A 57671-nucleotide genomic window follows, 5' to 3' on the forward strand; every position below is an offset into this window, starting at 1 on the left:
ATCCTTCTAAGTAAACTTAGAATTCTCTCCGTTCGACTTGCATGTGTTAAGCACGCCGCCAGCGTTCGTCCTGAGCCAGGATCAAACTCTCCAAAAAAGTTATTTCAACTTCCTTAAAGAAGATGATATCTTGCTCATGATTCCATGATTCTTTTGAAACTCTTGCGAGTTTCTCTCATTGGCTGTCCTTGTTGTTTAGTTTTCAAAGACCAAGAATTGCTATTATGCTTTTTAAAGCAGTTAGCAACTTCGAGATGTTTTGTGCCACTTTTGTGGCGCTCAGTTATAGTACCATTATTAGTGATCTACTGTCAACTATTATTTCACGTAATTTAAAATATATGCAATCCAATTTATACCATATCTTTGCATCTAATTCTATAACGTTTTTGACACTACCTTAAACGGTCGATTCTAGTGGCTCAACGAGAAATAATAATAACCCATCTGGCTCGCCTAAGATCATAAAAAAGGCAACCGCTGACACGCATCGTTTTACTCCCTAAAGTATACAACTTGGCCCCTAATAATTGACCTATAAAATATAAACCTATAAGCAGAGGGAACGTTGAAAGGCCCCATCCCAGTCCGAAAAGAACGCGAAGAAAAATAATTACCGGAACAGGAAGATGAACGGACAAAAACCAGGGCAGTGAAAACTTTCTAACGTCCTTTCGCCAATAACCAAATGGTATATTAAATAAAATCACGAATATCGAAATAAAAAGCCAAATCATAATCTGCTCCTTCGAGAAATTGCCGGTTTTCAATAATCTTTTTTATAAATTATGTTTACGAGATAACTTCTTACAATATACATAAATTATGACTCAAAAAGCAGTAACAGGAGGAGTGTGCTGACGAATGTATCACCGTCCTATAATATTATTAATACGCAAGCCCGTCCTTTTTAGTATCACTATAGTTATAATGTTGGTCATAATCGGTACCGGCACTTTAAAGTTTAAGGCAGCACTTTCGCAGAGCCTTAAAAACAAAGTCATTGTAATTGATCCCGGACACGGAGGCGCTGATCCAGGCGCCCATAATACGGGCGTAAAGGAAAAAGATGTTAATTTAGATGTATCACTTCGACTGCGCAAAGTATTAGAATCCGAAGGATGCACAGTCATTCTAACTCGTGATGTCGATAAAGACTTTTATAATCCCGGTCAATATCAAGGGCGGGCTGCTAAACGCATAGATTTAAATCATAGAATTAGTCTGGCTTCATCGAATAATGCGGACTTGTTCATCAGTATCCATGCTAATAGTTTCCCAAGACGAAACACTTATGGAATGGAAACCTATTATCATCAAAAATCACCAGCCGGAAAAATCTTAGCTGAGAATATTCAGGAACATCTCACCCAATTGCAGCTTGATAATAAACGAAAAGCAAAAGCAGGTGATTATTACCTGCTTAATCAAACAAAAATGCCCGCAGTTATAGTAGAAGTGGGATTCATTTCTAATCCAAGGGAACGAAAACTTTTATTAACTGGCGATTACCGTGACTCAATTGCCAAGGCAATTGCAGACGGCATTGAAAGCTATTTCGAAACACCTAAAGAAATACGTGAGATTCGTGAAGGCATTCAAAGTGTCACAAGTCAAGAAGGCCCTGCTCCAATAAGTAGGGATACTTATAAGGTCTATTTTTCAAAAGCCAGTCTGGACGGTTTAAGTCCTGAAGAAAGAAGCTTTAATCCTTCAGTTTGGAACAAGTTAACCCTGACTCAAAAAGCAGATCTCATTTTAAAAGACTTGATTAAAGGCCCAACTTCACCCGAGCATCTTTCTACGCTTTCACCAAAAACCAAGGTACTTTCAGTCTCTTTAAATAATAATATCCTCAACTTAAACTTCAGCAAGGATATACGCGAAAACTTTTCAGGCAGTGCTCTAGAGGAGGACATGGCCGTTAAATCTATAGTTTGGTCTATGACCCAATTGCCTGGAGTTAAAGGAGTGACTATTTTAATCGAGGGGAATTATGGTGATTCGATCGGTGGCCACGTTATCTTTGATCATATGTTGAATCCTCGCTCGTAATTTTCTTAGGTTCACTTTGAGCAGCAAAAGCCCGTTAAGTCTATCATTGTAACAATAGTTTCGATTCAACGAGTTTACTCTAAAGATCAAACAGAGTCTGTTATATAATATTATAAATATGTAGAATACTTTCAAAACAGATATTGCCTTTTCAAACATCTGTAGTATAATAATAGTAGTAAATCGTTTCTGTATAAGAGGAGGCTGAAGCATGCCATTGATTCTATTAAATGATAGTACTCCATCATCGAATAAACCTATTTTGTACCCTCCTACCTGTTCACAATGTCCTGATCGCGGCAACTGCAGCCAATGCATTGCTTTTTGATTTTGTCGTTAAGACATATGCTTAACTCCACTTTTCATACACCTTTTTTTATACCCCTTCTTTGTTCAGCCAGCTTTGCTGGCCTTTTTTTGTTCACTTCAAACAGAAAAGCCCGGGGATCTTAAGTTCTTAAGTCTTTTCCCGAGCTTCTGAATTTTTTTATCTTCGTTTAAACCCCCGATGTTCAGCTATAGCTGAACGGGTTCACTCCAAGTAGATCATGAATCTGATCTAAACAATTTTGCCACTCTAAAATCGACATGGTCCAATTCTTAACAGGATTTAGATTAGATATTGGATTGGATCAGCTCACCGTAGGTTCTTGTGGCTGAGCATAGAATTCAATCTCATAACGCTCACTTAACCATTTTGCCTTCCAATCATCTAATAATAAAACGGCATAATTTTCATCTTTATCTAATACAACCGTACTCATACTTGATTCAGATAACAGCTTAACTGTTTTTTCATTTTTATCAATCCAGCGTACAATTTCGTATGGGAGGTGTTGAATATTCACCTTAACTCCATACTCCTCCCGCAGACGGTATTCTAGGACTTCGAATTGTAATTGCCCTACTACTCCAATAATAGGAGCCTCCACTCCTACATGGAGATCCCGAAAGACATGAATTGCCCCTTCTTCTTGCAATTCCTGAATTCCTTTAATGAATTGTTTGCGTTTCAAAGCATTAGCAATGTTAATACGTGCAAAATTTTCAGGACTGAAGAAGGGCATGGCTTCAAACTGAAGTCCATCTTTTTCGGTTAAGACGTCACCAATGCGCAAAAGACCACTATCATGAACTCCAATAATGTCCCCAGCATAGGCCTCATCAAGAATTGTCCGTTCTTGAGCAAATAATTGCTGCGGCTGAGCAAGTCTAAGTCGGCGGTGAGATCGTGTATGAATAACATTCATCCCTCGTTCATATCGCCCCGAACAGATCCGAATAAAGGCAATCCGGTCACGATGCTGAGCATTCATATTTGCTTGGATTTTAAAAATATATCCTGAAAAGGTTTCGGTCTCCGGTGCCAATATTCCCTGATTGGTACTCCGAGGTTGAGGTGCCGGCGCTAAATTCAAAAAACTATGGAGGAAATTTGGAACTCCAAAGTTATTAAGCGCACTTCCGAAAAAAACAGGAGTAACCTCTCCGCGATCCACACGGTCTTGAGAAAACGTATTCCCTGCTAAATCTAAAAGTTCAATTTCATCGTGTAATTGTTTAAGCAGGTCTTCCCCAATACCTTCTCGCACAATTGGATCGTTGATGTCCCCAGAAACAGGTGGTTTGGAGCTTTTCTTGCCGCCTCCTGAAGTAAAACGTTCAACCATACCAGTTTGCCGATCATAAATTCCTTTAAAATCCTGGCCCATCCCAATAGGCCAATTCATAGCATAGGATTCAATGCCTAAAACTTTTTCCACTTCATCCATTAAATCAAGAGGGTCTTTGGCTTCGCGATCAAATTTATTAACAAAGGTAAAAATCGGAATGCCTCTTTGCCGGCAGACATGAAACAGCTTTTTAGTTTGGGCCTCAATTCCTTTAGCGGCATCGATTAACATAACTGCACTATCTGCAGCTGTTAACGTACGGTATGTGTCTTCGCTGAAATCTTGGTGCCCCGGGGTATCTAAAATATTAATAACATAACCCTGATATTTGAATTGGAGGGCACTTGAAGTAATGGAAATTCCCCTTTGCCGCTCGAGCTCCATCCAATCTGAAGTAGCATAACGCTCTGCTTTGCGGGCTTTAACAGAGCCGGCCTCATGAATTGCACCTCCGAAGAGAAGCAGCTTTTCTGTTAGAGTAGTCTTACCGGCATCAGGGTGTGATATAATGGCGAAGGTCTTACGAGAACTAATTTCCTCTCTTAAATTCGCTTGATTCAATGTCTTTAACTCCTTAATCTGTTCTACCTTTTTTGAATTACAATTATCACTGGGCTGGCTTCAAGGCAAATAACGAATAAAATTAACCTTTGTTACCCTTAAAGGGTTTTGCAAACAATTTTATGAAATCATCTCAAATTGATATTATATCATGATTTATTAATAATCCTCAAATGAAACTTAATTCGTACAAGCTATATATTTCTATTCACTGTACCTATTATTACTTCTTCTATTATTATCATTACTGTTTTAAAATTTTTACCTTCGATTTAGGTATACAGTGAACTCGTTCAGCTAAAGCTGAACGTCGCGCTTCAGATATAATAAGTCCAGTGGACATTATTGCCGAGTCGTCTTTCCCAATAGGAATACTTAAAGGCGAAAGAGGACTCTACCCCCACTTATAGAAGTGGGGGCTTAAAAACTGGATAAATAAGTGTCCTCAATCTACTTTCCGTGATTGAGGACACTTTCGCTTAACTGCTTTGGAATTCTAAGAAATGATTGTTTCTCTTAACTAAGATTTATTGCGTATGATCTGTTATCCATTGTTGACCAGCATAATTTAAAGGTAAAGTTCTGACATCTTCCCAAACTAGATCTTCAACGCTAAGCATCCTTAAATCAAATTCTTTAAAATACTGTCCACAAAGTTCACAAGTTACTAATTCAACCCCTGGATATTCTTTTGACAGTAAATAGTTTTGTGAACTCGCTTCTTCCCTACCGCATAAAATACATCCGACTCTCATCGTTGGCCACTCCTGGCCACAGAAGATACAGTGCAGCAAGCGCTTTCCATGAGGGGGTATTAACACAGAAATTACGGCATTTTCTCCACAGATAGGACAACATGTTTCAATCCCTTGCCTTTCCTCTTCTTCTTTCATAAAATTTTGATCTTCTGCCTGAGAAGTGACCGTTAGTCGAGCTAACTGGGCTAAACCACTCAGAGCTAATTGAAGAGTACTTTGCAGCCAAGGTTCTTGAATTCCTCGTCCTTCTTTGAAATTTTGCCAGACGTCCTTCAAGACCGACTCTGGCACTTCCTCTTCCATAACCCGATTTAACCTCGCCCAAAGTTCTAATATCGCTGCTCCCGGCAAATTTACCAAAGGATAGTACGGAGGAGACTCCTCAGGCTTTAGTTTTTTCGACCAAAATGCTCCCCGTTCTTCCTGCCATACTTTGATCTCTCCCTTAAGTAAATGATAAGTTTGATAAGCTTCCTCTAGGTCATCTTCCTCTGCTGTGTTTAGCGTCCTTTTTGGCTTATTCATTGACGGTTCTCTCCAATGCTAACAGTTTAAGATCGTTGTCATAATTTTTGTTGTTGGTTTTGAACCCGTTCATACCACAAAGCATGATGAGCGCGTGCAAACTTAGCAGACACATACCCGCTAAACATCCCCGGCAAAGCGGCCCGTGAATCAGGATGTAATACTCCCAAATAAATGTGCCCGAGTGATGCTGCCACCATCATAAACATTGATAAATCATGAACAGGGTATGCCCAACGGACTAACCCGGCAGGAAACCAAGGAGCCATCCACATCACAGCTCCGCTAAAGGTGATAAAAAAGGAACCAAAGATCGTAATCAAGGAGTTGATTTTTTCTCCCCCATTATACTTATCCTGTGGAGGATAATCACCATGTCCGCCAAAGAACTCTTTAGGAAATGCCCGAACATGCTGCCAGTCCGATTTCGTAAATTTAAAGACGGATTTCAGCCATTCCCAATGGTGACTGGGATTTCCTACAACAAACATTAAACCTACAATCACTACAAATACGATAGCAGCCCCCCGATGTATCAACCGGGCAATTTGTATGCCTCCGAATACATTCATGACGGGTTGAAATGATGGGTTCAGAATTCCAAGACCCGTGAAAAGTAAAAGAAAAAAAGCAAGAGCATGTACCCAGTGGCTGATTCGCTCACCCTTAGTAAATCGCAGTATTTTAGGTGATTGGCTTTCCTTCTTCTTTGTTTGAGTATTAATGCCCATTAGTCTCCCCCCATTTTATACTCTCTTCGACTCGATGAATTTACTTGAGTTTTAATCGTCTTTAGAGCGATATGAACCCTTGACAATATTGGCAAAAACGCCGATGACAACTGCAGCCGCCGCTCCTCCCACCGCGATTCCACCTACGGGACGAACAACATCTTTCCAGAGCGTCAAGGAAAGCGGAATCGTCGGATTAACAGGAAGGCCATAGACTTCTGGGCGATCCATGAGAAGATAGACGTAAGTTGTACCGCCCATTTCCTTTTCTCCATAGAGTTGAGCCTGGGGATGGGTTTTTTGTACTTCGCTGAGACGATTTTTCGCTTGCCCAAGGAGGTCTGAATAATCCCCAAACATTAACGCACCAGTTTGGCACGTTTGCACACAAGCAGGTTTTAAATTGTTTTCGACTCGGTCAATACATCCGGTACATTTAAATGATTTCTGCAGAGTTTGGTCAACCTTCGGAACACCAAAAGGACAGTTTTCAGTGCAATATCCGCAGCCAATACACTTTTTATGATCTATAACGACAAACCCGGATTCGGTCTGCCTGATAGCTTTTGAGGAACATGCCTTTAGGCAAGCCGGATCTCCACAATGAAAACATTGTGCTTTGCGCATCAAGAAATTCATAGTTTGATCTTTATATTTCTCGATAAAGGTTACATAAGTCCATGTCTTTGGGCTGAAATCCTTTTGAGTTTGATAGCTTGTGACGAGCTGAGTCTTCTCGGCAGGAAGCTCGTTCCATTCCTTGCAGGCAACAGTACAGGCTTTGCATCCCGTACATTTCGAAGTATCAACGAATATCATTTTCCTGGTCATCGCTAAGCCCTCCTTACATTAACTAAGCAGACCTTATACTCTGGTGTTCCCGCTCCGGGATCCAGGGCAGCAATTGTCAACTCATTAGTGCTTGGTCCAGGACTTAAGCTTGCAAATCCCCAGCTCCAAGGCATGCCGATGGTTTCAGTTTCTTTGCCGTTCACCTTATAAGTCTGTAAGCGATCTGTAACAAGAGCTCGTACTGTGACTTTTCCCCGGGCAGAAGAGACTTCGACCATATCACCTTCTTTGATGCCGATCTTTTGGGCTAAATTTTTACTGAGCTCTGCAAAAGGTTCCGGCATAAGTTCATTGAGCCAGGGTATATTGCGGGTGATTCCTCCGGCACAGAAATGCTCCACAACCCCATACGTTGTTAAAACGTGCGGAAAATCATTGGCTTTACCCATTTTTTGTATTTCAGGAGACGATGAAAGAATTAAAGCTACAGGGCTTTTAGATACCTTTGGATGTAATAGATTATCGGTCGGGCTTTCCGTCGGTTCATAGAATTCCGGCATCGGGCCATCAGTACATACTCCGGCAGCTCGGACACCAATAGCCGGAAGTCCATCGGCGGATGGTTCCGCTGGTAAACCGCTCATATAGGGAGCAGCAAATAAACGACCTAAGCCCTCCGGATTCATTCGGAAACTCTGCCTGCCTTCGGGAGTATCAGGACCTTTGGCCTTGTCTGCCACATCGGCACCGTCATTTCCGGCCCAGACCTTTGCTGAGGCATCCCACCAAACAAGTTTGCGTTTATCGTCAACCGGTTGCCCTGAAATGTCACAAGAAGCTCGATTATAGAGAATACGAATATTTCCTGGCCAAGCGAAACTCCAGTCTTTAAATAGCCCTAGACCTGACGGATCGTCATTTTTGCGGCGTGCTGCAAGATTTCCGTTTCCCGTCGCTCCGGCATAGATCCAATTTCCTGTTGATGCAGACCCAATGGGAGCTTTTAAATAATCGCCTATTGTTGGGAGAAGCTTGCCGGATGTTTCGTCATACCCACTTAACTCTTGAAGTACTTTTAAGGCGCTTGCCTCCTCACCATAATCCCAACGAGCCTTTAAAATGGGAGCATCTTTTACATCAGTGCTTCCTTCATATAACTTTCTAATCTTTTTAAATAAAGAATCCAGCATTTCAAGGTCCGGTTTCGCATCACCCAAGGGCTTAAGCGCAGCCTCTTTCCATTGAATCCAACGTGAAGAATTAGTTAAACTCCCAGCCTTTTCATAGACAAATGCTGCCGGAAACATAATGACTTCTGTTTTAATATCTGCAGGTTTAACTCCGGGCTCACGCCAGAATTGGGCAGTTTCAATTTCGAATAAATCAGATACAACCATCATATCGAGTTTGGGCAAAGCTGAACGAACGAGCTTTCTGTTTGGAATTGATACTAAGGAGTTAGAGCCAACATTAAAAAGTAATTTAAACTGTCCCTTCTCCATCATCTCAAATATCTTCACCATTGTGGCATTTACTGAGGGACTTGTTTTAGGTAAGTAGCTAAATCCATAGTCATTCTCTTTGGTTGCATTTTCCCCAAACCAAGCCTTAAGGAGCGCAACGATATGTTTTTCATAAAAGGAACCACTGCGTACCAGGTAATCACGAAGAGTCTTGTCGCTGTTTATAGGATACGGCAAATAACCGGGCAAGTTGCTTACAAGGTTTGCCATATCCGTTGAGCCTTGGACATTAGGTTCACCACGCAGAGCATTAATGCCTCCGCCTGCCTTGCCGATATTGCCTAATAGTAACTGAATCACGGCGTAGGCACGTATTCCTTGAGTACCCGTAGTGTGCTGGGTCATACCTAAAGCATAAAGAATTGTCCCGGGTTTTCCTTTGGAAAACGTGTCTGCAATTTCTTTAATTTTTACCGCCGGAATTCCGGTGATTTTTTCAGCAACTTCAAAGGTGTAACGAGAATAATGAGTTTTAAGCTTAGAAAAGACGCTGTCAGGATCCTCAAGAGAATCTGCTTTCAGAGGCTTATTATCAGAACCAAGTTGATACCCCCAACTTGTCACAGCATATTTCCGACTCTTGGCGTCATAACCCGAGAAAACACCGTCCTCAAATTGATAATCCTTCGCTACTTTAAGTAAGGCATTGGTATAATTTAAAACATAATTCCGATCGTATAATTGATTTTCAATAATGTAATTAATCATTGCGCCAAGATACGCAATATCTGTTCCCGGTCTGATTTGGGCAAAGAGGTCTGCCTTAGAAGCAGTCCGAGTGAAACGCGGATCAACAACAATCATCTTGGCTCCCTTTTCCTTCGCCCGGTTAATCCACTTCATGGCAATCGGATGATTTTCCGCACAGTTGCTGCCAGCAATTAAAAAAACCTCAGCGTTTTGCAAATCAGACCAGGAATTTGTCATCGCACCCCTGCCAAATGAAGGTGACAAACTTGCCACCGTGGGAGCGTGTCATATCCTGGCCTGATGCTCATTATAAGGAGTACCAATAATTCGGCAAAACTTGGAAATAAGATATGACTCTTCGTTATCCACTTCGGCCGAACCTAAGAAGGCTATTCCTTCAGCACGGTTAACAGGCAACAGATCGCGCTGTCCCGTTTTAGCGTTAATAATCTCATCATTGGCTTTCCAAGTAGCCTCCCTGATTTCTTTTGTCTTTTGAGCCACCCGGTTTAAGGCATCTTCCCAGGAAATTTCTTCCCAGTGATCAGACCCTGGGGCCCGACGTCTCGGTTTCGTGACCCGATTTGGCGAATAGGCAACACTCAGTAAACTCGCAGCTTTAGGGCAAAGAGCTCCTTCATTAGTCGGATGATCCGGATCTCCTTCAAGATGAATCAGCTTTCCCTCTTTAACATATAAGAGCATCCCACATCCGCCCGAGCAAAAATGGCATATGCTCGGAATTTTTTTACTACCCTCAATCTTAAGGGCAAATTCCTTAGCTTCAGCTAAAGTCGGATCAAAACCCAAACCCGAGGCCAAAGCAGCAATAGAGAGCCCTGAAAGCTTAAGGAAACTACGGCGAGAAACATCCATACCTTCTTTCCTCCTCTGATTAATCTTTTTATTAAACATACCTACAGCTCTCCACAAAAATTTCAGCAATAGGAAATGTCCAATACATTTAGTTTAAAGATTATGTTATATTATTAAATATAGAATATTCTAAATATTCTACCTCTAAGCTTAACTCTCTTTTTCTCCGATGTCTTCATTATGAACATTATTTGACACTCCCACGGCTGATTTACCACAAGACGGGCATGGTATTTAGGATTGACGAATACCTTGCGTCTGTAGCGTGGGCAAAATTTAGAGAACACATGTCAGTCAATCCCTCCTTAGGGAGATATCAATCCCTATATTCTTCGAGATATTTCCACATATACCCTTCTTTTCCAAGTAAGTATTTTTTTACTTCACTTATTTTACGGTGCAGGAATTAAGACCTTCACGTGGAATTGTTAGGTAACAAACGGCATAATAAGGAGGGTGCAAACCGTGTCTTTATTTCAAGTACTCTATGAAGTTCTTAATCAAAATGGCTGGGATTTTGACTTTGACACTAAGAATGAAATTATTAAACTAGAGATTCGAGGGGTTAACGCTAATTTTCATGCTTTCCTCCTCGTTGATGAAGAGCAGGAATCTTTACTTTGTAACACACATATTAATCAAAAAATCCCTTATGCCAAACGTCTCGAAGTATGTGATTTCATGAGTCGTGTCAATTATGAACTCGCGAACGGTAATTTTGAAATGGATATGGATAATGGAGAAATCCGTTTTAGAACCTTCTTGGACCTTGCTGATGCCGAACCCTCCAAGGATCAAATACTTAATATAGTCTGGAATGGAGTTCTCGGTTTTGATACGTATTATCCAGGCTTGATGAAACTTGTTTATGAAAATTATAGTGCCGAAGAAGCCGTTGCCTATTGCAGCGAAGAAAATCACCGAACAGAAGACTGACTTTATCTCTATGAGAGACAACATTTAAAAAGAGAGTGGCAATTTTGCCACTCTCTATACTTTATGCTGCCAAAGGCACAATATAAACAAGCATCATAATAAAATGAACCAAACTGCCTACAGCAATAAAAAGGTGAAATATTTCATGGAATCCAAATCGTTTAGGAAAAAAGTCAAATATTTTTGTCGCATAAATTACTGCACCTAGGGTGTAGACCACGCCACCCACAGCCATAAGAATAATTGCCCCTTCCGGAAGATGGCGAATAAGCTGTAAAAAAGGTACCAAGGCAATCCAGCCAAGAGATACATAAAATGTTGTTGAAACATAACGCGGGGCGTGAATAAGCCATAATTTCAGGATCATTCCAATTAACGCCAAAGTCCAAACTGATATTAGCATAACCCACCGCCAGGAACCATCGAGGCCGAAATAAAAAACCGGTGTGTAAGAACCTGCAATAAGGAAGTAGATAGCAATATGGTCAATCTTTTTTAAGAGAAGCTCTTTTTGCGGTGTTGTTCTGACCCAATGATACACTGAACTTGCTCCATAAAGGGCAATCACACTCAAGCCATATATTGTCATAGTAATCAACTTTGAGATACTGTCTTTACAGTTAATGATCAAGCAAAATAAACCGATAATGGCAGCTATAAATGGAACAAAATGTGTCCAAGTATTAACCGGTTCTTTCATCTTGAAACTCATGTTGAAAGCCTCCCGAACATTTCTTTCTCTTGGTATTTCTTCTATACTTAATTTTAAACCTTATGAAAACCAAAATCAATTACTACGAAAGCGCGTTGATTTGTAAAAAGGGAAGCAATATATATTGTAGCAATAATTACCTGAGTATTTAAAGCCAACTAAGCCATAATAAGAATGTTCCAGTACACAAACACATTTTAAAAGGAGGGTTCCTATCATGGCAGGAGAAAGAAACACAAACACACCAGCAGCTCAAGGTGCTTCACAACAATTAGATCAGTTCAAGTATGAAGTTGCAAATGAAATGGGACTCCAACTAGGTGGTGACCGTACCAGCCGCGAAAATGGTTCTGTTGGCGGTCAAATGACCAAACGTATGATTCAATTCGCTGAAGAACATCTCAAAGGCGGAGCAAAAATCTAACGTTAATCAGTTGAATAGCATCTAACATAAGAAGGATATCGTATGATATCCTTCTTATTAATTTAATTGGAGTAAACCAACACTAATCTCAGCATAGCACGAAGTATTTAAAGAGGAACCATTAAAAGGAGCTATATGCTCCTATTTAATGGTCCCATCCGTTTCTTCCAAATGCTTTTTCTTTGAAGCCAATTTTGACTTAACATCTTTAATTTGATGAGCAGAAAGTTCTTCGGAATTTTCCTCCAGAAATTCTTCATTTTTATGAATATTTTTTAAGGTCAATTCCAGCTTTTTTAAATCCTCAAATTTATTTTTATTGCCATCATTTCTTGGCATGCTCTTCACCTCGAAACTATTTTGTCCAAAACAAAAGGATTCATGCCAGATAAACAGCTAATGAGATATAGGAATTACAAAAGTCTAGCTCTTTTAATGCCCTTTTCGCCAAATTTTTGGTTAACGGCATCAATTACCTTAGCTAAGGCCTCCAATTTCTCGTCAGACTCTGAAAATAATGAGAGTTGACTTTCACATTTGGACGATAAATTATTCATAGTAACTCCAAGCAAGCGTATTGAACTTTTCAGAGAAACATTCCTTAACAGAATGCGAGCTTCTTGGAAGATCTTCTCATCAAGATCCGTAGCTTGATCTAACGTTTGGGAACGCGATACCGTTTTAAAATCATCATAGCGTAGTTTTAGGGTTACGGTTTTACCTTTTAAGCCCTCTTTTCGCAGTCGTCGCCCAACATCAACAGCAAGCTCTAATAAAGTAGTCTCCAAAGCGTCCCTATCAATCACATCGACTGAAAAAGTAGTTTCCCGACCGACCGATTTGACAGCCCTCTCAGGTTCAACGGGCCGTTCATCAATACCTCGGGCTAACTGATATAGCTGGTTTCCTAATACTCCAAATTGCTGAATTAAATATCCCAGCTCTAAATGACGCAAATCTTTAATCGTTTTAATATTCAATTTATGTAATTGCTCGGAAGTTCTTTGCCCCACTCCCCAAAGTCGTTCTATCGACAGAGGATCCAAAAATTCCTGGATCTTATTGGGTTGAACAAAGACAAAACCGTTAGGTTTTTGTAAATCGGAAGCTAATTTCGCCAAAAATTTATTCCAAGCAATACCTACAGAAGCGGTTAAGCAGAGTTCCTCTTTAATGCGTTGTTTAATTTGCCAAGCAATAGAATCTACTGATCCAAATAAGCTTGTAGACCCTGTTACGTCTAAAAAAGCCTCATCTAAAGACAGAGGCTCTACCAATGGCGTATAGGTCAAAAAAATCTCCCGGATCTGTAAAGAGACTTTTTTATAGTTCGGCATATTTACTGGTAAAAATATAGCCTGAGGACAACGACGATAGGCTTCTGCCATGGGCATCGCAGAATGTATGCCAAATTTTCGGGCTTCGTAAGACGCTGTTGAAACAACGCTCCGACTATTAGGCTTACCGCCGACAACTACCGGTTTTCCTAATAAGGAGGGATCATCTCGTTGCTCTACTGAGGCATAAAAGGCATCCATATCGACATGGATTAGTTTACGTAAGCCTGTCCAATCTTTACAGGTATCACTATGATTTAAAGGCTTATCGCCAGTTACGCTTGTCACTAGCATCACCTTTCCTAATTTTACATCTCAGCAGGAAGTTTGTTTGCCTTCCATTCTCTAAAACAAACAATGCTGGATAATAGCATAATCAAAGAATCTCTCATGACATAATAAACGGTTATCTTTTCAGGTCCGCTGAAACCAAAACATCCACACCCATAGGGCAGAACATTGCTATAGTTAAGAAGGGTTTGGATCAAGAAAAATAAGGAAAGCAGCAATAAGAACGTACTCGCATACTTTCCTTGCCAATTGACCCCTAAAGCTAAACCGGACAAAATTTCCAGCCAAGGAAAGACGATTGCAATTAATAATGCTGCCATCCCCAAAAAGGGGTAATAAGCTAGAATTGTAACTTTAAAAAGATATAAATTCAAAAGCTTTGATCCCCCGGCATATATATAAATTCCTGCAAGCAGCAATCTTAAAAAAATCATGTTGTTCCTCCTGTTTCTTGAAAAAACTTTACATAATCCTCAAGATTTTCAAAGCCCCCAGTAATACCTTTAACTAACTTATGATCATTATACACATAAATTGTGGGTGTTCCTTGTATTTGATATTGTTTTCGCAAGGCCTCATATTTTTGAACATCAACTTTTACAATATTTTTAACTGCAAGTTTTTTAACGGCTTCCTTTAGGTAAGGTTCTGTTTTAATACACTGTTCGCAAATCGGAGAGTAAAAATAAACGTAAAAATTATCACCATTATCAATTTTCTGTTGTAATTGATTCGGACTAATCTCTGTCATCTGGTCTTTTTGAAACATTCGTGACTGCCATGAATAAATCCCAACAGATAACAAGATTCCTACCACGAATATCATAAAAAATAACTTCTTCATTACGCTAAAACATTCCTTTCGCTTCGCGCTTAAGGCAGAAATGCCCATAGAACACTTCCGTCACCAAGACCCCGATGTTTAGCTTTAGCTGAACGAATTCACTCTATAAACCCTCTGTTTCTCATATTAGCTGCGTTACAAAACAAACCCATCCCTGTCTTCATTTTCCTGAAATCAAGTTTTTCATAAAACCCTTCTTTCCCCGGTGCTGCATATAAGATAATGTTACAGTTGGGAAGTAAATCTTTTATAGTGCTCACAATCATCCTTCCTATCCCTCGACCCTGATATGCAGGCAATATTGCCAAATCATACAGAGCGGCCTGATATGTCCCATCGGAAATTGCCCGGCCAAAACCAACGAGTTTTTCGTCATCAAACACAAATACTGCTGTATGACTATTCTCAAAGGCCTTCTTATGAATTTCTGGCACATAACTTGCCATTCCAACTAATTTTAAAGTCTGAGCCACATTATCCCAGTTAATATTTGAACAGTTACACTGAACTTTCAAACTCATGGATTTCTCACCTCTGTTTCCCCGAATTGCTGAAATATCAATTAAGGGAATTCCTTATCCTGATATTCAATGAAAATTGTTAAATCCCTCTTTATAGTTAAGGACAAATTTTTCCTGTCCTTATAAAAGGCTTGTCATCTGATTTTGTAAGCACGATGCCATGACGGGTACTGGGATCACCGCCGACGACTGCTGGAACTGTCCGTAAATCGAGTGAATCACCCTGTTGAAGACGAAACGAAGCTTCCCAAGATAGGTAGGCAGAATTTGCATCAATATGGAAAACGTAGTTTTTGGCCATTATTATAACACCACCCGTTAATTTAGAGCCTATCGCGAATAGCACATTTATTTGCTTTAATCGAACTTATGTTCTAATTATAACCATGCGCAATGGAAATATCAACAGCAGAGTGCTTTGAGCCGGAGGTTGACATGGAAAGAATAAACGTTTAGTATTTTTTATAACAATTAAGGAAAAGAGGCATATATAGTGGAACAGCTAATACCAACCAGAGAACAAGCCTATGATATTTTAACGAAATATAATAAGAGTGACAGCCTGATTACCCATGCTCTCTCTGTGGAAGCTGTAATGCTTCATTTTGCCGATATACTTGGCGAACCTGAAAAAGAAAAGTGGGGCATTATCGGATTATTGCATGATGTTGATTATGAAATGTATCCTGAGCAGCACTGCCTAAAAGCTAAAGAGCTGCTAACAGAACACAACTTGCCTGAAGACTATATCCATGCAGTACAAAGTCATGGTTGGGGTCTATGCTGTGACGTCGAACCTATTCACACAATGGAAAAAGTATTATTCACTATTGATGAATTAACTGGCCTAATCGCTGCCACAGCCCTCTTGCGGCCAAGCAAAAGCATTCTTGATCTTGAAGTTAAATCGGTTAAAAAGAAGTGGAAGCAAAAAAGCTTTGCCGCCGGAGTAAACCGCGAAGTCATTGAACAAGGCGCAAAAATGTTAGGCATGGAACTAGACTATATTATCGGAGAGACTATCAAGGGGATGCAAAGTACGGCAGAAGCTATTGGTTTAAAAGGACAGCTTTAGGATTATTATATATCACGTATATATCCCGCACAGCTCATAATTTCAAACTCCATTTCAGAGACCTTTTGATTCAAAAAATCAAAACAAAGCCATGCATAAATAGTGGTTTAAATCATCCACTTAAATGCATGGTTTTATTTATGAAAAAGCATAACAAGAAAGAAAAAAGATTCATGGCCTTTTCATGAATCTTTTATAAAGCGAGCAATATTATCACATTCTTATTCTGATAAAATAATCCTTTTACTAAAAGTATCCTACTTGTCCCCTTCTTCCGGGACAATACAAATCATTGAAAACAATTCCCCGCCTCGATTGGAAAATTGGTGAAGTGCGTTTTCGGGAACATAAGCGTAAGAACCTGCCTCAACTTCATGATCTACCCCATCGAGATGAAGAATTCCCTTCCCCCGGACAATATAGTTAATATGAGGCCAAGGGTGACTATGTTTAGGAGTATATCCTTCTGCTTCCAGATCAAAAAGCCGCATAACATACCCTTCCCAGCCTTCACGCGGGGATACAAGCACTTTTTTATAGACATTTTTTACGGCATCACCTTCAAGTTTAATTCTCAAAGCATCTTTTTCTTGAGCAACAATCATGAGATCTCCTCCTCAAATATTCTGATCTTCTACTAGATTCTACCTTTGAGTTTGAATTCCTCTATAAGCTTAAAACATTGGCTGTATTTTCTATAATACTTCGAAGATTCCCCATCCAAGGCAACTTCCAATGGTTTGTCTTTAAACTACAATTATGCTATAAGTTAATTATCCTTGGAGAATTTTTCGCAAATATTATAGTCAATACTATGTTTACACAAATTTTACCCCTAAAAACCTTTGTTTTTCACAAACTTACCTTAGCTGCTTTTGCAATTCACTGTGACTTGAATGGGAGGAATATCATGAACAAAATGTACACTTCAAAGGGAATCAGCAACTATAGTTCAGACCTGAACGCTGATTTCGGCGAACCTAAGACTATACTCTATCCCTATCACATCGTTTGTCAGGAATGTAATAAAACCATCTTTTTTTCTGGAATAACTGATCAAAAGACTTACGTACTTTGTGATCGATGTGCACATCTTCAGTGATAATCCTAGATCACTGGCTCTAGTTGAGTTCTGACAAAACTAATAAATTCCCTTGCAGCAAACTTCAGGTAAGTATTCCTCCGCCAAATGAATGCCAAGTAACGAGGAATACCAGGCGGTGCCAAAGGGATAACCTTTATACGCGAAGAATCCAAGTTTTTGCATATACTATCCGGCAAAAAAGCGATTCCTAGGTTGTCGGCTACCATTTCACTAATAAAATCCCATTGCGAACTTTCATAAAGCACGTTGGGATTAAAGCCTGCTTTCTGGCAGGCTTCCTTTATGTGATAGTATAGGGCAAAGTTTTCTGGATAAAAAATAAACGTTTCTTCTTTCAATTCTTCTAAGCTCACTTCATGACTGCTTGCTAAGTGGTGTTTCGGATGGACCAGTAACTTCAAATGCTCTTCGACAACTGGAAGACATTCAAAAACGTCTTCACTAACGGGCAAAACGACGATTCCCAGATCAATATCACCTGCGGAAATAGAATGTTCAACTTCTCGCGCACCATTTTCCAAAATCTGAATCGTTATGTGCGGATGCAGTTTCTGAAATTCCGCTATAATCCTTGAAATAAAGTTATAACCAATCATAGGGAGAAGACCCATTCTTATATATCCTTTTCGAACTTGCCGTACGTCGTCTAATTCGGCTTCGAGGCTTTCCATAGATTGAACAATGTTTAGCGCATGTCTGTAGACGACTTCTCCTATATCGGTTAGTTCAACTTTTTTAGTTGTCCGTTCTAACAAAGTGGCTCCCAATTCGTCTTCCATACCTTTGATCATCTTACTGATGGTAGGCTGAGTAATATGAAGGGATTCCCCTGCCTTAGAAAAACCCTTGCGCTTTACAACCTCAGCGAAATAAACTAATTGGCGAATATCCATCGATATATCCTCCTCTTGGTTTCGTTTATATAGATAAAGGGAATCATTTATATGCTATATGTATTTATTCGTCTTGGCAATAAATTATATTCCAACTATGTATTTCACTTATGTATGAAAAGGATTTAAAATAAATACAGAAACCAGGAGATGATAGATATAGTAAAGCAAGGAATACTTTACTATAATTTACAAACAAACATTATCAAGTAATTAACGTTTGGTATGTAGAAAAAAGGAGGGTATATATAATGAAAAAACAGCTTTTAATGTACGTCATGGGTTGCCCTGTATATGTTGACGTTAAGGAATCGAAGGAAACATTAGCCAATATTGCAGCGAAGTGAATAAAAACGGCCCTAACTTGAAGGCCGCAGGTATTTACTCCAGAGGAATAACATGCACAAAAAAGCCGGGCTTATTGAGCCTGACTTTTTTTGTGCATTCGTTAGAATTTCCTGTGCTGAGTCAGCAGAGCAACTACCTTGACATTCTTCACATAGCAGCTATGATATGTTTAAAGCTTTACTACCAAAAGAACGTTAATATTGCAGTGAAAGGACGAACTAACCCCTATGAATGTAAAAATTTTCACTTCCCCCGACCCAAGAATTTTGGAAAAAGAAATTAATCAATGGTTAGAGGATAACAGTTGGGTTAAAGTTGTTAATATTGCTCAAAGTACAGGATCAACAACTGTAATTTCAATTTGGTATAATGAACCCAATGTTCCTATCCTTGGCTAATATAGTCTTTTATCTTACTTAAATGTTCACTCTTGCTTGCTCATTATGAGCTATGTACTGTATCTATATTATGAAAGTTATTTCATTTGCTATTTATTCTAGTATTTCAAAGGAGAAGTTTAGGCCTATTTTGCCTAAACTTCTCCTTTATATTTATATATACTCAGATAAATCATCCCAAAGTCATCCCTGCCGCATCAAAACTCATAGTTTTAGGAAATACTAACTTTATACTATGCGTGAATAGTTTTAACGAAGGGATGGTCAGTTATGAAAGTTTCCCTCTTTGCCACCTGTCTGGCAAATGCTCTTTATCCGGACGTTGATCTGACGATGGCAAAAATTCTTACATACTTGGGGCATACCGTTGATGTTCCCGATGGACAAGCCTGCTGCGGCCAAATTGCCTTTAATTCCGGTTATTTCGATGATGCGCGGGAGGTAGCTCGTACACTTATTGATGCCTTTGAGAAGAGCGAAGTTGTCGTCGGACCGAGTGGATCATGCATAGCTATGATTCATCATTACTATCCATTTCTTTTTGAAAATGATCCAGTCTATCTTGCTAAGGCTGAAGACTTGATTCACAAAAGCTATGAATTCACTCAATTCATTGTTGATGTCTTGCAGAAGCCCGATTTAGGGGCCAAATATAAGGCCAAAGCCACCTATCATCCTTCCTGTCATGCCACCCGGCTTTTAGAAATCAAGGATGCTCCCCTTACCCTGATTGAACATGTCCAAGACCTTGAACTTCTTCCTTTGCCGGAATCCCAATTGTGTTGTGGTTTTGGCGGGACCTTTTCGGTCAAGATGCCAAAAATTTCCGAAGCCATGGTCGCAGAAAAAGCGGAACACGTTTTAGAGTCAGGAGCTGATTTATTGCTTGGTCTGGATCTGGGCTGCCTCATGAACATTTCTGGTTATCTGGAGAAAATCAATAAACCGATTAAAACCATGCATATTATTCAGTTACTTGGGGAGGGAATGAAGAATGTCCACCTATAAACCTATCGTTGAAAAACGAGTCGATAATGCACTAACCAACAACTTTTTGCGTAAAGCGACTCGGCGAGCCACAGACCGTTTGCGCCATAACAAATACAATGCAGCAGATGAGCTGGGAGATTGGGAGAAGTGGCGCTTGGCCGGGGATACAATTCGTTCTCATGTTATTGCCAATTTGGACTATTATCTCCAACAACTCATAACCCAAGTTGAAAAAAACGGGGGCCACGTCCATCTTGCCCAAACCCCTTCTGAAGCCGTTGACATAGTGAGCAAGATTGCCCGCGACCATGGCGCCCAAACGATTATTAAATCGAAATCCATGGTTTCCGAAGAAATTCATCTTAACAAAGTCTTAGAAAAGGACGGCATCAGTGTTGTTGAGACAGACTTGGGAGAATACATACTACAAGTTGCTGGAGAAGTACCTTCTCATATTATCGTTCCTGCTATGCATAAAACCCGCCAACAAGTTGCCGAAATCTTTGCACCTCTCGCTGGCCGCCCTCTTAGTTCAGATACACCCACCCTCACACGATTTGTGCGGCAGCAAATGCGTCAAAAATTCTTACAGGGTGATATTGGCATCACCGGGTGTAATTTTGCCGTCGCTGAGACAGGCAGTATCACAATGGTTACTAATGAAGGAAACGGGCGCATGGTAAGCACCCTGCCCCGTGTCCAGATTACCCTAATGGGGATGGAGCGCATTGTACCCTCCTTCCGTGAACTCAGCGTCCTGCTCAATCTCCTCGGTCGCAGTGCGACAGGGCAGCGTCTTTCAAGTTATACGACAATCCTTACGCCTCCCAGGCAATCAACCGATCCTGATGGACCGGAAGAATTTCATCTGGTCATTTTAGATCATAACCGTTCTGAAATTCTTGGTGATCCTACCTTCCGCCAGTCCTTAAAATGTATTCGCTGCGGAGCCTGTTTTAACGTTTGCCCCGTTTACCGCCAAATTGGAGGACATGCATATGGATCTGTTTATGCCGGACCGATAGGTTCTGTCATTACGCCCCTTTTGGAAAACGATTGGGAAAAATGGGGGCATCTGCCCTACTTTTCTTCTCTTTGCGGTGCCTGTACCGAAGCCTGTCCCGTGCGTATTCCTCTTCATGACCTTCTGGTTAAACTCAGAGCCCGTAAGACCATGACAGGGCATACTCCGCAAATTGAAAAACGAATATTCCAGGCCTATCGTTATATGTTTACGCATGAAAAAACTTTGCGCCAGGCTCTGCGTCTAGGTGCGAGATTTCAGTTTCCCTTTGTACAGCATGACCGGATTGTCAGTGGTCCACCTCCTCTCTCCAATTGGACCAAAAGCAAGACCTTGCCAAAAGTCGCCTCCAAATCCTTTATGTACCTATGGGCCGAAGCAAAGCACAAAGGGACTATCCCTACTCCCAACTCTAAAGAGTAAGTCGAGGTGAGATCAAATGACCAACACAAACGATTTTATTAGTCTCCTGGCCTCAAAACTTGGGCGCTCTACTCCCCAATCAGCTCCAGAACCGGTAGCTTTCGACGTTCCTTCTTTCCAAATCTCAAGCCAAGAGCGGGTAAGAACCTTTCTGGATAATTGGCAAGCTTTAGGCGGTAAAGGAGCCATTGTGAAATCACCGGATGAAGCGATCCGATGTCTCCAAGAATGGTTCGGCGATCTTTCCTTTGATCAAACCACCAATCAAGGAAGGATAGTTAGCTGGAACTTGCTCCCAGCATTTGCTGAATCCGCGTTTACAACCTTAAACTGGCCGCTGGCCCGCTATTCACAAGCGGCTCCCTCCCCTCAAGACCGACACCAATTAGCTGCGCAGGCCGAGCTTGGCGTAACGGGAGCGGACTGGGGGGTTGCTCTCTCCGGCAGCATCGTAACCAGCAGCAATCCTCAGCGGGGACGGGCTGTCAGCTTACTTCCTCCCCGCCACCTAACGATTATGGAAACGTCAAAAATCAGAAATACTATTGCTGAAATCCTTTCTGAAGTTTCTGCCTTGGAGAACCCACCGGCAGCGCTGGAGTTTATTACAGGGCCCAGCCGGACCTCGGATATTGAAATGGATCTGTCCATTGGTGTACATGGTCCGATAGAAGTCTACGTTCTTCTCATTGATGATTCTGAGGACACAGCTTCAAATTCAGGTGACTGATCACAATGGTTCGCTAAAGCGCCTGGCCCGACAATTGCAATCGCACTGAAGGATGGAATCTAGGCCCACCGAAATTAGCCAAATTAGCCTGAAAAACGCCTATTAATGGTATGCTTCCCTTGACAGGGAGCAGAGTAATTAATGTGTGTCTTTCAGGCCTTGATTTAGATAAAATATTCCACTTTTGCCATAGGAAAATAGATATCTGCTTGTTTTCTGAAGAATTCTTTTAACTCTTCGAGATCTTCATTAGGATAAACATATTTTCCATAGCCAAACTGGCCATATTTAAACTTACGTTCTTCCTCTGCCATAGGCAATGAAGAATTTGGGTAAATCTCAAGAATTGTTGCTTTCGCTTTCAAAGTGTACCGGTGAGAAATAAACTCAAGGGTCAGCTGCTCTGGAGACCATCCCATAGGTGCCAGGCGTGTTAATTCTTCCGCTGTTCTCTCCAGTAAATGTTCATATTCCTCTTTCCAGCCGGAAAACTTGAAAATAGGCGCAATAATAAAACCTAAGGGATAACCTGCCTTAAGTACCTTACCGGAAGCAATAATACGCTGTTCAGGAGAAGGCGTCAAATGTTCAAACTTGTTCACAACATAGTTGCAATTCAGGCTGAAGCGAAAGCGTGTATGCCCTTCGTGACGAGCTGAGAGCAAGGAATCCACAGCAGTAAATTTCGTTACGAAACGAAAACGCCCATTTTGTTCGCGCCCAAAAAAATTAATCGCCTGTTTTAGAGCCCCCGTATATCTCTCTACAGGAATGGGGTCAGATGTCGCAGCTCCTTCAAAAAATGTAATTTCAGGTGAACGCTCTTGAATTAGCTTAGAGGCAATTCCCAAGATCTCCACGATATTCACATAAACACGCACATAAGGCTTCTTCCCCAAGGTCGTCGACAAATAGCAATATTCACACATCCCCGGACAACTGGTTACTAAAGGCAGCTGGTAATGTGCTGATGGTTTACAAGTTTGAAATTTTTCACTCCGTCTTACGCCTATAACCAAAGTCCGTTTTGCTTCACGGTAAGCCTGAGCCGGATTTTTCCCGGGTATTCCCGTGACTCTGTTGTGAGAAGGTGTTGGAGTCACAGAAACACCCATTCTGCGAAAATCCTCCACTAAAAGCTTCCCCAAAGGATATTCAAGAGCCGATGGTTCGAAAAAGACACGCTGCGGAACAAATTCTTCTGTCACAGTCTTTCACCTCATACTTAGGTTACCCCTGAGCAGAAGATTCAACTCCAAGAATCATTGCCCTAATTTCATTTCATTCCTTTTCCGAAGTTGCGGCAATTCCAAGCTACGATGTTAGCAAAGTAAACGTTACATTAGAACTTTCCGGATCGAAATATAGAAATGAACAACCAAATCAGCATCATAGCAGCGGCACCAAACCCAATTTCAATAGCCGGCATTTTCCAGAGCATGATCGGCTGCCGGCCTAAAGCCGAAGCAATGATCAAACCCATCATTACGATGCTAAAGGACAATAACACAATACTAAAGGTGATCTGATTAGAAATCCGATCTATTCTGCGCAAAAATACATCGAGCTCGGGGATACCTATATCTAAATGAATTCTTCCCCTTAAAACATCACGCATTAAGACCTTCATCTGTTTTGGCAAATCAACTAAAAGCTCACTAAAATCTGAGATGTTATGCCACACTCGACCAGCAATAGTTTTCGGATGATAGCGTTCCTTGAGCAAACGAACTCCAAAGGGTTTAGCCATATCCATGATACTCAGCTGAGGATCAAGTTTCTCTACAATTCCCTCTAAAAGCAATAAACATTTTGCTAATAAGGTAAAATCGGCAGGAATTCTGATCTGATGCCGATAGGCCACACCCAAAAGATCTCCAATAGCTTTGCCCAGACTAATCCGACTCATAGGAACATCCATGTACTTTTCCCGCAAATCATCCACATCCTTGGAGAGAAGCGGCAAATTTACATCATCCGGAACTATGCCAATCCTTAAAATTGCCTGAATCATGCTTTCCGTATTCTGACGCATCATGGCAATGACCATAGAGGCGAAATTGTTTTTCATTTCCTGAGTAAGTCTGCCCACCATACCAAAATCAATAAAGGAGATTTCTCCTCCTTCTAAGATGAAGATATTTCCCGGATGAGGATCGCCATGGAAGAATCCTTCGATTAATACCTGATGAAAGAGCGCCTTCACCAGGCGGTCAGCAATCTCTTTGCGCTTATAACCCTTGGCATCAATCTCGTCATACAAATTCAGCTTGAGGCCTTCCACGTACTCCATGGTTAACACTTTACTGGTTGAATAATCCCAAAATATCCCAGGAATATGAATATTTGAATCATCTTTAAATTGTTTAGCAATTTTTTCAGCATTACGTGCTTCAATAGTATAATCCAGTTCATTGCGCAAAGATTTGGCAAATTCTTCGACAACATCTCGTAATTGCAAGCGTTCCATACGAACCATCCGATGTTCTGCTAAAGTTGCCAGATCAAGCAGAATTTCTAAATCCGTGTCAATAAGATCTTTGATGTTTGGACGTTGAACTTTTACTGCAACCTTCTCTCCCGTTCGCAATTGAGCAAGATGCACCTGCCCAATTGAAGCCGCTGCAACAGCTGTTTCTTCAAACATCGAAAAAATCTCTTCAACCGGAGATCCCAATTCATCTTCAATAATCCGGTGCACTTCCTGAAAGGAAAAGGGAGGAACATTATCCTGCAATTTTTCTAGTTCCTCAATGATCTCCTCCGGGAATATATCTGCGCGGGTGCTGGCAATCTGACCAATTTTAATGTAGGCAGGACCTAATTCTTCAAGAACTTGACGTACTCGTTCTCCCATGGACATGGGATCAATGTCCTCCCAATCTGTAAAAAGGCGTTTAGGAAGAGAAAGCATGTGAATAAGTCCGATTTCCTCAACAAAAAAGCCAAATCCATGGCGAGCGAGAACCTTTGCAACATCTCGATATCGTTTTAAATGCCGTATCCTCTTCCCGATCATCATAATGTCCTAATGTCCCCTCTATCAAAGTCATTACTTTGCCAAAAGAAATATAATCCCCAATAGAGATAGGCCCCTCGCAATTTCCCAAGTGGATCAACTATTCCTGGTTCTTAACGATAGCCTCTAATTCCGAAATGCGCTTTTCCAATCCTTCAATATTTGCCTTAGTAGCTACATTCAGCTCTTTCAGCATTTTTTCTAATTGATTGTGAATAGAGCTATTCATTTCCTTCCTTTGAGCTTCACCTTTTTCGAGCAATTCCTGAATTAAATCCTTCGATTCTGAGGAGGTTACTTCTCCTCGTCTTACCATCTCGTCTACAAACTTTTCAATCTGTTCTCTGCTGACAACCGCTAATCCCAAACCAAATGCCAACCCTTTTCGAAGCAAATCTTTCATAATCAATATTCCTCCTTTATAATATCCAACCTAATTATTCAACAATAGTTTTTTCATTCTATGATGCTTATATCTATTTTAACTTCTTTATGATTATTTACAAAACACCTTTAACTTATTAGGTTTTCTCTACTGTACATTTCCAGGGGAGTCTTTCGATAGGAACTCGTTCGTCTAAAGCTGAACGTGTTCACTAAAAAGAAAACCGAAGTGTCGATTCACTTCAGTTTCCCAGGTTGAATAATTATGGTAAACAGTTGCTTAACCTCTTTTGAGATCAAGCAGCTCATTTTCTGTATATGGATAATTTCGTTCATTAATACAGAAGGTACCTAGAAATTTAACTAATAACTCCTAGAGTTGACCAAAATTCTTTTGTTTGGGTTAAATCAGACGGTTCCTTTTTCTTGTCTTCTTCATGTTCTTTAACCGTGGGGTTGCTATCTTTTTTCATTCGAATCACAGCCTTTCCCAGATAATTTAGACATGTTTGTCACTTATTTTTTTATCCTTTGTTGTTATTTCTGACTTTATTCTAAGCGCAGCAAAACATAAACAAAACATATAATTGTTATCTTTACTATGATGGAAATTCATATTAAACTGTATTTGGAGGTGTTACTAATGGATATTCGACATTTAGAATATTTTATCGAAGTTGCTCGCCAAAAAAGCTTTAGTAAAGCGGCTCAGGTTTGCCATGTCTCACAATCCGCCATTAGTAAAATGATTAAAGATTTGGAAACTGAACTTAGCACTTCCTTATTTAATAGGAACTCAAAGTACGTCCAGTTGACAGATACAGGAATTATTTTTTTAGAGCAAGCTCAACAGGTTGTAGTAATGTTTCATAATTTAACGACTGATTTTGAAAATAAAATCAAAATGGCAAAAGGAAAAATTGCAATTGGTTTATTACCAATAACTAGTTCAACTATATTTGCCGAATTATTAGGAGAGTTTAAACAGAAGTATCCTTTGATTGATATTAGCTTGTCTGAATATGGCTCCAAAAAAGTGGCACTTGCTATAAAAGACGGTACTCTAGACGCTGGGGTCGTATGCATAGTCCCAGATCATCACTACTATGACTCTATTTCTATTTCCAAGGACCCTCTTTATGTTATCGTCTCCTCCCAGAATCCCATAAGTCAGCTCCCATCCATTGAACTCTCAGCCTTAGCTAATGAATTTTTTGTCTTATATAGTAAAGATTTTAGTCTTCACGATGAAATCATTAATCAATGCAGAAATGTTGGTTTTTCCCCAAACATTATTTTTGAAACGTCTCAGCTTGAGCTAATGACTCAAATGGTAGCCGCAAATTTAGGCATCGCTTTCTTACCAAGTGCAGTATGTTCCGAATTAGACCCTAATCGTATAGTCTCTGTCCAATTAACTGAACCACAAATCATTCATAGTATGTCTATCATTTGGAAAAGAGGTCGTTCCTTGTCACATGCCGCAAATTTGTGGCTGAAATTTGCCGAAGAATTTTTTAAATCTAGTGATCGTCCTCTTGTTAACTTTATCGATGTTCAGCTTTAGCTGAACGAGTTCACTATTTCGTAGTTCGCAGTTTCGGAAATTCCGTTATCCTAGAGCACTAATTCATGTCCATGGTCTTTCAGCCACTTTCTCCAGGTCATATATTCCGGCATAAAGGTTTTAACACGCTGCCAGAATTCCGGCGAGTGGTTCAGATGCGTCAAATGAGCCAGTTCGTGAATAATAAGATAATCGATTACTTTATCGGGAGCCATTATAATTCGCCAATTTAAATTCAAGTTTCCGCGACCGGAGCAGCTTCCCCACCTTGTTCTTTGATCTTTTAAACGAAAGTTTTGGTATGTAACCTGCATTCGCTTTGCCTGATCATCAAGTTTTTGCTTGAAAAGGTTACGTGCTTGAACTTTATACCAGGCAATAATCTGCTTGCGAATAGTTTCCGCAGATTGAGAATTAGGACCGTCCTGAGGTAATGACACAATAAGCATTTGGCCATCTGAATTCACTCGAATCCGACGATAATTGTGGCTTCGAAAACATAGGATTAATTGCCGACCGCGAAAGGGAAATTGTTCACCAATAGTAAAATTTTTTGCCGAATGTTCTTGCTTTTGACGTTTGATCAACCAATATTTTAAAATCCAATCCTCTTTGGCCTTTAATAGCTCCTTGATTTGCCTTTTCGACACATTTGGGGGCGCTGAAATTCGAATTCGATCATTTAGGATGCTTAATGTTATTCTTCGATAGCGAACGCTCCGTCGTTCTTCATAGGGGATTATTTCATCTCGGATATTTATTTGGCCCATGGTAAGAGGTCCTCCTAACTTAAGGGACGGTTCAAACAACATCTTGTAAAATGTGTTGTTTGAACCGTCCCCTTAGTCGTCTCAAGATGACTGAAATTATGTTCCGCGATAAAACCAGCCAACGAGAGCATATAAGATCATGCAGGCAGCTGCAACGAGAAGTCCCAGACGCAGTTTTAACTTTGCGTAATCCATAACCGGAATTTTCATGACAGTTGCCATGGCCACAGTATTATCACTTAGGGGCGATACAAATCCGCCAAACGTACCGCTGGCAAATACGGCTCCTGCAATTAAGGGCAAAGCTGCGTGTTCAGTCGTTGCCAGCGAAAACCCCAGAGGCATTAAAATACCCCACGTACCGAAGGATGAACCAATGACATAGGAGAGCATACATCCCAGCGCGAAAAAAGCCGGTGCAATAAACGCAGCCGGGACTATCCGTCCCACTGTCTGTTCTGTATAAGTGACAAACCCAAGGTCCGTAGAGATTGCCGAAACCGCCCAGACAAAAACTAAAAGAACGTTCACAGCCATCATTTCATTGCCGCCTTGCATGAAACCAAAAAGAGTTCGTTGGATAGGTTCCTTTCGAAAGCCATACCAAATAAAGGAGAACAACAGCGTCGATAACAAGGCTTCTAACATCGCTTTTGCTGCATTAGCTTGGATAAAGGCCCCTAATATGTTTGAAGAATGAAGATGGCCATCCCACCAGGTAAAAAATAAGGTTAAGATTAGTAAAAGAGCTAAGGGTACAATAAGGTTAAGGGCATCCGGCTTAACCTTTTGAGCGACAAGTTCTACCGGATCAGGAAATAGTTCATCACCATGGTCATGCCCCCTCTTTTTCCTCTCCCTGGAGATAGATGAAGGAATTGACAATTCCAGCGACGTTTCCGCAAAAGCTAATTTCGCCGAACCAATCGATCTTATTTTCTCTGTGGATTCAACAGGTTGAGTACCCACATTTTTTTCCTGTTCCTTATCACTTTTGAGGAACGTATAGCCCAAAGCAAAAGCAAGCATCGCCAAGGAAAAAAAGTTAAAAGGGATGCTGAGTAAAAACAAATTATAGGGAGGCATAGGAATTCCTTGATGCCGGCTCGCCACCCCCAACAATCCGATGCTATAACCAATAAAGACTGTTCCTAAAGGCATAATCGCACATAAAGGTGTCGCCGTAGCGTCAATCACAAATGCAACCTTATTGACAGGAACTTGAAGACGCGAGAATACTTGTTTCATGACCGGTCCCACTGTAATGATCCGAAAATCAGGCGCCATGAAAGTAAGTAAAGACGATAACCAAGTCACGATAAAGGCACCTCGCCCGGAATGAATCTTTGTTTCCATCAATTGAGCAAAACCGCTGACTCCTCCGGTAATGCGAACTAAGCCAACGAAAGCTCCGAAGCCATACATGAAGACGATCAAACGCAAATTGTCCGGAACAGCTAATTCTTTTAAAATGTATTGAAGTGCTGTATCCACCCCGCCAAATGGCGTAGGACTAATCATGTAGGCCCCAATTAGCAAACCGGCAACTAAGCCCGGCAAGACCTGTCTTGTGAACAGAGCCAGTGGAATTACCACAAGAAACGGTAACAAAGACCATACAGTTCCATGCATTTAAATACCCCTTTTCAACGTAGGCTATTGATATAATATCCCGCGCTGAAAAGCAATCTATACAGAGCTATTTAAAGATTTACGAACAAGAAATCAGCATATTAGGGAATTGTACTAATTGTAGTATGAATTAGAGGCAGTCCATAATAAACAAGTGCAGCAATGATAAGTACCGCAATTGCCAACTTAAACAACTTTTTTAGTATAAAGCCTACAGCAATAACACCTAAGCCCAACATCAACAGTTTATTCAGAGTAAATCCCGCAATCATTGTTCCCATATACTTCCTCCTTTATATACCAGCGAATTCCAAACTGAGACCGATCTCTTCGTCAGGAGACATCTTTTAGCGCAGAACTCAAATCATACGCATCTTCACTAAACGTTAAATTTGCTCACCAATAAAGCCAGACTTTCACCCAGCTTTGCCAAGGCCTCAGCAGATTGACTTACAGAACTCATTGTTGCCGCTTGTTCCTCAGAAGTTGCTGAAACTTCCTCCACTTTTGCCGCTGTCTGTTCGGCAATAACGCCTATATTATTAACAGATTCCACAGCATGAACAGCTCCGCTGGCCATTTGCTGAGCAACAGAAATAACTTCCTGAATTTGTTTAACGACAGTATTAACCTCTTCAACAATAGTTCTAAAGGAACTCCCTGCCAGATTCACGGCTTCAACACCGGCAGCGACCTCATCCTTGCCTTTCTCCATCCCGTCAACAACCCGTTCCGTGTCACGTTGTATTGTATCAATTAAGGATGCGATTTGAGTAGCAGATAAAGAAGATTGTTCCGCTAACTTTCTAACCTCGTCAGCAACCACCGCAAAACCCCTTCCGTGTTCACCTGCCCGTGCCGCCTCAATGGCAGCATTTAAAGCTAATAAATTCGTTTGATCCGAAATGCCTTTTATCACATCAACAATTTGTCCAATCTCTTTCGATTGCTCGCCTAAGTGAAATACGGCCTCAGCGGTTTGGACCGAAACTTCACGAATTTGTTCGATTTTTCGCACTGCATTTTCCACCTGGAGAGATCCCACATCAGCTGCTTGTGCTGCTTTCTCACTGCTTTGATTAACAATCTCCGTATTGGCTGCTACCTGTTGAGCACTCGAAGACATCTGTTCGATAACAACACTAGTATCCTTTACCGATAATGCTTGACTCGATGCACCAGTCGCGAGTTGAACCAAAGTACTGGAAACTTGTTCACTCGCAGTGGTTGCTTCTTCGGCAGCTGCCGACAATTCCTCACTCGTTGCCGCTACACTCTCCGATTGATTTAATACTTCACCGATAATTTCTCTTAACGAACGAACCATATCCCCTACCGCTTGTGCTAAAACGCCTATTTCATCCCGATTTTTTATCTCTGGAATACTAACCTTTAAATCACCATTGGCTACGGATTGAGCAATCATCGTGACCTTATTTAGAGGCCGGCTTATGCTTCTCGCCAACACTATTGTCAGCACAATTCCGAGGAGAAAGGCGGCTGCAATAAAAATAATTAGAAACTTTAAGCCAGTTGCATTTGTAAGCTGGGCGTCAGCAACCGCTTGTTCTCCTCCTTTATCCATAAAATATATCTGAGCTTCCATAGCATTGATTACTTGATCAAAACTTTCCTTACTCTTATTGATTAAAAGAGTTCGAGCCTCATTGTCGTTATTGTCTTCAATCAACGTCCAAACCTGATTAGCATCTGTTATGTAATCATCGAATGCCTTTTTCATAGATTCATTTCTGGTTTTCCCCTCGGAGCTCGTTACATATCTGCTATAGGTCGTAAAATCACTTTCCCATTTCGTTTTATTATTAAGAAAGCTGAACTTAACACCTTGATACGCTGTTGCGTCGTTTCGTTCCGAAAAGCCCAAGAGGAGCGTCCGCTGCATATCTTCCGTATCCTCAACTACCAGTGCTAAGGCATTAGCGGCTTTTAACCAATGATCACCTAAATCTTTTGCGCTCTGATCAAGCCGGTAAATACCATAATATCCCACTATCCCAACAAAAAGTGTCATTATAATTACGGCAAAAAAGCTTGCTTGTAATTTAAATCTAATCCCGTAGTTAATACCCGATTTTGTATTCATCGTCTTATTTTTCATAGGCAGACACTCTCCATTTCAATAGATAATCTCTTACAACAGCTTTGCTCCGGCTATAACATAATCATTAACCTATGTATTTCGACAACAAGAAGCAATAACCTTCTAATTACTGCCAATTATTTAAACTTTCTCCTTAAACGTCAATAACAACTTACATTTTTTTATAATCAGTACAAAATTTGCAAACAAAGAGCTTATCCCCTAAAATATAAGTAGTTAGGAGTAAGAACAAACATATGCCTTGCTTGATATGAATACGATACCAAGCACTAGCGAGTTTACTAAGGAAAGAAGATGAATTTCTATGGAATTACTTGATGCTCTGAAAACCAGACGAAGTATTCGAAGATTCAAACCAGATCCAGTCCCTGAGACGGCGATCAAAGAATTGATCGAAGCAGCTCGGCTTGCCCCCTCAGGCAGTAACCTTCAGCCTACTCGCTTTGTAGTTATCAAGAGCGATGCTGCACGTGCCCAATTAACAGAAGCTTCACCGCTGCCCTTTGTCAGCCAAGCACCTGTTGTCATTGCCTGCTGTGTGGACATGGAGTCCTTCGGAGGCATGGGAACAAGAGCCCGGGAACTTAAAGAAGCAGGAGCTTTTAACGATACTCCTCTTGAGAAAATGGACCCTGATGCCTATGCCAAACGCAAACCCATGGATCCGGCAGCTGCCGAAGGCTATCTGCGGTTAAATGCCGCCATTGCTGTTGATCATCTTACTTTACGAGCTGTTGATCTTGGTCTTGGTACGTGTTGGATCATGATGTTCGATCAAGAGAAGGTTAAGAAAATCCTCGATTTGAGTGAAAATTATCGTGTCGTGGCCTTAATCCCTGTCGGCTATCCTGATCAAAACCCTAAGCCACGCCCGAGAATTGGTCTAGAGCAACTAATTCTTAAAGAAGTATAATGTATCATTGCCTCCTACATACTTCCCTAAAAAGCCAAAACTAGTGAATCAATACCGACAAAGGAAGAACTTTCAACAAGTCTCTTCCTTTGCTGGCATAAAGGAGATTACCTAATTGTTGTCACACCTTATAATTTTTAATAAGAGCTAATAAATATTTGGACTTGACCTGTTCACTTGCCATCATTTGTTTAAGGGGAGGCATTTTTAAGATTGCTCCCAAAATTGCAGCCATGGCACGGTGACTAAACAACGCCTGATTATCAAAGATGAGATTATGAAGTTTGCCTTGCTCAATACTTTGCAAAACGATACGATGAACAGAGTTGACAGGGGTTATTACCCGTTTATCCCTATGCTTAAGCTTTAAGGCCCCATGATGACAATTTCGCACACAAACACCGCATCCCAGGCAGACATTCTCATCTAATTTAACTTTTTTAAGGACAGTGTTGTTGCCTTTTGTTTGGGATTCAAGGGACAAGGCGTCTACGGGACAGGCTTGAACACAGCTTCCACAGCCTTTGCACCGGGCTTCTTCTACCTCTGGCAGGAAATTTGTTGTATTAATGGTGTTTAAGGTTCCGAACCGTTTTATTGCCAAGAGAGCTTCACAGCAACAGCCGCAGCAATTGCAAATAAAAGGTAATCCTTCTTGTTCGTTTTCACCAATTTGGACTAAGTTATAATCATAAGCCTTTTCAATTAAATTCATACATTCGGAAACGGTGATTTCTCTGGCATAACCATATTTAATCAGGCTGGCTGCAGTTCCTCCAAACGTCATACAGATCTCCAGAGGAGCATCACATGCCTTGCCAAGATGACTCATTTTATGTCTGCAATAACAAGTGCCAACTCCTATATGGGAGGCTTTTTTAATTATTTCACTACTTCGTTCATAATCCAAGATGTGAAGATCATTAACAGTGCTTAAGGCTTGTTCATTGACAAAAATTCTGCCTAATTTCGTTTCGGTAACAAATAAATCGCGAACAAAATCCTCCTCAACATTTAAGTACTGATAAAATAGTTCGGCAAGGAGCCTTTGGTTACTATTCCCATTAAGACGCATCAAGGAAAATTCGAAAAAGCCGGCCATCGGCGGCGGCAGTACAAAGGTTCTCACGCCTGTAGGTTCCTCAATATCCAACAATAGAGCTCTGGAGGCGAGTTCTATTAGTATTTTTTCCGTATCTTTTAAATTCATGGATAAGGCCTCACTAGCAGTTTGTACCGTGAATGGTTTAATCGGCAGCTTGGACATAATCCTTGCTTCTTTTTCGCTCATGAGAACCTTAAGTATTTTAAACAAATATTCTGTAGGCGGTGCCCCTTGCGGAAATCGATTTAAGCGTTCGCTTAATTGCTCATATCCTGTTTTCAACGTTCTATGTGCCATGAATACTCTCCTCTATGTTCCTTACTTAATAGTCTAGATAGTCTAGGATTAATTATAGTACAAGATGGGATATTCTTCTATGAATTTGGTAACCATAGCCAACTAGAGTTTTAATATCATATAGTTCATTAAACTAACGCAAATTCAGTTTTACAGCATTTTGAAATTGCTTTATTATAAATAGTGAAGGCCACTCCCACTTGTAAAAGTGGGAGTCTCACGATTAGATGAATAGTGTTGAGGTGAAGACTATGGAAAAAATAGGCTTAGTGTTAGAAGGCGGAGGCATGAGGGGACTCTATACCTGTGGAGTTCTGGAATATTTTATGGAGAATGATCTCTATTTCAACTATATCATTGGCGTATCCGCCGGCGCATGCAATGCCGTTTCCTATATTTCGAAGCAACGTGGACGTAATGAGAAAGTTATTATCAATTATGCACAAGACTGGCGGTACATGAGTTTAAGAAATCTTCTGTTCAGCAAATCATATTTTGGCATGGATTTCATCTTTGACGAAGTTCCAAATAAGTATGTCGCTTTTGATTTTCAGACCTTTTATAATTCCCCTTGTAATTTTTTAGTAGGTGCTACAGATTGTAAGACCGGCAAACCTGTTTATTTAACGAAAGAAGAAATTGGTGATAAATTTCAGGCTTTAAGAGCCTCAGCTTCTCTGCCTCTCATATCTCCTATTGTGCATTATAAAGGGTACGAATTATTAGATGGCGGAATTTCAGATTCCATACCAATTCGCAAATCTATTCAGGACGGCAACCCCAAAAATGTCATCGTCTTAACAAGAAATCGCAGCTACAGGAAAAGCCCGGTTAAGTTCACCGGATTCCTCAAAGCAGCCTACAAAAAGTACCCGTCATTAGTGGAAACTATGTTGAATCGCTATAAAATTTACAACGATACCTTGGATTATATTGAGCAGCTTGAGAGTGACGGTAAGGCTCTTGTCATCAGGCCGTCTAAAGCCTTAGAGGTTGGGCGAATCGAAAAGAATCCCCAAAAGCTCCATGGATTATTGCAAAACGGGTATCTGGACACAAAAGAAACCTACAAAAAAATTCTGGAGTTCGTTTCCTAGTCATGAGTCTGATTTTTATTCTAAATAAGGAAAAAACGCAGAGTGGATAAGGGACAGAAAGTCCGTTAGCCAACAACTTTTATTTCAACAAAAATGAACTGCGGGCTTTGAAAGCCCGCAGTTAACATTTAGTGAACTCCTTCAGCTAAAGCTGAACATCGAGGCTACAGATACAATAATGTCCAGTGGACATTATTGCCGAGCCGCCTTTCCCAATAGGACTACTTAGCGGCGAAGGAGGAATCTACCCAACCTGAAGTTAACGAAGAACTACCCCAACTTATAGAAGTTGGGGTCTTTCATCATCGAAAGATAAATAGGATTACTTATATCCTATTGAAGTTCTTCAATTAACGCCTTGAAGCCCGGCAGGGCGTTCTCAATGGTTTTATAAGCAACACAATAAGCAATACGTGCATAGCCGGGGCAGCCGAAAGCAGTTCCCGGTACAATAAGAATATTCTTCTGCTTGGCCAAATTGCAGAATTCCACGTCATTCTCAAGGGGGGTTTTAATAAACAAGTAGAATGCGCCTTCAGGCTTAATACATTGGTAGCCGTAAGATAAGAGACCGTTATAGAAACGTTCACGATTCTTATTATAGGTCTCGACATCCACTTTGGCATTCAAACATTTTGCCACAACTCTTTGGAATAGAGATGGCGCATTGACATACCCCAAGGTACGATTTGCAATATTTGCCGCTGCCAGGATATTTTCAAAATCAGTCGCTTGATCTGAAATTACAAGATAGCCAATTCGTTCGCCGGGCAAAGAAAGGGACTTGCTAAAAGAATAGCCAATAATTGTATTCTCATAATACTTTGTCACGTAAGGAACTTTAATATTATCATAGGCCAGTTCTCGATAGGGTTCATCGGAAAAAAGATAAATATCAGTACCAAATTCTTTTTGTTTTTCTCTTAAAATGTCTGCCATTTTACGAATCGTCTCTTCGGAATAAACCACACCGGTAGGATTATTAGGAGAATTAGTTATTATCACTTTGGTTTTAGAAGTAATTTTTTGCTTAAATTCTTCAAGATTTGGTTGGAAATCAAGAGTATTAGGAGAAACCACAAGCAATTGGCCCTCAAAATTATTAACATAATTTCGGTACTCACCAAAAAAAGGAGCAAAGGTAATGACTTCATCTCCAGGATTTAGTAATGTTTTGAGAATGACGTTTATACCACCTGCAGCACCGACGGTCATCAGTATGTTCTTTTCTCCAAACGCAGTACCAAATTTATCATTAATTGAGTCAGCGATTGTTGCCCTAACATCCTCAAATCCTGAATTATTCATGTATCCATGAATTTTAGTAGAATTTTCTGTATTTAATATTTCTACGATTGCTTTCTTAACATCCTCTGGAGGCTCAACACTTGGATTTCCAAGGCTGAAGTCAAAAACGTTTTCTGCGCCATGAATTTCCGCCAACCGCTTTCCTTCCTCAAACATTGCCCGAATAATCGAGCTGCTTTTAACCTGCTCTTTCATTTTATTGGATATCATTGCCTTCAACCTTTCTAATATTTATAATTTGTCCATTATATTCTCACAGCTTATTATACCACTCAACTGGATACATTGTTAAACCATCCCAATTTGTATACACAATACATATTGCTGAAGAGTCAAAGACCCCAATTTTTATAGTCAAAGACATTTCAATGGTATCCTTCCTATCTCATACCTCAAAGTTTTTCCATAATTCTAGCTCTTCCTGGGTCGCAAGAGGGGCTGCTTATATCTGTAACGAGTGATAGCTTTGTCAAATAGTAGCACTCTTCCCGCAGCATATGATCCGGCATTAGAGGGTCTAACATACCTAAAATGGATCTATTAAGAAGTCGTTCTAATAGTTGAGTCAGAAAATGAATAAATTGCTGAATTTGATTTGCTGCCTCATGATTAAATGTTTTTAGAACTGAAAAATCCCGTATTGCCCTTGTTAAGCCACTGATTTCATGAGCTTTGCGATAACAAGCTTCGAAATCTTTGGTAAAGCGTTGACTTTCGTTTCTAAGGGATGCTTCCACGACATCAAGTGAAATGGTAATCGTATCTGCGTGTCCAATTGCATCTAACAACCACAATAAATGGTAATGGGTCGGATGAAGCAGGGGAACAGTTTCCCCCTTAACTATATAACTCAGCAATGTTTGGTATTCTTCTAGTTCATTAACCATGTGGCTTATCAACGAGGGCTCTAAATTGATTCGTATTTGACCTTCCAGCTGGCGGCTGATTAAATGTAACTTAAAATCTTTTAATTGCTGTACCCTCTGCCAAATGTGGTTGTGAAAGTTATGTACTTCCCCCATACCCGTTCCCTTACGGACTAAAGCAAGAAGACTGTCAAATTCGTGAATAAAATAAAGTGTACGACTAATCTCTTCTTTTTCAGAAGGTCCCAAAGATTTTAAAAAAAATCGGCTATGGTCACCAAGAACTTGTAACCAAAAACGATGCTCAAATAAAACACGTTCAGATGATTCAGCAGTCAAGTTATAATCCTACCTCCCTCATAGAACATCCTAATGTTATATATTGTTTCAGGAGGGAGGTTAGACTCTCAACCTAAAAAAGGGTCTAGATTGTGCCGAAACACAGACTAAACCCCTTTTTCAAACGTAAGATTAAATTTTACGAACCATAATTTCCCTTGATAGATCCAGTCGTTGAATATGATCTTTGTAAGAATTTCTCGACTTAGTTAATATGTCAATCCATTCCTCTTTGGAAAAAAGTGTCGCCATAAGAGATTGATTATCAAGAAGCAGTGAATATTGACACGGATAATCTGATTCAATTACATCTAATATTCCCACGGGAGAATCCTGAACATGCTTTCGATTTTTCAAACTGCGGTAGTCCGCTAAATCATACATAAAATACCTCATCAGTTGATCGTCTTAAACTTATTATAGCACAAATTTCAGGATAAACGATGTTTAAAATCTTCATAACCAAACTGTCTGATGACTTTAATTCCTTGTTCTTCGTTGAAAAGTGCAATGGCAGGAAGATTAACTCCATTAAACATATTGTTCTTTACCATAGTATAATGGGCCATGTCACAGAAAACAAGTCTCTGTCCTATTTTTAAGGGTTGTTTAAAGGAATAATCTCCGATGACATCTCCTGCCAAACAAGTATGACTTCCCAGCCTATAGGTATAAGAGTATTCACCAGGCTTCCCGGCATCAATTATAGTTGGTCTGTAGGGCATTTCAAGCACATCCGGCATATGACAGGCTGCCGAAGTATCTAATATAGCGATCTTCATGCCGTTTTCAACAATGTCAAGAACGCTGGCAATAAGAAATCCTGTGTTTAAGGCAACCGCTTCTCCCGGTTCAAGATAAATATCCACGCCATATTTATCTTGAAGCCACTTAATCGCTTGAATCAACCTTTCGATATCGTAATCAGGTCTTGTTATATGATGACCCCCGCCAAGATTAAGCCATTTCATAGTTTTAATATATTGGCCAAATTTCTTATCGACCACCGGAAGTGTTCGTTCCAGGGTGTCGGAATTCTGCTCACACATTGTATGAAAATGGAGACCCTCAATTCCTTCCAGTTCATCAGGCCTAAAATTCGACAGTGTCACACCCAGCCTGGAGTTTTGATAACAAGGATTATAAATAGGGGTCTCAATCTCCGAATATTCCGGGTTAACGCGAAGACCGCAGCTAATCTTCTTCTTTCCGTATTGCTGCACTTTTTCTTTATACCGATTCCATTGAGAAAACGAGTTAAAAACGATATGGTCACAGTTCTCAAGGATACCGTCAAATTCCTCTTCAATATAGGCAGGTGAATAAATGTGAACTTCTTTGCCCATTTCTTCCCGCCCCAGTTTCGCTTCGTACAAAGAACTTGCTGTAACCCCTTTAAGATATTTAGCCACAAGAGGAAATACAGAAAACATCGAAAAGCCCTTTAAAGCAAGAAGAATACGGCATCCCGTACGCTCCTGTACAGAATTTAGAATTTCCAAGTTTTTTAAGATCAGCCGCTCATCCACTAAGTAACAGGGAGATGGCAGGGCTTTTATATCAAAGTCCATGGTTATACCTCAATCAAGAAGTGTTGGCACGAACGATTCCTGCCAGGGCAGACCATATTTATTAAGGGCTTCCATAAAGGGATCCGGATCGAATTCTTCAACATTATAGACACCGGCCTTTTTCCAAACACCTTTGAGCATTAACATAGCGCCAATCATGGCCGGAACACCAGTCGTGTAAGATATAGCTTGGGAACCGACCTCTGCATAACATTCTTGATGGTCACAAACATTATAAACGTAATAGGTTCTGGGTTTTCCGTCCTTAAGCCCTTGGATAATACAACCGATATTCGTCTTCCCTTTCGTTCTAGGCCCCAGGGATGCAGGGTCAGGAAGAATTGCTTTCAAGAATTGCAAGGGGATGATTTGCCGTCCTTCAAATTCAATAGGCTCGATGGACGTCATACCAACATTTTCGAGGACTCGTAAATGATTAAGATAATTATCCGAAAAAGTCATCCAGAATCTGATTCGTTTTACTCCCTTAATATTTACTGCCAGGGACTCTAATTCTTCGTGGTACATAAGATAAATGTTTTTGGGACCGATCTCAGGAAGATCATACACTTGCTTCACGGAAAGAGGAGGCGTTTCTATCCAAGAGCCGTTTTCAAAGTACCTTCCATTTGCTGTGACTTCCCGAATATTTATCTCAGGGTTAAAATTCGTGGCAAAGGGATAACCATGATCACCACCGTTAGCATCAACAATATCAATGGAATGGATTTCATCAAAATAATGCTTTTGGGCATAGGCGCAAAAGACTCCGGTAACTCCAGGATCAAAACCACTGCCTAACAGCGCTGTTAACCCCGCCTGAGCAAACTTCTCTCTGTAAGCCCACTGCCATTTGTATTCGAATTTTGCAATATCCGGTGGTTCATAATTAGCCGTATCCATATAATCAACACCTGCTGCTAAACAAGCATCCATAATAGTCAAATCCTGATAAGGAAGTGCAAGGTTCATGACAATATCCGGCTTAAAGCTCTTGATTAGTTCAATAACCTCGTCTGTATAATCAGCATCAAGCTGTGCCGTTTGGATTTTTGTTCGGCTTCCGGATAGCTTGCTTTTAATTGCTTCACATTTCTCTAAAGTTCTGCTGGCAATACATATTTCTTCAAAAACATCCGGATTCTGACAACATTTATGAATTGCAACACTGGCCACACCGCCAGCACCGATAATCAAAGCCTTCCCCATGTCAACAACCTCCTATCACTTTTACAGCAATGCAAATTATACCTAAACGTCGTCAATTTAGCAATAACAATCTCGAAAAATAAAGAAAAACAAGGGTAATTCTTTGAATTATCCCTTGTTTTTATACAACCAACTATTTCTATTAATTTTTCGCTTACATTCTCGTCTTTATTCTTTCAATCGCTTGTAACGTATTTTCACGTGTGCCGAAAGCAGTTAAACGAAAATAACCTTCACCGTTTGCTCCAAAGCCTGCTCCCGGTGTTCCAATGACGTGAGCATTCGTCATAAGTTTATCGAAAAACTCCCATGAACCCATAGTTTTGGGGGTCTTCATCCAAATATAGGGGGCATTAACACCTCCGAAAACAGTATAGCCGGCAGCATGTAATCCTTCACGAATAATCCGGGCGTTTTCCATATAGTAATTAATCGTCTCCTTAATCTGCCGCTGGCCTTCTTCCGAGAAAACAGCAGCTGCAGCCACTTGGACCGGATAGGAAACACCATTGAACTTGGTTGTTTGTCTCCTTAGCCAAAGTTGATTAAGACTGTATGCTTCACCTTTGGAATCATAAACTTTTACATCCTTCGGGACAATGGTATAGGCACAGCGAGTGCCTGTAAAACCAGCCGTCTTGGAAAAACTTCGAAACTCAACGGCTACTTCTCGTGCGCCTTCGATCTCAAAGATACTGTGGGGAACTCCTTCTTCTCGGATGTAACCTTCATAGGCGGCATCAAATAAAAGGATTGAACGATTTTCGCGCGCGTAGTTTACCCATTGTTTCAGTTCGTCTTTCGAAAGAGTCATTCCGGTGGGGTTATTAGGAAAACAAAGATAGATCATATCCACGCGTGTCTTGGGAAGAGAAGGTTTCATGCCATTTACTTCCGTGCAGGGAAGATAAACAATTTTACCATACTGTCCCTTATCACTATCATACATTCCTGTCCGCCCAGCCATGACGTTGCTGTCCACATAAACGGGGTAAACGGGATCGGTCACAGCCATAATATTATTAACTCCAAAAAGTTCTTGGAAATTTGCTGTATCGCTTTTGGCTCCATCGCTGATAAAAACTTCATCAACGGAAAGTTCCACTCCGCGGGGAGTAAAGTCATGTTCAATAATTTTCTCGATCAAGAACTCATAACCTTGCTCAGGCCCATAACCCCGAAACGTTTCTGCCTTCCCCATCTCGTCAACACCTTTGTGCATGGCCTCAATAACGGCCGGCGGTAAAGGGCGGGTAACATCACCAATGCCTAAACGAATAATATCCGCTTCCGGATTGGTGGCTTTAAATTGGTTAATTCTTCGCGCAATTTCGGAAAACAGATAACTCCCGGGTAACTTCAAATAATTTTCATTGACAAGTGCCATATGTATTCAAACTCCTTTATTTATTCCTCTTGCTTGTTACAAATTATATTTATTGATTGGAAATTTTGCAACTCTATCAGTTAAGTATACAATGCTCAAACAGAATAATACATGTTCTTTGGAAATTCATGCCCTTTTTATTTTATCCAATCGTAAGACTCCCACTTATAGAAGTGGAAGTGGGTCCCCCGTAATCTGCTTCGGTGGGGGTAGAGTCCCCCACCGAAGCAAGGAACAGTAACTACGCTCACTTGTAGAAGTGGATTTGCTACTCTTCTGTTGATAGTTCGATAGTATCCCCCTTAGATTCATCTTGACAGCAAGATTCGCGGGAATTGCACCCACAGGGTTTTTCAAGTTCCCAAAGGATAAATGTCAATAGGACCACTGCAACAGCCAATTCATAGACAATAATTGCGCCAATCAAGATAGGCATGTTATTAGATTCCTTTTTACATTGGCAAGAACAACTCGTTTCATTTTCAGTCATTGCTTAGCCTCCTAACTGTTGTTACACTCACCTATAGATTATTCCATTTTATTCCATTAGGAGCATGACTCCTTTTAATATTTAAGTAGTGTCAAAGCGTATAAATCATTTAGGGAAATACTAACTTATGAGTGAACTTTAACTATATACTCGAGATTTGACGATTATGGTTCAAAAAATCTTTCCCCAAGTATACAGCGAATACGTAAACTATTATGCGTTTGGAACATAAAGTGTAGGAGGTTAATTGATAATAATTACCCTTCAAACAAGGAGGCAGAAATTATAATGTGTGGCATTGTTGGTTGGATTGATTGGAAACGTGATTTATCGTCTCAGCAAGAAGTTCTAAACAGTATGACTCAGACTCTTACACCCCGAGGACCTGATGCAGAAGGGTACTGGTTCTCACCACGAGCTGCCCTTGGACATCGACGTCTGATTGTTGTTGATCCTGAAGGCGGACTGCAGCCGATGAGTCGCCAGCGCGGGGAATATACTTACACCCTCATTTATAATGGTGAACTCTATAATACACAAGATGTTCGCTCAGAACTTCAACGTCTCGGCTATCATTTTGAAGGTCATTCGGATACAGAAGTTGTCCTTATCTCTTACTTAGAATGGGGGCCCTCCTGTGTTGAGCGTCTCAATGGAATTTTTGCCTTTGGCATTTGGGACAGTAAATCTCAGCATTTGTTTGCGGCAAGGGACAGAATGGGGGTAAAACCTCTCTTCTACAGTGAACAAAAGGGTTATATGCTGTTCGCTTCAGAAATTAAAGCCATACTTAAACACCCGGAAATCTCCCCGTTGCTTGGAAAAAATGGGTTAGCGGAAGTTTTTCTCATCGGCCCTGCCCGAACTCCAGGAAACGGCGTCTTTGAAGGGATTTCTGAATTAAGACCCGGTCATAGCATGATTTATTCCAACAACGGTTTAAAAATTTATCAATATTGGTCACTTCCAAATAACATTCATACTGATGATCTTGACCAAACGTCAACGAAGATCCGAAACCTCTTTCTCGATACTGTCCAGCGGCAACTGGTATCTGATGTGCCGATCGGCACCCTGCTTTCGGGCGGTCTGGACTCCAGTGCTATTACCGCCATTGCCGCTAATACGTTGGCATATCAAGGAAAAGGCCCCTTGCCAACTTTCTCGGTAGATTATGCTGATAATGACAAATATTTCAAGCCCAATGATTTTCAGCCCGGGGCGGACGGTCCATGGATAAAACGAATGTCGGAAGCCTTCTCCACTCAACACACAAATTGTACATTCTCGATTCCTGACCTCGTCGAAGCGCTTAAAACAGCCGCAACGGCGCGTGACCTTCCAGGCATGGCAGATGTTGATTCTTCACTCTTTCTCTTTTCCCGAGAAATCAAAAAGCATGTAACTGTCGGACTCTCCGGGGAATGTGCGGATGAGGTGTTCGGAGGTTACCCTTGGTTTCATCGCCCGGACTCGCTAGCTGCAGAGACCTTTCCCTGGGCACTTCATGTCGAAAATCGATTACAGGTACTTTCCCCCGAATTAATAGAATTTCTTCAACCCTACGACTATATTCGCGAACGATATGAAGAAGCTTTAGCTGAGATCTCTAAGCTTCCAGGCAACGCACCGGTTCACCAAGACAGCAGAACCGTCGAAGAGCGCCAACGCGAGGCTCGCAGCCGAGAGATCTCTTATTTAACTCTCACTCGTTTTATGCCCACTCTCCTTGATCGTAAAGATCGAATGACCATGGCCACAGGTTTAGAGGTAAGAGTGCCTTTCTGTGATCATCGCATCGTTGAATATGCTTGGAATATTCCTTGGGAGATGAAGGCCTTGGAAGGTCGGGAAAAAGGGCTTCTGCGTCATGCTCTAACCGGCGTTCTTCCTGAAGATGTCCTTTGGCGCCGCAAAAGTCCGTATCCAAAGACACATCACCCCGCATATCTGCAAGCCGTGCGCAGTTGGCTAAAGGAAATTGTTGCTGATCCTTCTTCTCCTCTGCTGCCTCTTATTAATCTTCCTGCACTTAAAGATCTTATGAAACTTTCAGATACACTGCCCTCAGGGCGCCCGTGGTTTGGTCAGTTAATGGATATTCCACAGCTTTTTGCCTTTTTAATTCAAGTCGATTTTTGGCTTAGAGAAAAAGAGATCCAAATTCTTTCGTAACCTGAGATTCTGGACTACTCCCGCTTGAAGTGGGAGTCTCACGATTAGATTAACCACAAAGGCCTGCAGCTTACTTGCAGGCCTCATTCTATAGTTTCAAAATTATTTGCTTCAACCTCTTTGGATTCTTGAGGCTGCTTTTTAGTGACCTTAACTTTCGTTATGCGAAAACCATTGACTTCAAGAACTTCAAAGAGGAAACCATCAAAATATATCACATCGCCTTTCGAAGGCTTACGACCTAAGCGGGAAAAGACGTAACCGCCGATGGTAGATACGGTTTCTTCTTCAAGCTGAATTTCCAGTAATTCCGATACTTCTTCCATAAGAACACGACCATTAAGAATGTATTCCCGGTCATTAAGCTTTTCTATAGGTGGCTGCTCCAATTCAAATTCATCGTAAATTTCGCCAACGAGTTCCTCCAGCATATCTTCAATGGTTACAAGTCCCGCAGTACCACCGAATTCATCAACGACAACGGCCATATGAGTTCGTTGACTTCGCATAGCTTGAACTAAATGTGAAATTGGCATTCCTTCTGGAACAACAAGTACATCTCGTTTAATCTTCATAATATCCTTTTTATCTGATTGTTCCTGAAGCCAGAAGAGGTCTCTCATATGTACTAACCCTAAAACGTGGTCTTTGTCCCCATCGCAGAGCAAATATCGAGTATGCCCATATTTCTTAATAAGTTCAAGACTCTCGGCAAACGTATCCTGAAGAAAAATACAGACCATGTCCTGGCGGGGAATCATAACTTCACTGGCAATCCGGTCCGAAAATTCGAAGACATTATCGAGAAGCTTCCCTTCCATTTTATCTAAATAGCCATGTCGTTGACTGGCATCTACTAACATGCGCAGTTCTTCTTCACTGTGGACAAGATCCTGTTCGTTAGCCGGTTGAATACCTAAGAGTCGCAGGACAAAGTTCGCAAGACTGTTAAGAGTCCATATCACCGGATAAAACACTCGATAAAACCCTTTTAATAAACTGGCAGTCGCCAGAGCAGTTCCTTCATCTTTCTGAATGGCCATTGATTTTGGAACAAGTTCACCGAGTACAATATGCACACAGGTAATCAATAAAAAGGCAATAATTATGGAGATGGTTTCAGTATAAAGCTTCTCCCATCCTCCCACTCCTCTGAATATAGGTTCGATAAGTGCCGAAACAGCTGGTTCACCCAACCAGCCCAGGCCTAGAGATGCCAGGGTAATGCCCAGCTGACTCGCCGATAGATAAGCATCAAGTTTTGAGGTGACTTCTAAAGCCGTCTGAGCACGACGGGAACCGTTTTCGGCCAGCTCCGCCAAACGGGTTTTTCGGACCTTAACCATCGAGAACTCGGCAGCTACAAAAACACCATTTATTAAAACTAAGAGAAAAGCAAATAAAACCTTAAAAAGGCTCCATAGCAGACCTTCTATGACGCTCCCCTGATTAAGAAGTGTGTTCTCTCGAACACAGCCTAACCTTTTCCTTTCCTAATATTGTATAGAGAACTCCGTAATTTTTTCATACCGATATTTGTTCTACTTAGTAATTACACTACAATTATATATGAAACATTATGACTTGTAAAAAAGGACAAGGACATCTTTGCGAAAAATAAGATGTCCGTCAGGCAGTTTATCCAATCGTAGAACTCCCACTTCTATAAGTGGGAGTGGGTCCCCCGTACTCTGCTTCGGTGGGGTAGAGTCCATCTTTCAGCGAAACTGTCCACAGGACACTTTCGTCACCGAAGTCTCGATGTTCAGCTTTAGCTGAACAAGTTCACTTTTTCAAACCGGAAACATATTCTGAAACTGCTTGAATATCAGCAACACTCAAAGAAGTTCCAAAACCGGGCATTGATCCTTTTCCATTTCGTATGATATTTGCGACTTCATTCTGGGACCTTGTTTCCGTATTTAAGGCTCGTGCTGAACCACCTGCTCCAGCTGGACCATGACAAGCGGCACAATTCTTGTCATAAAGATCTTTTCCCGTGGAAGTTGGTGTAGATGATGGCGGTGTCGGAGCAGGTGTTGTCTTTGAACTTGCCGATGATGATTTTGATACTGATTGTCGAACCTGTGTATTCTTATCTGCAGGATTTGTGGGAACCGTCGGTTTCGTCGCACAGCCGGCACCTATGACCATAATTCCTAGGAACAAGCAAATAATCTTGAAGTTCTTCATAACTGTTCCCTCCCTATGTCAAATTTTAACTTAAAATGCAGTTAGTCGACAAGATTTAAAATTAGTAATTCCCCATGCAGAATTACTGCATACTGTTAGATTTTTCTTCGCTAAAATTCGTTCTTGCAAATTCTAGGGTAAGCTTCTTTACCATCATATATAACGCATGATTTTTCTTTTAAGATAGTTAGTATATAGTGTAGTATACTTTAGATTAGCTTGTTAAAATAGTTTAGCTTTAAGGAAACTCAAACTTTTTAATCCATTAAATTGTTGTTATTTTCAGCCAATGGGCTTTTCCTGTCTTGAGAATTATAAACCATTGTGATATGCTAAAGAAAATTAATCCGTTTTAGGTGCCCTTTGGGGAGAATAGGGAAGTTCGGAATAAAAAACGACGCGGACCCACCACTGTATTCGATGAGCCTCGCTGACCACTGGCTTATGCTGGGAAGGCTGCGAACCGGCAATGACTCGAGAGCCAGGAGACCTGCCTAAAATGTTGACGGCTTCCCTATATTGGGAAGCGTCGGTGACGACGGCAAAGTCCCGACCACATTATCTGTGGCGGGACTTTACTTTTTTTTAACCTGAAAATTAAGGAGGATTATGTCATGAATAATTTATCCGAAGCACAACTCTATGATCAGCTCCAACATCTCATTGCCTCAATTTCAGACCTTGACGAAGCAGCTATGGCCAAAATTCAAGTACGTTTAGATTCCCTGACTAAACCACAAGGAAGCTTAGGACAGTTAGAACACTTTGCGAAACAGCTTGGCGGAATTCAACGCACTTCTCAGCCTAAACTCTTAAAAAGAGCCGTCCTCTTAATGGCTGGAGATCATGGAGTCGTAGAAGAAGGGGTCAGTGCCTTTCCTCAGGAAGTAACTCCCCAAATGGCATATAATATAATCAACGGCGGTGCAGCTATTAACGTCTTGGCTCGCCAAGCCCAAGCTGATGTCGTATTAACAGATGTTGGAATTGCTTTTCCTCTCGAAGGTAACTGCCTTCATAGACGTGTAGCCGACGGAACTCGGAATATGACGAAAGGGCCGGCTATGACAAAAAAGGAAGCACTCCAAGCGTTACTCACCGGGGCTGAAGTTGCCCAAGAAAAAATCCAAAACGGCTATAACCTTTTTGCTACTGGAGAACTTGGTATCGGCAATACCACTCCCAGTTCAGCTATTGTAGCTCTCCTGACGAATTCTTCCGTTGAGTCCGTTGTGGGACGGGGAACTGGAATTGATGACAAAGGCCTCTTAAGAAAATGCCAAGCTATTGAAAAAGCCATCGAAGTGAACAAGCCGGACGTAACGGATGCACTTGATGTCCTCATGAAAGTTGGAGGTTTAGAAATAGCCGCCATCGCAGGCAGCATCATGCAAGCTGCTGCCAGTCATGTTCCCATCGTTATTGATGGATTTATCTCCACGGCAGGAGCTTTAATTGCTGCTAAACTTGCTCCCAAGAGCGTGGCTTATATGCTTCCATCCCATGGATCCGTCGAAATTGGGCACCGTAAAGCACTAGCCGAACTAAAACTGGAACCGGTGCTTAATCTTGATATGAGATTGGGTGAAGGCACGGGAGCAGCCTTGACGTTTCACCTCGTTGAAGCTGCCCTGCATATTTTAAACGAAATGGCAACCTTTGAAGATGCAGGTGTCAGTGAAAAAGCAAATTAGAGCCACATGATTGGGTTTATAAGACAATGAGGGGAGTCATTGAAAACGATGTCACAATTTACCCTTATAACGGGAGGGTCACGAAGCGGCAAAAGTAGTTTTGCGGAACTGTTAGCCGCCCATACGGCATACCCCGACCGACCTGTCATTTATATTGCAACGGCTCAAATTTTAGACGAAGAAATGGCACACCGGGTCAAAAAACATCAACAGCAAAGGCCCGCAACTTGGCAATTAATCGAAGAGCCATTAAATATTCCCAACACCTTGCAGAAACTAAAAGAGACTAATGGGGTTATTCTCCTCGATTGTGTCACCCTTTGGCTCACGAATCTTCTTCTTTCTGAGACAGAGAAAAATGGACAAGCTTCGCAATCAGCTCACCTTACCCAGACCATTTATGAGTCAATAGAACCTAAACTCTTATCACTCGTACAAGAAGTGGGGCTCTTGGCACAGAAAATTCAGCCATCCGTTATTTTCGTTACCAATGAAGTCGGCCAGGGAATTGTTCCGGAAAACCCCTTATCCCGTGCTTACCGCGATTTAGCAGGACGAAGTAATCAAATTCTTGCCCAAAGCGCAGATAAAGTTTATTGGGTCACTGCGGGTCTCCCCATGGAAATCAAGCATTCAGGCGAGGCCATACTCTCATCCCTGCACAAGGAGAGATAGCTAATGCGTGGATTTTTCATCGCTCTCACTTTCCTGACCAGACTCCCTTTACCCTCACCTAAGGTGGAGGTAACCTCAGAAGAGTTTACGGGAAGTTATCGTTATTATCCCTTAGTAGGTCTCTTGATTGGGTTTATTCTTTGGCTTTTGGCCAAAGGATTGTTTCCATTTTTTCCGCCGTTAGTGTTAGGGGCTCTCCTCTTAGCTGCCGAACTGATGCTCACCGGCGGGCTCCATCTTGATGGTTTCATGGACAGCATGGACGGATTATTGTCCGCCCGCAGCCCGGAACGGATCTTAGAAATCATGAAGGACAGCCGAGTTGGAGCCCACGCTTCAATGGCACTCTTTGGTTTGCTGCTCCTCAAATTTTCTTTACTTGCAAGTCTAACCCCATCAAAATTTCCTCTCCTTCTTATTATGCCTATGCTTTCGCGTTGGGTTTTTCAAATAGGTGTCATTGCCTTTCCTTATGCTCGCTCCCAAGGATTAGGCAAGGGATTTCACGAGGCAGCTCAGTGGATTACACTTCTTATCTCAGGTGCCCTAGTCTGTGGAATTTCCTATTTATTATCAGGCCTCGCAGGTATAATCTCCTTCTTCGTTTGTGTTGTCGCGGTAATTCTTTGGGCTCATAAAATCACTTCCCTAATCGGGGGCTTGACCGGCGATCTCTATGGAGCCATTATTGAGCTTTCTGAAGTTCTCTGCCTTTTTACAGCCTTTCCTTTTCTCCATTAAGCTAACTCGTTCAACTATAGCTGAACCTTAGCACTTCAGGGACGAATGCGCCTAGCCTATAACAAATGCTATCGCGCTGAAGGTTAGACTCTACCCTCACCGAAGTAAGGTATGAGAACCACTCCCGCTTATAGAAGTAAGTGTCTTAGGATTGGATAATTTAAAAATAGGCTTATGTTTGTGAAGAGGCCGTAACGAATTAATCTTCGTTACGGCCCCAGTTTCTTATTAAATTAATTAGTTCTCTCAAATTCTATTTAATCATCCTATTATCCCAACTAATCATCTTAGATAAACTAAGAACTATAATTATCTAGCCTACGATCGCTCGTGCTAAGCGTTTAATTCCTTCATCAATAACTTCCGGTGTCGAGCAGGAATAGTTCAAACGTATCTCCGGAGTGACCCGTTGATCTGTGTAAAAGACCGCGCCAGGAACATAGAGGACATTCTGACGAATAGTCTCCTCAACATAATCAAAACTGTTGGCTATATTTTTAAAGCGAGCCCAAAGAAAGAGACCTCCTGAAGGCACAATCATTTCCACCTGGTCACCGAGATACTTTTCAATCGCCTCAACCATAGCTTCTCTTCGTTCCTTATAGACCGTTCGTAAGGTATGAATATGTCCTGGAAGCACACCTTCCTTTAAAAATTCTAAGACAGCACGTTGAGTAAGATTATTGCTGTGTAAGTCTACCCCCTCTTTCGTTTGGCAAAGGTGATCTACAATGTCTGCATCCGCAACAACATACCCGACCCTTAGTCCTGGGGCTAAAACTTTTGAGAAGGTGCCCAAATAAATGACATTTTCACCCAATTCCACCAAATTGGGCAAGGCTTCACCTTCAAAACGCAGTTCCCCGTAAGGATTATCCTCAACAATCAGCAAATCATAAATCTGAGCTACCCGTAAAAGCTGCAATCTGCGCGCAAGGCCCATCACCTTACCGGTAGGATTTTGGTAATTGGGAATAAGATATAAGAATTTGGGTGTTACTTCTCCAAGCATTTTCTCCAGTTCTTCAGGAATAATCCCCTGATCATCGCAGGGAATCATCCTGAATTGAGCACCAAAAGCCTGAAAGGCCTGAATCGCTCCCAGATAAGTCGGCATTTCCAAAAACACAACGTCACCAGGATCTAAAAAGGTTTGGCCCAACAAACTTAAGCCCTGTTGACTTCCTGTTGTGATCACGATGTTTTCCATCCCAGCTGGTTTACCATTTCTCAGATGTCCTTTGGCAAGCCACTCTCTCAAGGGCGGATGTCCGGCAGTTTGAGCATATTGAAGGGCAGGTTTTCCCTGTTCCTCGAAAACGCGCTGAAAACTACGCTGCAAGACCTGATCCGGGAAAAGTTCATGAGCCGGTAAACCGCCGGCAAAGGAAATCATATCTGGATTCTGGGCAGCTTTTAGCATTTCCCCTATAAAGCTTTCACCCATATTCGCCATCCATTTTGCATACCGCATCCTAAATCCTCCTCAGTCTCCTGATATATGTCACATTTTGATACTTCTCTCTCTTTTATATAGTTGGCTTATATATAATTCTACTTTCTGAAATAATTTCCTGCCAGATATCAGGTTGTTGTAATTATTATGTATTAATCGGACAGTGAACTCGTTCAGCTAAAGCTGAACATCGGGGCTTCAGATACAATAATGTCCAGTGGACATTATTGCCGAGCCGCCTTTCCCAATAGGAATACTTAGCGGCGAAGTAGGACTCTACCCCACCTGAAGTTTTACGAAGGGCCCAACCCCACTTATAGAAGTGGGGGGCTTAAAAACCGGATAAGAACTTTCGTTCGATGTCCTCTGCCAAGAGCGGTTTGCTAAAGAAATACCCTTGCATTTCATCGCATTGTTTTTCTTTGAGGAAATGATACTGAATTTTCGTTTCTACCCCTTCAGCGATTACTCGAAGGTGAAGGCTTCGAGCCAATAAAATAATTGTGGTGATCACTTCTTCGCCATTGTCATCCTCAGAAATATCTCGAACAAACGACTGATCGATTTTTAAGGTGTCTACCGGCAATCTCTGTAAGTAATTTAATGACGAAAATCCAGTTCCAAAATCATCAATAGATATCCGAACTCCTAATTCCTTAATACGATTTAATAAGTTAACGGAAGATTCCCCTTTTTTCATAGCAATGCTCTCTGTTATTTCAATTTCCAGCCACTGAGAATCCATTTCGGTTTCGTTTAATACTGTAGACAGTAATTCAACAAAATTGGCTTCTTGGAACTGCCGCGCCGAAATATTAACAGCAATGCGCCAGGGCTGATGTCCTTGTTTTTGCCAGGCAACATTCTGGGCACAGGCATTTCGCAATACCCATTCCCCTATGGGGACAATCAAACCTGTTTCTTCAGCAATAGGAATAAATACGTCCGGGGAAACGATCCCTCTCTCAGCAGAATTCCAGCGAATCAGAGCCTCCATGCCAACTATCCGTCCGGTACTAAAATCCACTTGTGGTTGATAGTTAAGAACAAACTCTTCCCGTTCTAAGCCTTTACGCAGATTATTCTCAAGCGAGAGACGTTCCTGGGCCCTGCTGTTGAGCTCCGGTGTAAAAAATTGATAGTTTTTTCGGCCTTGATCCTTGGCATAGTACATTGCTGTATCGGCTTGTTTGACCAAGGATTCCAAATCACTGCCATCATTAGGATAAAGGCTAATTCCAACACTTGTACTAATGAATACTTCGTTCCCATTGAGCATAAAAGGCTCTAAAAAAACCTTTAAGATCCTGTCGGTAACAATAGCAGCTTCTTCTCCCTGCCTAATTTCCGGAAGAAGAATCAAAAATTCGTCTCCGCCTTGACGAGCAATAGTATCTCCTTCGCGTATTGCTTGTTGAAGTCGCTCTGAACACCGCTGAAGGAGAAGATCACCCATGTTATGTCCCATAGTATCATTGATTAGTTTAAAATGGTCTAAATCAAGGAACAAAACTGCCAGCATACTCTTTTTACGCCGAGCCTGCGCCAACGCTTGGTTCAGGAGTTCATTGTACAGAAGACGATTCGGCAGGCCGGTAAGAGAATCATGGTGGGCTTGATGAGCAAGTTCGTTCATTAAATTTCGCTTGTCGCTTACGTCATGGAAGACCAAAACTCCTCCAATAACAGCACCTTGCCGATCGCGAATTGGAGCAGCAGAGTCTTCGATGGCTATTCTCTGCCCATTTTGATGGATTAAAACAGTATGATTTGCTAAACCAACGATACGCCCCTCTCTTAAGCAGCGAACAATGGGACTCTCGACGGAGGCATTAGTATTTTCATTGACTATATGAAAAACATGCTCTAATGAACGGCCTACTGCTTCAGCATTACTCCAGCCGGTTAAGGCTTCGGCTATAGGGTTAAGATATTCAACATTCCCCTGAACATCCGTCGTAATTACCGCATCCCCAATTGAATCCAAAGTAACTTGAGCACGTTCTTTTTCCAGCCAGATCATAGCCTCGGCATTTTTTCGTTCTGTGACGTCGCGAATGATACTTACGATAATTGACTGGCCATGAAAAAGAGCCCCCTTAGAGCTGACATCAACCGAAAATGCACTGCCGTCTTTACTGCGGTGCATGCACTCAAACTGAATCCCGGTTCGCGCTAGTCTAAGTTGTTCGATAAGTTTATCACAGTCATCTTGTAAGCGTATATCCTGGATATACATACTCGTTAACTCTTCACGAGTATATCCATAACGATTTATGGCAGCCTCATTGGCATCTATGATCCGTCCGTCCGGTTGGATAAAAAGAATCATTTCCAAAGAGTCCTCAGCTAAGAGGCGATAGCGTTCCATATGTTCCCGATCGCTTGCTGAATTAAACATAACCGCTAATTGAAACGAAAAATGTTCCAAAAAAGCTAGCCGCTTTTCATTAAAATAGTCAATTATTTGCGAGTATAACGTCAAAACTCCAAAGGTTTCTCCCTGATGAATCAGAGGAAAAGCTGCCACAGAACGAAGTCCATTTTTCTCAATAAAATCCTTCCAAGCTTCGAAAATGGGATTTCCCTCTAACACTTCCACATGTTTGTAACCGGTTTGAATAGCCCGTCCTACTGCTCCTTGCCCATATAACGACTCATCCCAGCGAATCGGATTAGAGTCTGAATATTTCAGGCCCGCTTCTGCCCGAAACTCAACCATTCCATCGTCCTTTTTTACCCCGATCCAAACCCAAGGAAACTCCATTTGCTTGACAAGCTGTTCACAGAGATATCTTTTAATTTCCGGCAATGTCTTTTCAGATAACACCATTTGATTGATCTCATTTAAAAGATGTTCATAGATTTCCAACGTTTTCTCTTCTGTAATATCCACGAGGGTTGTTATGATCTCCTGATCATGATCCGAATTTAGATTTTGAATAATGTCAGAATGAATCGAGAGCCAGGATTTCTGTTGACATCCCTCTGAAATTACTAGTTCCCGATAAAGAGGTGATTTTGCATTATGAGCCAAAGCAGATTGAGGTAACTCCTTCCATTTAAAAGGTGTTCCGTCAGAAAAACAAGCTTGCCAAGAACCATCAGTAGGGGACGGCAATCTCAATTGGGAGCGGCCACGCCTCAACAAACGACAAGCAGCATCATTGGCATGAATAAGCTGTCCATGGCGATTCTGCACGATAATTCCACTGGAAATTCCCTCATAAACCCTTCGATAGTACGCCTCTTGTTCCTGAACTTCATAAAATTGCTGCTTTAGCTCTTCCTCGGCGGCCACAAGCTCTTCATGAGTCGCCTCCATTTCTTCATGGGCAATTTCAAGTTCCTTATGCTTTAACTGTAGTTGTTGATAACTTTCCTGAAGTGCTTCTTCAGAATCTTGAAGGGATTTTAATCCCCAGTAAAAGAAAAGATAAAGAAAAATCGAAGAAACAAAAACATAGAGCCACCCCTTTAGGGTCGATAACTGAACATATAATGTCTGATCGTGAATAAAAGAGCTTAAAATGCGATCCGAAAAAAGTATCCAAAAGCCACCGATTAAAGCGTATAAGCTACTTAAGCGCCAGGGGGTAATTTGTTTTAAATTGTCCCATTTCAGCTTAACCCTCATCATGGATCTCCTCCTTAGAAATCCATTCTCCAAGATTCAGTAAAAATCCTGCTAATAATTGGTTTTTTTCTAAATATAGACAAATTTTTTCCTCATTAAAAAACGGCCGCCATACGGCCGGCCGAATTTCAAGATTAGCTTTTCACTATGAGATAATTTAGGGCTTAGTCTCTGACAATAATTTGTCCTTTGCCATTTTGTTTTCCAATATAAAGTCGGCGATCGGAAACTTTATATAATGTTTCATAATCTTGAGATTCCGTAGGAAATTCAGCAACCCCAATGGTAATACCCAGACCAAATTTTTCTAGGTCTAAATTTTTCTTTAAACGTTCAATAATTTTAATGGCGTCTGTACCCGCCTTTAAATCCGTAAGGACCACGGCAAATTCGTCACCGCCTGTTCGAGCAACAATATCGCCTAAGCGAACAGATTTTTGCAGGTTTTGAGCAACATGAACGAGAGCAAGATCTCCCGCGGGATGTCCTTGGGTGTCATTCAAATATTTAAAACCGTCTAAGTCAAGAAGCAAAAATTGAAAGGTCGTCCCCCGCCTCAAGGTATTCGCCATTTCTCCCAACATCCGCTGTTCAAAACCTTGACGATTTAAAATCCCCGTTAAGCAATCTGTTGTTGCCAAGCGCCTAAGCTCCAGCCTTTGGCGTATTGTTTCCAAAGACATACTTAAAATCCTGACAAAGGCCGATAGTATTTCTTGAGTTTGTTCAAGATTCCTAACTCCTGAGTCCATAAGCCAGAGCTCTCCAACAATCCCGCGATGAGCTATGATCGGATGGATGTAAATCCGCTTTACAGGATATGGCATATCTCTTTGATCAGATTCTTCCAGAGCCCTTAACGTTGGTGTCGAACGTGGTACATACCCCGCCGGGAAATGGATTTGCTTATCGCGATTCATCCACTCCTGCCAAACTTTTTCTAATTGCTTTAGCCGCCCAAAAGGCGACCGTATGATCCAATTCCCCTCTTGCTCCATATGAAAAAAACCCGCTTCGAGGTATAAAATTTCCATAGCCATTTCCCCTGCTTCGGCTAACAATTGATCCTCAGAAACAGCTTTAACTAAGATTTCAGTTCCCCGTAAAAGCAGTGACAAAGCCTGTTCACGGTCCAAAGCCGCTAAACGCAGCTGCTGCTCATAGACATTTGAAGAAATTAAAGGCATCAGTTGCTCCAGCCAATAGACGCTGTTTTCATCAAAGGCTGAAGAATCAGCACTAAAAAGCACCAGCAAGCCAAAAAACTGGCCATAATGAACCAAAGGGACACATAAAATTCGCCGGATTGCAAATTCCCTTAGATTTTCGCTCCACTCAGTGAAACGATACCCCTTCTTTAATTCTCCGAAATTATGTTCATACCCTTGCTCGTCAATTTCATGAAGCGTAATTGAAGGCTCAAAAAAAGCATCGCTCTCTATTTTGCCTTTAAAGAAATTCCTTAAATCCGAAGAAAGAAAGCTATGCTTTAAAAATCTTTCTTGTTGTTCAGTAAGAGTACTAATAGTCAGAGAATGAAATTTTCGTTCTTCAAATAGCCAAATACCAGCCATCGTCGAATTAAAAAAATCAAGCCCTCGTTTTGCAAGTAATTTTAGGGCGTCTTCCAGATTCTCTTGGTGATTAATTTCTTGAAGAAGTCCAAAGACGTCCTCAGGTTTGAGACGATACGTTTTCGATTGGGCCGGCAGCATGGGCTTATCACCCTTTCATTCTCATGTCATAACCATATTTTATCATAAACCAAGAAAAGAAAAAGTCTTTTCAAGATTGAATATCACTTCTATTCAAAAGAGTACATAATATGTTAGGATAAACACTAGGTGCAATTAAACTCTTCAGTGGGAGGATATCTCTTGAAAAAAAAGTATTTTTCATTCCTCACCTTGTTACTATCTCTTTCTCTGGTGATTATCCTCTATCCCAAACTTCAACATCCTTTTGTTCTTCAAACCTTTATTAAACAATGGGGGAACCTAAGCCTTTTGATCGATATATTAATAATTGCACTGCTAATGCTTTTTCCTGTAGTTCCCTTCGTTTTGATTGCCGGAGTGAACACCATCCTCTTTGGTTGTCTTGGGGGCTTTTTACTCTCTCTTACAGGGAGTCTTTTAGGCGCTGCTCTTGGCTTTTGGCTCTCTCGGACCTTAGGTCAAACTTGGGCCCAGCCTAAAATCGCCCAATTGGGAAAATGGGGAAAGCTCATCGAAGGGAATAGCTTTTCAATTGTTTTTTTCTCCAGGCTCATTCCCATACTCCCCTCTGCGGCCGTCAACTATTCGGCCGGATTATCCCAAATGCCTTTTCCATCCTTCATACTAGCTACTCTTTGCGGAAAATTCCCAATGATTATTTGGGAATCTTGGGTAGGCCATGATTTCTGGCGAGCTTCCCACCATCCAGGCCGGCTTATTATTTCATTAGGCATAGGAATAATCCTTTTTGGCTTAATAATTTATTATTGGTACACAACTAATAGTACAGATCCCCAGCATTAATGCCCAAGACCCACTATAGTTCCCCCTCCATCTTCAAAACACCTTTTGAACGACGTTTCATCCGCCTTCCTAGTACTTAGTTGCGAACTTCATCATAAACTATAAGAAGCCTTCATGCAATGATTAAATGAAGGCTGTCTCGTGGATAAAATCTTAAGCTCTGCTAAAGGCCCTGGCAATCCTCTGATATCCTATTACGTTTGGGTGAGCAAAATCCGGGCCTATTAATTGTTGCTCCTTGCCGCGGAATTCTCGATTAATATTAGC

General features: G+C 41.2%; 51 protein-coding genes, 1 rRNA gene, 1 pseudogene and 1 riboswitch (1 of these 54 running past the window's edge). Of the genes and pseudogenes, 17 read left to right on the top strand and 36 right to left on the bottom strand.

Features of this window, described 5'->3' with window-relative positions:
• A 16S ribosomal RNA gene (locus B5771_RS24535) occupies nt 1–97 on the bottom strand; the annotation flags it as partial.
• A gap of 767 nt (nt 98–864) precedes the next feature.
• Between B5771_RS24535 and B5771_RS06990 the strand changes: the two genes are divergently transcribed.
• Nucleotides 865–2055 carry an N-acetylmuramoyl-L-alanine amidase gene (locus B5771_RS06990; RefSeq protein WP_088186891.1) on the top strand — a complete coding sequence of 397 codons (1191 nt, stop codon included), beginning with the start codon at nt 865–867 and terminating at the stop codon, nt 2053–2055.
• Nucleotides 2056–2687: 632 nt separating this feature from the next.
• Here the strand turns inward: B5771_RS06990 and B5771_RS06995 are convergent.
• The 5 genes from B5771_RS06995 to fdnG form a co-directional block, all read right to left on the bottom strand.
• A complete protein-coding gene (locus B5771_RS06995) occupies nt 2688–4289 on the bottom strand; it encodes a peptide chain release factor 3 (RefSeq protein ID WP_047811351.1) in 1602 nt (533 codons plus the stop codon).
• Nucleotides 4290–4816: 527 nt separating this feature from the next.
• Nucleotides 4817–5572 (bottom strand): formate dehydrogenase accessory protein FdhE, encoded by a 756-nt coding sequence (gene fdhE, locus B5771_RS07000; RefSeq protein ID WP_088186892.1) that lies wholly within the window; start codon nt 5570–5572, stop codon nt 4817–4819.
• A 38-nt stretch (nt 5573–5610) separates the two neighbouring features.
• Nucleotides 5611–6303, bottom strand: coding sequence for a cytochrome b/b6 domain-containing protein (locus B5771_RS07005; protein WP_088186893.1), 693 nt, complete (start codon nt 6301–6303; stop codon nt 5611–5613).
• Nucleotides 6304–6354: 51 nt separating this feature from the next.
• Nucleotides 6355–7134 (bottom strand): 4Fe-4S dicluster domain-containing protein, encoded by a 780-nt coding sequence (locus B5771_RS07010; RefSeq protein ID WP_088186894.1) that lies wholly within the window; start codon nt 7132–7134, stop codon nt 6355–6357.
• A 2-nt stretch (nt 7135–7136) separates the two neighbouring features.
• On the bottom strand, nt 7137–10184 hold the full coding sequence (gene fdnG, locus B5771_RS07015) for a formate dehydrogenase-N subunit alpha (RefSeq protein ID WP_088186895.1): 3048 nt from the start codon (nt 10182–10184) through the stop codon (nt 7137–7139).
• Between the two features lie 465 nt (nt 10185–10649).
• On the opposite strand from fdnG, the gene B5771_RS07020 reads away from it, so the two are divergent.
• Nucleotides 10650–11120 carry a YbjN domain-containing protein gene (locus B5771_RS07020; protein ID WP_088186896.1) on the top strand — a complete coding sequence of 157 codons (471 nt, stop codon included), beginning with the start codon at nt 10650–10652 and terminating at the stop codon, nt 11118–11120.
• Nucleotides 11121–11181: 61 nt separating this feature from the next.
• On the opposite strand, the gene B5771_RS07025 is transcribed toward B5771_RS07020, so the two are convergent.
• Nucleotides 11182–11832, bottom strand: a complete 651-nt coding sequence (locus tag B5771_RS07025) for a hemolysin III family protein (protein WP_047811343.1) — start codon at nt 11830–11832, stop codon at nt 11182–11184.
• 217 nt (nt 11833–12049) lie between these two features.
• On the opposite strand from B5771_RS07025, the gene B5771_RS07030 reads away from it, so the two are divergent.
• On the top strand, nt 12050–12256 hold the full coding sequence (locus tag B5771_RS07030) for an alpha/beta-type small acid-soluble spore protein (protein WP_047811342.1): 207 nt from the start codon (nt 12050–12052) through the stop codon (nt 12254–12256).
• A 141-nt stretch (nt 12257–12397) separates the two neighbouring features.
• Here the strand turns inward: B5771_RS07030 and B5771_RS07035 are convergent, their stop codons facing one another.
• The 6 genes and pseudogenes from B5771_RS07035 to B5771_RS07060 form a co-directional block, all read right to left on the bottom strand.
• Nucleotides 12398–12595: a hypothetical protein gene (locus B5771_RS07035; protein WP_047811341.1), complete on the bottom strand. Its 198-nt coding sequence runs from the start codon at nt 12593–12595 to the stop codon at nt 12398–12400.
• A 74-nt stretch (nt 12596–12669) separates the two neighbouring features.
• Nucleotides 12670–13806: a DNA polymerase IV gene (gene dinB, locus B5771_RS07040; protein WP_282433327.1), complete on the bottom strand. Its 1137-nt coding sequence runs from the start codon at nt 13804–13806 to the stop codon at nt 12670–12672.
• Between the two features lie 95 nt (nt 13807–13901).
• Entirely contained in the window at nt 13902–14318 is a 417-nt protein-coding gene (locus B5771_RS07045; RefSeq protein ID WP_088186898.1) for a MauE/DoxX family redox-associated membrane protein, read from the bottom strand.
• A complete protein-coding gene (locus tag B5771_RS07050; RefSeq protein ID WP_242966778.1) occupies nt 14315–14728 on the bottom strand; it encodes a thioredoxin family protein in 414 nt (137 codons plus the stop codon). The genes B5771_RS07045 and B5771_RS07050 overlap by 4 nt, the downstream gene beginning before the upstream one ends.
• Nucleotides 14729–14826: 98 nt before the next feature.
• Nucleotides 14827–15249, bottom strand: coding sequence for a GNAT family N-acetyltransferase (locus B5771_RS07055; protein ID WP_088186899.1), 423 nt, complete (start codon nt 15247–15249; stop codon nt 14827–14829).
• Nucleotides 15250–15358: 109 nt separating this feature from the next.
• A pseudogene (locus B5771_RS07060) lies at nt 15359–15550 on the bottom strand (DNA polymerase IV); the annotation flags it as partial.
• A 192-nt stretch (nt 15551–15742) separates the two neighbouring features.
• Here B5771_RS07060 and B5771_RS07065 point away from each other — a divergent pair.
• Complete coding sequence (locus tag B5771_RS07065; protein WP_088186900.1) at nt 15743–16324, top strand: HDIG domain-containing metalloprotein; 582 nt, start codon at nt 15743–15745, stop codon at nt 16322–16324.
• 257 nt (nt 16325–16581) lie between these two features.
• On the opposite strand, the gene B5771_RS07070 is transcribed toward B5771_RS07065, so the two are convergent.
• A complete protein-coding gene (locus tag B5771_RS07070; RefSeq protein WP_047811336.1) occupies nt 16582–16929 on the bottom strand; it encodes a cupin domain-containing protein in 348 nt (115 codons plus the stop codon).
• Nucleotides 16930–17234: 305 nt separating this feature from the next.
• Here B5771_RS07070 and B5771_RS07075 point away from each other — a divergent pair, with 305 nt between their 5' ends.
• Entirely contained in the window at nt 17235–17426 is a 192-nt protein-coding gene (locus B5771_RS07075) for a hypothetical protein (protein ID WP_088186901.1), read from the top strand.
• A gap of 5 nt (nt 17427–17431) precedes the next feature.
• Here B5771_RS07075 and B5771_RS07080 read toward each other — a convergent pair whose 3' ends face one another.
• On the bottom strand, nt 17432–18322 hold the full coding sequence (locus tag B5771_RS07080) for a LysR family transcriptional regulator (RefSeq protein WP_088186902.1): 891 nt from the start codon (nt 18320–18322) through the stop codon (nt 17432–17434).
• 575 nt (nt 18323–18897) lie between these two features.
• On the opposite strand from B5771_RS07080, the gene B5771_RS24215 reads away from it, so the two are divergent.
• The 4 genes from B5771_RS24215 (at nt 18898) to B5771_RS07095 (ending at nt 22235) form a co-directional block, all read left to right on the top strand.
• Nucleotides 18898–19068 (top strand): hypothetical protein, encoded by a 171-nt coding sequence (locus B5771_RS24215; protein WP_172408182.1) that lies wholly within the window; start codon nt 18898–18900, stop codon nt 19066–19068.
• A 270-nt stretch (nt 19069–19338) separates the two neighbouring features.
• The gene (locus B5771_RS07085; protein WP_088186903.1) at nt 19339–20076 is read left to right on the top strand and encodes a (Fe-S)-binding protein; all 738 of its coding nucleotides are present in this window, start codon (nt 19339–19341) and stop codon (nt 20074–20076) included.
• Entirely contained in the window at nt 20063–21505 is a 1443-nt protein-coding gene (locus tag B5771_RS07090; RefSeq protein WP_088186904.1) for a LutB/LldF family L-lactate oxidation iron-sulfur protein, read from the top strand. The genes B5771_RS07085 and B5771_RS07090 overlap by 14 nt, the downstream gene beginning before the upstream one ends.
• Before the next feature lie 16 nt (nt 21506–21521).
• The gene (locus B5771_RS07095; protein ID WP_088186905.1) at nt 21522–22235 is read left to right on the top strand and encodes a lactate utilization protein; all 714 of its coding nucleotides are present in this window, start codon (nt 21522–21524) and stop codon (nt 22233–22235) included.
• 164 nt (nt 22236–22399) lie between these two features.
• Here B5771_RS07095 and splB read toward each other — a convergent pair whose 3' ends face one another.
• The 3 genes from splB to B5771_RS07110 all read right to left on the bottom strand — a co-directional run bounded on the left by splB (nt 22400) and on the right by B5771_RS07110 (nt 25657).
• A complete protein-coding gene (splB, locus tag B5771_RS07100; RefSeq protein ID WP_088186906.1) occupies nt 22400–23443 on the bottom strand; it encodes a spore photoproduct lyase in 1044 nt (347 codons plus the stop codon).
• A 134-nt stretch (nt 23444–23577) separates the two neighbouring features.
• Complete coding sequence (locus B5771_RS07105; protein WP_088186938.1) at nt 23578–25254, bottom strand: lipopolysaccharide core heptose(II) kinase RfaY; 1677 nt, start codon at nt 25252–25254, stop codon at nt 23578–23580.
• A gap of 100 nt (nt 25255–25354) precedes the next feature.
• Nucleotides 25355–25657: a polyhydroxyalkanoate synthesis regulator gene (locus B5771_RS07110; RefSeq protein WP_088186907.1), complete on the bottom strand. Its 303-nt coding sequence runs from the start codon at nt 25655–25657 to the stop codon at nt 25355–25357.
• 624 nt (nt 25658–26281) lie between these two features.
• Here B5771_RS07110 and B5771_RS07115 point away from each other — a divergent pair.
• Entirely contained in the window at nt 26282–27205 is a 924-nt protein-coding gene (locus B5771_RS07115) for a LysR family transcriptional regulator (RefSeq protein ID WP_088186908.1), read from the top strand.
• Between the two features lie 50 nt (nt 27206–27255).
• Here the strand turns inward: B5771_RS07115 and B5771_RS07120 are convergent, their stop codons facing one another.
• The 4 genes from B5771_RS07120 to B5771_RS07135 form a co-directional block, all read right to left on the bottom strand.
• Nucleotides 27256–27975: a SprT family zinc-dependent metalloprotease gene (locus B5771_RS07120; protein WP_088186909.1), complete on the bottom strand. Its 720-nt coding sequence runs from the start codon at nt 27973–27975 to the stop codon at nt 27256–27258.
• 96 nt (nt 27976–28071) lie between these two features.
• The gene (locus B5771_RS07125) at nt 28072–29607 is read right to left on the bottom strand and encodes a Na+/H+ antiporter NhaC family protein (RefSeq protein ID WP_088186910.1); all 1536 of its coding nucleotides are present in this window, start codon (nt 29605–29607) and stop codon (nt 28072–28074) included.
• A 101-nt stretch (nt 29608–29708) separates the two neighbouring features.
• Nucleotides 29709–29888, bottom strand: coding sequence for a hypothetical protein (locus B5771_RS07130; RefSeq protein ID WP_047811325.1), 180 nt, complete (start codon nt 29886–29888; stop codon nt 29709–29711).
• 98 nt (nt 29889–29986) lie between these two features.
• Nucleotides 29987–31726: a HAMP domain-containing methyl-accepting chemotaxis protein gene (locus B5771_RS07135; RefSeq protein ID WP_088186911.1), complete on the bottom strand. Its 1740-nt coding sequence runs from the start codon at nt 31724–31726 to the stop codon at nt 29987–29989.
• 307 nt (nt 31727–32033) lie between these two features.
• Here B5771_RS07135 and B5771_RS07140 point away from each other — a divergent pair, with 307 nt between their 5' ends.
• A complete protein-coding gene (locus B5771_RS07140) occupies nt 32034–32642 on the top strand; it encodes a nitroreductase family protein (RefSeq protein WP_088186912.1) in 609 nt (202 codons plus the stop codon).
• 121 nt (nt 32643–32763) lie between these two features.
• Here B5771_RS07140 and B5771_RS07145 read toward each other — a convergent pair whose 3' ends face one another.
• Entirely contained in the window at nt 32764–34044 is a 1281-nt protein-coding gene (locus B5771_RS07145; RefSeq protein WP_088186913.1) for a 4Fe-4S dicluster domain-containing protein, read from the bottom strand.
• 251 nt (nt 34045–34295) lie between these two features.
• Between B5771_RS07145 and B5771_RS07150 the strand changes: the two genes are divergently transcribed.
• On the top strand, nt 34296–35141 hold the full coding sequence (locus tag B5771_RS07150; protein ID WP_047811368.1) for a patatin family protein: 846 nt from the start codon (nt 34296–34298) through the stop codon (nt 35139–35141).
• Nucleotides 35142–35474: 333 nt separating this feature from the next.
• Here the strand turns inward: B5771_RS07150 and B5771_RS07155 are convergent, their stop codons facing one another.
• From B5771_RS07155 to B5771_RS07185, 7 genes are all read right to left on the bottom strand, one after another.
• On the bottom strand, nt 35475–36659 hold the full coding sequence (locus tag B5771_RS07155; RefSeq protein ID WP_088186914.1) for a pyridoxal phosphate-dependent aminotransferase: 1185 nt from the start codon (nt 36657–36659) through the stop codon (nt 35475–35477).
• Nucleotides 36660–36841: 182 nt separating this feature from the next.
• Nucleotides 36842–37654, bottom strand: coding sequence for a DUF2935 domain-containing protein (locus tag B5771_RS07160; protein WP_088186915.1), 813 nt, complete (start codon nt 37652–37654; stop codon nt 36842–36844).
• 132 nt (nt 37655–37786) lie between these two features.
• Nucleotides 37787–38038, bottom strand: a complete 252-nt coding sequence (locus B5771_RS07165) for a hypothetical protein (protein ID WP_047811320.1) — start codon at nt 38036–38038, stop codon at nt 37787–37789.
• A gap of 47 nt (nt 38039–38085) precedes the next feature.
• Nucleotides 38086–39225: a carboxynorspermidine decarboxylase gene (nspC, locus tag B5771_RS07170; RefSeq protein WP_047811319.1), complete on the bottom strand. Its 1140-nt coding sequence runs from the start codon at nt 39223–39225 to the stop codon at nt 38086–38088.
• Nucleotides 39226–39234: 9 nt separating this feature from the next.
• Nucleotides 39235–40434, bottom strand: coding sequence for a saccharopine dehydrogenase family protein (locus B5771_RS07175; RefSeq protein WP_047811318.1), 1200 nt, complete (start codon nt 40432–40434; stop codon nt 39235–39237).
• 154 nt (nt 40435–40588) lie between these two features.
• Entirely contained in the window at nt 40589–41821 is a 1233-nt protein-coding gene (locus B5771_RS07180; protein ID WP_088186916.1) for an LL-diaminopimelate aminotransferase, read from the bottom strand.
• Between the two features lie 268 nt (nt 41822–42089).
• On the bottom strand, nt 42090–42311 hold the full coding sequence (locus tag B5771_RS07185; RefSeq protein WP_047811316.1) for a hypothetical protein: 222 nt from the start codon (nt 42309–42311) through the stop codon (nt 42090–42092).
• Nucleotides 42312–42599: 288 nt separating this feature from the next.
• Here B5771_RS07185 and asnB point away from each other — a divergent pair, with 288 nt between their 5' ends.
• Nucleotides 42600–44486, top strand: coding sequence for an asparagine synthase (glutamine-hydrolyzing) (asnB, locus tag B5771_RS07190; protein ID WP_088186917.1), 1887 nt, complete (start codon nt 42600–42602; stop codon nt 44484–44486).
• A gap of 83 nt (nt 44487–44569) precedes the next feature.
• Here asnB and B5771_RS07195 read toward each other — a convergent pair whose 3' ends face one another.
• Nucleotides 44570–45913 carry a hemolysin family protein gene (locus B5771_RS07195; protein ID WP_088186918.1) on the bottom strand — a complete coding sequence of 448 codons (1344 nt, stop codon included), beginning with the start codon at nt 45911–45913 and terminating at the stop codon, nt 44570–44572.
• A 358-nt stretch (nt 45914–46271) separates the two neighbouring features.
• Nucleotides 46272–46679, bottom strand: coding sequence for a cytochrome c (locus B5771_RS07200; RefSeq protein ID WP_088186919.1), 408 nt, complete (start codon nt 46677–46679; stop codon nt 46272–46274).
• A gap of 337 nt (nt 46680–47016) precedes the next feature.
• Nucleotides 47017–47192, top strand: a riboswitch (cobalamin riboswitch).
• A 101-nt stretch (nt 47193–47293) separates the two neighbouring features.
• Here B5771_RS07200 and cobT point away from each other — a divergent pair.
• The 3 genes from cobT to cobS are packed head-to-tail and all read left to right on the top strand — an operon-like array spanning nt 47294 to nt 49789.
• Nucleotides 47294–48373 (top strand): nicotinate-nucleotide--dimethylbenzimidazole phosphoribosyltransferase, encoded by a 1080-nt coding sequence (gene cobT, locus B5771_RS07205; protein WP_088186920.1) that lies wholly within the window; start codon nt 47294–47296, stop codon nt 48371–48373.
• A gap of 48 nt (nt 48374–48421) precedes the next feature.
• The gene (cobU, locus tag B5771_RS07210) at nt 48422–49048 is read left to right on the top strand and encodes a bifunctional adenosylcobinamide kinase/adenosylcobinamide-phosphate guanylyltransferase (protein WP_047811365.1); all 627 of its coding nucleotides are present in this window, start codon (nt 48422–48424) and stop codon (nt 49046–49048) included.
• A gap of 3 nt (nt 49049–49051) precedes the next feature.
• The gene (cobS, locus tag B5771_RS07215) at nt 49052–49789 is read left to right on the top strand and encodes an adenosylcobinamide-GDP ribazoletransferase (protein WP_047811313.1); all 738 of its coding nucleotides are present in this window, start codon (nt 49052–49054) and stop codon (nt 49787–49789) included.
• 313 nt (nt 49790–50102) lie between these two features.
• On the opposite strand, the gene B5771_RS07220 is transcribed toward cobS, so the two are convergent.
• The 3 genes from B5771_RS07220 to B5771_RS07230 all read right to left on the bottom strand — a co-directional run bounded on the left by B5771_RS07220 (nt 50103) and on the right by B5771_RS07230 (nt 56597).
• On the bottom strand, nt 50103–51263 hold the full coding sequence (locus B5771_RS07220) for a PLP-dependent aminotransferase family protein (RefSeq protein WP_047811312.1): 1161 nt from the start codon (nt 51261–51263) through the stop codon (nt 50103–50105).
• A gap of 313 nt (nt 51264–51576) precedes the next feature.
• Nucleotides 51577–54885 (bottom strand): EAL domain-containing protein, encoded by a 3309-nt coding sequence (locus tag B5771_RS07225; protein ID WP_088186921.1) that lies wholly within the window; start codon nt 54883–54885, stop codon nt 51577–51579.
• A 161-nt stretch (nt 54886–55046) separates the two neighbouring features.
• The gene (locus B5771_RS07230; RefSeq protein WP_242966780.1) at nt 55047–56597 is read right to left on the bottom strand and encodes a sensor domain-containing diguanylate cyclase; all 1551 of its coding nucleotides are present in this window, start codon (nt 56595–56597) and stop codon (nt 55047–55049) included.
• A gap of 162 nt (nt 56598–56759) precedes the next feature.
• Between B5771_RS07230 and B5771_RS07235 the strand changes: the two genes are divergently transcribed.
• On the top strand, nt 56760–57404 hold the full coding sequence (locus B5771_RS07235; protein WP_088186922.1) for a VTT domain-containing protein: 645 nt from the start codon (nt 56760–56762) through the stop codon (nt 57402–57404).
• Nucleotides 57405–57557: 153 nt separating this feature from the next.
• Here B5771_RS07235 and B5771_RS07240 read toward each other — a convergent pair whose 3' ends face one another.
• Nucleotides 57558–57671: the 3' portion of a GDSL-type esterase/lipase family protein gene (locus tag B5771_RS07240; RefSeq protein ID WP_088186923.1), read on the bottom strand. Its footprint extends 561 nt past the window's final position; the window shows 114 of its 675 coding nt (coding positions 562–675); its start codon lies beyond the right edge, outside the window; its stop codon occupies nt 57558–57560.

The sequence above is a fragment of the Desulfosporosinus sp. FKA genome, assembly GCF_002196785.1.
In the GTDB taxonomy this organism is placed as follows: Bacteria; Bacillota; Desulfitobacteriia; order Desulfitobacteriales; family Desulfitobacteriaceae; genus Desulfosporosinus; species Desulfosporosinus acididurans.

Coding starts and splice junctions, on each gene's coding strand:
- B5771_RS06990 (WP_088186891.1), top strand. CDS start 865: ATGTATCACCGTCCTATAATATTATTAATACGCAAGCCCGTCCTTTTT.
- fdhE (WP_088186892.1), bottom strand. CDS start 5,572: ATGAATAAGCCAAAAAGGACGCTAAACACAGCAGAGGAAGATGACCTA.
- B5771_RS07005 (WP_088186893.1), bottom strand. CDS start 6,303: ATGGGCATTAATACTCAAACAAAGAAGAAGGAAAGCCAATCACCTAAA.
- B5771_RS07010 (WP_088186894.1), bottom strand. CDS start 7,134: ATGACCAGGAAAATGATATTCGTTGATACTTCGAAATGTACGGGATGC.
- B5771_RS07025 (WP_047811343.1), bottom strand. CDS start 11,832: ATGAGTTTCAAGATGAAAGAACCGGTTAATACTTGGACACATTTTGTT.
- B5771_RS07030 (WP_047811342.1), top strand. CDS start 12,050: ATGGCAGGAGAAAGAAACACAAACACACCAGCAGCTCAAGGTGCTTCA.
- B5771_RS07035 (WP_047811341.1), bottom strand. CDS start 12,595: ATGCCAAGAAATGATGGCAATAAAAATAAATTTGAGGATTTAAAAAAG.
- B5771_RS07045 (WP_088186898.1), bottom strand. CDS start 14,318: ATGATTTTTTTAAGATTGCTGCTTGCAGGAATTTATATATATGCCGGG.
- B5771_RS07050 (WP_242966778.1), bottom strand. CDS start 14,728: ATGAAGAAGTTATTTTTTATGATATTCGTGGTAGGAATCTTGTTATCT.
- B5771_RS07055 (WP_088186899.1), bottom strand. CDS start 15,249: ATGAGTTTGAAAGTTCAGTGTAACTGTTCAAATATTAACTGGGATAAT.
- B5771_RS07070 (WP_047811336.1), bottom strand. CDS start 16,929: ATGATTGTTGCTCAAGAAAAAGATGCTTTGAGAATTAAACTTGAAGGT.
- B5771_RS07075 (WP_088186901.1), top strand. CDS start 17,235: ATGAACAAAATGTACACTTCAAAGGGAATCAGCAACTATAGTTCAGAC.
- B5771_RS07080 (WP_088186902.1), bottom strand. CDS start 18,322: ATGGATATTCGCCAATTAGTTTATTTCGCTGAGGTTGTAAAGCGCAAG.
- B5771_RS24215 (WP_172408182.1), top strand. CDS start 18,898: ATGAATGTAAAAATTTTCACTTCCCCCGACCCAAGAATTTTGGAAAAA.
- B5771_RS07085 (WP_088186903.1), top strand. CDS start 19,339: ATGAAAGTTTCCCTCTTTGCCACCTGTCTGGCAAATGCTCTTTATCCG.
- B5771_RS07090 (WP_088186904.1), top strand. CDS start 20,063: ATGTCCACCTATAAACCTATCGTTGAAAAACGAGTCGATAATGCACTA.
- B5771_RS07095 (WP_088186905.1), top strand. CDS start 21,522: ATGACCAACACAAACGATTTTATTAGTCTCCTGGCCTCAAAACTTGGG.
- B5771_RS07105 (WP_088186938.1), bottom strand. CDS start 25,254: ATGATCGGGAAGAGGATACGGCATTTAAAACGATATCGAGATGTTGCA.
- B5771_RS07110 (WP_088186907.1), bottom strand. CDS start 25,657: ATGAAAGATTTGCTTCGAAAAGGGTTGGCATTTGGTTTGGGATTAGCG.
- B5771_RS07115 (WP_088186908.1), top strand. CDS start 26,282: ATGGATATTCGACATTTAGAATATTTTATCGAAGTTGCTCGCCAAAAA.
- B5771_RS07120 (WP_088186909.1), bottom strand. CDS start 27,975: ATGGGCCAAATAAATATCCGAGATGAAATAATCCCCTATGAAGAACGA.
- B5771_RS07125 (WP_088186910.1), bottom strand. CDS start 29,607: ATGCATGGAACTGTATGGTCTTTGTTACCGTTTCTTGTGGTAATTCCA.
- B5771_RS07130 (WP_047811325.1), bottom strand. CDS start 29,888: ATGGGAACAATGATTGCGGGATTTACTCTGAATAAACTGTTGATGTTG.
- B5771_RS07135 (WP_088186911.1), bottom strand. CDS start 31,726: ATGAAAAATAAGACGATGAATACAAAATCGGGTATTAACTACGGGATT.
- B5771_RS07140 (WP_088186912.1), top strand. CDS start 32,034: ATGGAATTACTTGATGCTCTGAAAACCAGACGAAGTATTCGAAGATTC.
- B5771_RS07145 (WP_088186913.1), bottom strand. CDS start 34,044: ATGGCACATAGAACGTTGAAAACAGGATATGAGCAATTAAGCGAACGC.
- B5771_RS07150 (WP_047811368.1), top strand. CDS start 34,296: ATGGAAAAAATAGGCTTAGTGTTAGAAGGCGGAGGCATGAGGGGACTC.
- B5771_RS07155 (WP_088186914.1), bottom strand. CDS start 36,659: ATGATATCCAATAAAATGAAAGAGCAGGTTAAAAGCAGCTCGATTATT.
- B5771_RS07165 (WP_047811320.1), bottom strand. CDS start 38,038: ATGTATGATTTAGCGGACTACCGCAGTTTGAAAAATCGAAAGCATGTT.
- nspC (WP_047811319.1), bottom strand. CDS start 39,225: ATGGACTTTGATATAAAAGCCCTGCCATCTCCCTGTTACTTAGTGGAT.
- B5771_RS07175 (WP_047811318.1), bottom strand. CDS start 40,434: ATGGGGAAGGCTTTGATTATCGGTGCTGGCGGTGTGGCCAGTGTTGCA.
- B5771_RS07180 (WP_088186916.1), bottom strand. CDS start 41,821: ATGGCACTTGTCAATGAAAATTATTTGAAGTTACCCGGGAGTTATCTG.
- B5771_RS07185 (WP_047811316.1), bottom strand. CDS start 42,311: ATGACTGAAAATGAAACGAGTTGTTCTTGCCAATGTAAAAAGGAATCT.
- asnB (WP_088186917.1), top strand. CDS start 42,600: ATGTGTGGCATTGTTGGTTGGATTGATTGGAAACGTGATTTATCGTCT.
- B5771_RS07200 (WP_088186919.1), bottom strand. CDS start 46,679: ATGAAGAACTTCAAGATTATTTGCTTGTTCCTAGGAATTATGGTCATA.
- cobT (WP_088186920.1), top strand. CDS start 47,294: ATGAATAATTTATCCGAAGCACAACTCTATGATCAGCTCCAACATCTC.
- cobU (WP_047811365.1), top strand. CDS start 48,422: ATGTCACAATTTACCCTTATAACGGGAGGGTCACGAAGCGGCAAAAGT.
- cobS (WP_047811313.1), top strand. CDS start 49,052: ATGCGTGGATTTTTCATCGCTCTCACTTTCCTGACCAGACTCCCTTTA.
- B5771_RS07220 (WP_047811312.1), bottom strand. CDS start 51,263: ATGCGGTATGCAAAATGGATGGCGAATATGGGTGAAAGCTTTATAGGG.
- B5771_RS07225 (WP_088186921.1), bottom strand. CDS start 54,885: ATGATGAGGGTTAAGCTGAAATGGGACAATTTAAAACAAATTACCCCC.
- B5771_RS07230 (WP_242966780.1), bottom strand. CDS start 56,597: ATGCTGCCGGCCCAATCGAAAACGTATCGTCTCAAACCTGAGGACGTC.